Below are 55,603 nucleotides of genomic sequence, written 5' to 3'. Positions count from 1 at the left end.
TGAACGTCGCATAGGGATTGGGATTGTCGAGCGACTGGAGCAGCCCGGTGTTCGGCGTCTGCGCCCAGGCCGGACGGTTCCTCTGCTTTTCCTTGCTATATTCGACGCCGGTGATGAAGCTGTGTTCGATGCCGCCGGTGTTGAACTTGCCGCGCAGGTCCGTCTGGTTGAGGAAGCCTTCGGACAGGATGTTGGCGGAACGGAAATCGACCGCCACAAGGCCTGTCGCCGGGGTGGCGGTGGTCGTGTTGAAGCTCGGACGGCTGACGATATATTCGTTCGTCGTGCGGGCGAGGCGGGTGGAGTTGCGCAGCGTGATGCCGGAGGTCACGTCATATTCCAGCACGGCGGAGCCGAAATGCCCTTCCGTCTCGCGGAAATCGCGATTGGCGAAGCCGTAGAAATTCTTGCGGCGCAGCTTGAGCGGCGTGGCCGTGCCGGAATTCTGGAACGGATGACCGAAATCGGGGATATCGTCGGTCTTGAGATAGGAATAGGCGAAGGTCGCGCGCGCCGGGCCGCCCAGACCGAAGGCGATGGACGGGGAAAAGCCCCAGCGGCTGACCTTCACGGCGTCGCGTCCCGCGACGTCGCCGTCATGACCCATCACATTGAGGCGCACCGCGATGCCGTCGGTAAGCTGGTGGTTGATGTCGGCGGTGACGCGCTTGGTTTCGTCGGTGCCGACGGTGCCGCGAACGGCGACGAAATCCGTCGCCTGCGGGGTCTTGGTGACGAGGTTGATCGCGCCGCCGGTCGATCCGCGCCCGTTGAACGCGCCGCCCGGACCCTTCACGACCTCGACCGATTCGAGATTGTAGACCTCATGGCTGAAGCGCGCGACGGCGCGCAGGCCGTCGATCTGCATGTCGGTGACCGATTCATAGCCGCGCACCAGCGGACGGTCGCCCATCGGCGTGCCGCCTTCGCCCGAACCGAGCGTGATGCCCGGCGTCGTGCGCAATATGTCGACCAGCGAGGTGAAGCCGCGGTCCTCGATCACCTCGCGCGGGATGACGGTCACGCTCTTGGGCGTGTCGAGCAGCGGCGCGGTGAACTTGACGGACGAGGATTCCTTGCGATCATAGCTGTCGTTGATCGCCGTGTCCGTGACGGTCACGCCGCCGAGCCGGGTCTGGCCGGATTCTTCGCCGGAACCGCTTTCCTGTGCGAGCGCGGGCGCGGCGATCAGGCCGACACAACTCAAGGCGAGGAAGGCGCCCGACCGGTTCCGATTGCCGCCCTGCGCGGATTGGCCCTGTGAATCATGGCTGACTTCGTGCACTCTATAACCCCTTTTCTAATGATAACCAGTTGCAATAGCCCATGGCGATCAAGAGAACGGACTGTCAATGATGAAGTCGTTGAAAAAAGATGAGAAACCATTTGTGAAAAATGAGCAACAAAACAGCAATAGATGCGACGACGACAAGATGACGGCGCCTTCTATTCTGGTCGTCGACGACGATCCGGGCATGCGCGTTCTTCTCTCCAATCTCCTGCGGCGCAGCGGTTTTCATGTGGTGACCGCCGCCGATCGCGAGGAAATGGTCGAGATGCTGGAGGTCAGGAGCATTTCCCTGATCCTGCTGGACGTGATGCTTCCGGGCAGAAGCGGTTTCGACATATGCCGGGAAATCCGCGAGGGCGGCTGGGGCGACATTCCCGTCATCATCATCAGCGCGCGCGGCGAGGAAGCCGATCAGGTCGCCGGGCTGGAACTGGGCGCGGACGATTATATCGCCAAGCCCTTCGGCCACAGCGAGGTGCTGGCGCGCGTCCGGGCGGTGCTGCGCCGGCCGCCGCTGGCGGACAGCGGGCGCAAGGCGAAGGCGAGCGTCGTCCGCTTCGCCGGCTGGACGATGGACCTGCGCCGCCGCGAGCTGTTCGCGCCGTCGGGCGCGGCCGTCACCCTCTCGGCGGCGGAATATGACCTGCTCGCCAATCTGGTCGATCACCCCCAGCAGATCATCGCCCGCGACCGGTTGCTGGAACTGTCGCGTTTCCGCCTGCCGGGCTCTTCGGACCGCAGCATCGACGTGCTGGTCAGCCGCCTGCGCGGCAAGCTGGGGGACGGCAGCGCGCCCGATCTCATCAGGACGGTGCGCGGTCTCGGCTATATGTTCGCCGCCGAGGTGGAGCGGTCTTGAAGCGGCTGCGCTTCTGGCCCGACCGGCTGGCCGGACGGATCGCGCTGCTGCTGTTCGGCGCGCTGCTGCTGGAACTGGTCGGCAGCGAACTGCTGTTCCGCCGCATCGAAACCGGCGTGATCGCGCGGGAGCGCGCCAGCCAGTTGGCCCAGCAGATCGGCGTGGCCGACCGCCTGCTCGCCGAAACGCCGGTCTCCGCGCGGGCCGAGGCCGCCCGCCGCCTGTGGCGCGCGCCGCTGACCATGGGCTGGCATGCGGCCGCTCCCCCGGTGCGGGGAGCCGTCAAGCCCGACCTCGCGGCCATAGACAGCCGCCTGCGCGCCGCCCAGCCCCGGCTTGCGGGCAGGGAGATCCGGATGGCGGCGGAGCGCAAGGCGCTGGTCGGCGCGTGGCGGCTGGCCGACGGGTCGTGGGCGAGCTTCCGCGCCACCGGCTATCTCGATACCGCCATGCCGTTGCAGGGCCATATCGGCGCAGTGGTGATGCTGGGCGTCTGCGTGACCGTGCTGGCGCTGGCGCTCGCGCGGCTGCTGGGGCGGCCGTTGCGCAAGCTGTCGGATGCGGCGGACAGGGTCGGGCGGGAAGATGCGATGCCGGTGGCGGTGGAAGGGCCGCGCGAGGTGCGCCAGGTGGCGTCCGCGTTCAACGCGATGCAGGCGCGGCTGCTCGATCAGGTCAATGAGCGGATACAGTCGCTGGCCGCCGTCTCGCACGACCTGCGCACGCCGATCGCGCGCCTGCGGCTGCGCGCGGCGACCGTCCGCAACCGCGAGACCCGCGCCGCCATGGGGCACGATCTGGACGAGATGGAATCGTTCATCCGCTCGCTGCTCGATTATCTGCGCGGCTTCGACCCGGAGGAGGAGCGGCTGATCGACCTCGCCTCGATGGTGATAACCATCGTGCACGATGCGCAGGATGCCGGGGGCGATGTGCGCTATGAAGGCCCCGCCGCGCTGGAGATGGTGACGAAGCCGCTCAAGCTCCAGCGTGCCATCGCCAATCTGGTCCAGAACGCGATCCGCCACGCCGGGCAGGCGGAGGTTCGCCTGTCGCGGGAGGAAGGGGCGGTGCGCATCGTCGTGGAGGACCGCGGGCCGGGCATCCCGCCGGACCAGCTCGACGCCGTGTTCGAGCCGTTCCGGCGGCTGGAAGGCTCGCGCAATCGCGATACCGGCGGGGCGGGCCTCGGCCTTGCGATCGTTCGCCGCTCCATTTCCCGGCTGGGCGGCACGATCCGGCTGGAAAACCGGCCCGAAGGCGGCCTGCGCGCGACCGTCACGCTGTGAGGGTGCCCGTACCCACGGCTCCGTCCACATCTCCACCCGTGCGGACCGGTGCCGCTATGCGCCAATAAGGCGCATTTCCAAACAAGCGCTCAGAAGAACAGCTTGCGGAAGCTGATCCGCACCGTGCGGCCGAGCGGATCGAGATAGGCGGGCTGATAGCTGACCGGCGTGTTGCCGTCGGCGTCGCGCACCTGCTGGCGGCTGTTGAACAGGTTGTTGACCGACAGGCTGAGGCGCGCGCCGCGCAGGAAGGGCCATTTCTGCACCAGCGCCTGATCCTGCCCCAGATTGGCGAACAGGCGCAGGTTGACCGTCGCCAGGCTGGAAAAGCGCAGCGCCTCGCCGCCGTTGACGCCGCCCGCCACCGTGGTCGCGCCCTGCCAGTTGGCGCTGAGCCGCCCGCCGAAGCCATTGTGGGTCAGGCCGAACTGCGCCTGCACCTCATGCCTCGGCTGGCCGCCGGACGAGCCGATGGCGTCGCCGTTCAGCAGGTCGAGCACCGGCCCGCCGTCATAGACGAGGACGCTCTCGCGCAGATGGACGGTGTGGTAGAGCGCCAACTGCATCCGTGTGCCGCGTCCGCCCGGTCCCCGGCCGAATGCCCCTCCCGGAGGACCACTCCCCGGTCCTCCGGGAGGGCCGCCGGCGCCGGAGCGGTCGGCGCCCCCGCGCGGCTCGCCGCCGGGCGCGCCGTCGCCGGTCCGGGTATTATTCTGCGCGGGTGTCTGGCCGGGCGGGAGGATGTCCCGCAAATTGGGCTGCTCGCCCTGCGGCGGCCGGTCGCCGCCGCCCGCCGGACGGGGCGGCGAGCGAAGCTGTTTCGAGAAATTGACGCCCCATCGCAGCTCTTCCTGATCCTGCCGGGCGAAGTTGATCGGGCGGCCGTCGATCTGGAGCAGCCGCCCGTCCGCGCCGCGCGTGAAGCGATCGGGGAAGGCGGCCTCGATCGCCGCGGTCGCGGTGGGGAAGCTCGCGAGGGGATCGCGGACGCGGCTGCTGGTGTAGTTGGCGACCAGCGACAGGTCGGTGCCGGTCAGCGGCTTCCACGTCATGCCCAGCTTGAACAGGCGGCGATTGTCGGCCGACAGATCGGGGTTGCCGCCCGACAGCCGGGTGATGTCCACCGTTTCCCCACGCACATAATCGAACACCCGCACCCCCGTGGTGGCGACGGACGGATTGCCGATCTGCTGCATCGTGGGCGCGCCTTCATCCTCGCTGAACGAGACGATCAGGGTCAGCGGCTTGACCGGCATCCAGTTGATGCCCGCGCCGATCGTCCGCAACCCGCCGAAGTCGGAAAGCTCCTGATAGGCGAGGTTGAAATTGGCGGACAGCTCGCCGAGCGGGGAGAGGAAGCCCTTTTTCCGGCTGGCGAGCGGCAGGTCGAGGCTGATCTGGCCGCTCGCCTCGTCGCGCGAGAGGGCGGCGAGGGACGCGACCCCCGACCGCAGCGAGCGCGAGCGCAGGTCGCTGGTCGATCCGCCCAGCGTGAGGGAAGCCGAAACGGCCCCGGCAGGCAGGTCGAACAGCGTGCCGCTGGCGAGCAGTTGCGCATCGCCGGTGGTGGAGGTGGAGCGGGCGCGGTCGGTCAGCAGGGCGGAAATCCGGCTGCGGTCGATCGGCGCATAGGGATTGACCAGCGGATCGAGCGCGTCGATGCCGTCCTGAAAATCGCTGAGGTCGAAACCGCGATCGGTGATCGTCCGGCTGGACTTGCGGTCGAGATTGCCGGTGAAGGTCCAGAGCCATGTTCCGATCGAGCCGCTGAGCGTCGTGCCGAAATGGCCGCCGATGTCCCGGCTCTGCTGCCCCAGCGCGCCCAGCTCGCCGAGATAGCGATAGAGCAGCGTGTCCGCCGCGAAGGGGGACCAGGGGCTGCCCTGCGGCAGGGCGATGGCGGCGCCCGCCAGCCCTTGCGCGCTGTCGCTGTCGCTATAGGCGAAGGAGGCGTTGAAGCTGGCCGCGACAGTGCCGAAGATCGTCCGCGCCAGCACTGCGTTGAAAGTCAGGTCCTTTGTCGAGGGCAGCAGCGTTCGATAAGGCCGCGTGTCGCTCTCATTGATCGCGCCGCCGGCGAAATCGGCGAGGCTCGGCGTGCTGCTGGCGGCGGAAGCAGGCACGCCGACCACCGTCACCGTCCGCCCGGCGAGCGCGCTCAACGCCGGGTCGATCTCCGCGCCCGACGGGGAGGAGGCGATGTTCCCCGTCAGATCATAGGGCGCCCGCGACGCTTGCGGCGTCAGTGATCGCTCATCCTCGTAAAGCGCCGAACTGCTTTCATATTTGAGCGCCAGATTGAGGCGCCCGAAATCGCCGATGCGCAGATAGGATGTGTCGATCTCCGGGCTGAACTGGCCGCCTTCGGTCGGCGCGGCGCCTTCCAGCTCGCCGGTGAAGGCGCGGAAACGGCGGCGCAGGACGATGTTCACCACCTTCTGGTTGGGCCGGTAGCCATATTTGAGCGCCACTTCCTCGGGCAATATCTCCAGCCGCTGTATGGCTTCGGTCGGAATGTCCCTGATCTCCGCGAAGCTGGAAACCCGCTTGCCGCCGAGCAGGACGACCGGGCTTTCGCCGCCGCGCCCCTGTCCGCTGCCGGTCTGGGCCGTCAGCTCGCCGATCAGGTCCGACAGCGAGCTGACGCCGAACGAGCGGATGTCGGCGGGGCTGAGCGTGACTTCGGGCGTGATGTCGCCCAGCACGCTGCCCGGCGCCTGACGCTGGCCGTTGACGATGATCGTCTCCTGCTCCTCGTCCGCCTGCTGCTGCGCGGCGGCCGGGGGGAGCATGGTGAAGCCGCTGGCGCCCAGCAGCAAAATGGCCGTGAAATGCTTGGTCATGGAACAGGAACTCGGAGAGAGGATTTTCTGCCGAATCCCATAGCGAACCGGGGCCTATGCAGGCTGAATCCGGCCATTCAGTTTCGGTTTGGCCGAAGGGGCTATGAAGCTGGTCCGGGCAGGCGGGAAAAGGGCAAAGGGGCTGGAGTCGGCAGATGAGGTTTTTTCCGCAATCGATACGCGCGCGCCTGATGCTCGCCGGTCTGCTTTTCACCGGCATCGCGTTGCTGCTCGCCAGCCTTTCCATCGGCAAGGTGCTGGACGGCTTCGTGCGGCGCGGGCTGGACGAGCGGCTCGATACCCAGATAGCGCTGCTCGCGCGCAGCGTGCGCGCCGATGGCAGCATCGATCGCGCCGCGTTGCAGGAAATCGGCCCCTTCACCCAGCACCGGCGCGGCTGGGGCTGGCGGATAGACGCCCCCGGCGGCAGCTATACCTCGCGCGAGATCATTCCCCCCCGTCTGGGCCATGCGCATGCCGACAGAAAGCCGGAGCGCGGAGCCTCCGAAGGGCGCGGCAGGACGGAAGGCTTCGCCCGTCCCCGCACCAGCCAGGGCGAGGGGCTGTATGTGCGATCGCTGGAAAAGCGGACCGGCGGCGGGACGGTGCGTATCACGGTATCCGCGCCGCGCGCGCTGTTCGTCCGCTTGCGGTACGCCGCGATATGGCCGGTGCTGCTGCTGCTCGCCGCGCTGAGCCTCGCGCTGCTGGTCGCGACGCTGTTGCAGTTGCAGATCGGCCTGCGCCCGCTGGAGCGCCTGCGCCAGTCGCTGGCCGAGGTGCGGTCGGGCGAGCGTGACCGCATCCCGGCCGATCAGCCGGCGGAGCTTTCCTCCGTGGTGGGCGAGCTGAACGGACTGCTCGACGAAAATGAGGCGGCGCTGATGCGGGCGCGAGGGCATGTCGCCAACCTCGCCCACAGCCTCAAGACGCCGCTGGCGACCCTCGGCGTCCGGCTGGCCGAGCCGGGCCGCGATCCCGATGGCCAGCTCGGCGCGCTGGTGGCGCAGATCGACGGCGCCATCCGGCACCATCTGGGCCGTGCCCGCGCCGCCTCCCCCGGCGCGCCGGGCCAGCCCGCGGTGCCGCTCGCAGGGGCGGTGCAGGATCTGTTGCAGGCGCTGGGGCGGATCTATGCGGAAAAGAACATCGCCGCCGATATGCGGATCGAGCCGGACCTCGCCGTCAAATGCGATCCGCAGGACCTTGCCGAAATGCTGGGCAACCTGCTCGACAATGCATGGAAATGGGGAAGTTCGCGCATCCTCGTCAGCGCGCGGGCCGAAGGCAAGATGCGGCGCATCGCGATCGAGGACGACGGGCCGGGCCTTTCCGAGGAGGCGCGGGCGCAGGCGCTGGTGCCCGGACGGCGGCTCGACGAGCGGGAGGACGGCCACGGCTTCGGCTTGCCCATCGCCCGCGAACTGGCGGAACTGCATGGCGGCGCGCTGGAGCTGGGGGTGTCGGCGCTGGGCGGGCTGAGGATCGACCTGCTGCTGCCGGGCTAGGGCGGATCGACATTCCGCTCATACGGGCCTGCGAACCGCGCTATCCTGCGCTTCGGTGCTCACGACCTTCAGGTCGCTGCGCTTCGATGCTCGAAGAGCACGCTTCTCGGCTCCACCTGAACGCAATCTCGACCCCCCCCCAGTGTCAATGGCGGGCTGGAATCAACCGGCCGGGCAGCTCAGGCTGTAGCCCCGGCCCCGGATGGTCTGGATCATCTCCGTGCCGATCTTGCGGCGCAGCCGCCCGACGATCACCTCCAGCGAATTGGAATCGACGTCGGCATCATATTCGTAAACCCGGTCGATCAGCTCGCGCCGTTCGACCACCATGTCTTTCCGCAGCATGAGGGTGGAGAGCACCCGCCATTCGAAGGCGGTGAGGCGCAGCGGCAGACCGTCCAGCTCGAAATGGCCCAGCTGCGCATCGAAGACCAGCGGGCCGCAGCTGATGCGGGTCGACGCATGGCCGGTGGCGCGGCGCACCAGCGCACGCAGGCGCATCACCAGTTCCTGCACGCGGAAGGGCTTGATCAGATAATCGTCGGCGCCCGCCTTGAACCCCGCCACCTTTTCCGACCAGCCGTCGCGCGCGGTGAGGATCAGAACCGGCAGGTCATGCCCGCCCGACCGCCAGCCATGGAGCACGCTGAGGCCGTCGAGCTTGGGCAGGCCGAGGTCGAGAACGGCGGCGTCATAACGCTCCGTCGCGCCGAGATGCGCGCCGTCCTCGCCGTTATTGGCCACATCCACCGCGAAATTCTCCGCGCGCAGGGTGCGGGCGATATCGTCCGCGAGGCCCTGATCGTCCTCAACCAGCAATATGCGCATCTGTCACCTCCCGGCCGTTCCTCATGGCCATCGCCTTATAGGCGCGGTCGTTCAACCGAAACTGAACAGCCGTAGCGGTTGCAGGCATCGGGCGATTGATGATGGGCAGCCGGTCCGATGCGGCCGCGATCGATCCCCCGTCGAGCAAGAGGAAGAACGGGCCCTTCGCCCCTGCCTGCCCGGCGCCGCCGGAACCAGAGATGCCTTTCCGTGTTCATGTTTCAGACATGAATATCGGAATTCCAGTTCCGGCCTTTCATCCTGTCTATACAGGAACCGATGCAACGGCCGACGCGGGCGCGGAGTTCCCGGTTGAAAGGGAAAGGGCGGACGGCCTGTCCGGCGGCGGAGAGAAGAAGGGATGGTGGTGGAAGGGCAGGTTTTTCCGATACCAAGGTGCGGATCGGCCGGTTCCGGTCGGGGCGGGGTGGCGGTATCCCCGGTTGAATGACGGAAAGCCGCTGATACGGGCCGGTGGGACCGTGCGGGCAGAAGAAAAAGGGGTGTGGGATTGGCGTATTATTCTGTCATTCGGCATCGGCAGGTGATGGGCCAACGGGCGGGCATATCGTCGGGCGTTTCCCTAATGGTGATGGCGGTGGCCATGGGGCTGCCTTCGCCGCTCCTTGCGCAGACCGGAGCCGATGTCTCCACCGGTGCCTCCGGACCTGCGCATGTCGGTCAGGACGGAGCCGGGGCGCAGGATCCGGCGGCGCAGGAGCCGATCATCTCCGACGAGGAATTCGACAGCAGCATTCCCCCGATCGACGCCGATCCCGATGCGCCGATGGGCAGCGTGGCCGACTGGGAGGCGCAGGCACGGGCCGCCGAGCCGCTGGGCGAGCCGCCCGCGATCGATCCCGAAATCGACCGGCCGCTGACCCCGCTTCAGGCCTTCGACGTCGAGGCCTTCGACGAAAGCCGCTATACCGAGGCCGACGACGGCGGATCGGCGGAGGTGCGCTATGGCTATCGCTTGGAGGGGCTGGACAACCTTTCCGGCGAGGACGAGGTGGCGCCCGTCGGCGCCAGCGACGTGAAAGCCCTGTTTCGCAGCCTTTCCGCGCTTGAGGAAGGCAAGGGCAAGGCCGCCAACGGCGCGATGATCAATGCGCGCCTGCAATCGGACCAGACGCTGCTGGCGGATATATTGTCGGGGCAGGGCTTTTTCGACGCGACGGTGCAGGGCAGCCTGGAACTGCCGGAGCAGGCTGCAGACGGAGCGCAGCAGGGGGAAATCGCCGTGCTGCTCCAGGCGACGCCGGGGCCGCGCTACCGGCTGGGCGCGATCCGCTTCGACGCGCCGCCGGTGACGCCGCCCGACCTCATCGAAAAAGCCTTCGCGCCCAAGAGCGGCGAGCCGATCGTCGCCGACCGGATATTGGGCGCGGAGGCCAATATCGCGGTGAAGCTGCCGGAAAACGGCTATCCCTTCGTCGAGGTGGGGGAGCGCGACATCCTGCTCGACGCCGCGACGCGAACCGGCGATTACACGCTGCCGGTAACGCCCGGCCCGCGCAGCCGCTTCGGCGATATCGTCATCAGCGGCGACAAGGCGGTGTTCGAGCCCGACCATATCGCGACCATCGCGCGCTTCGAAAAGGGCGAGCCCTATGACAGCCGCAAGGTCGACGATCTGCGGCGGGCGCTGGTGGCGACGGGGCTGTTCTCCACCGTGGCGATCGCGCCGCAGCAGACCGGGATAGCGAGCGGCGACGACACCCAATATGCGAACCTCGTCGTCAATCAGGAGGCGGGGCCGCCGCGCACGCTCGCCGGGCAGGCGGGCTATGCGACCGGACAGGGCATCAAGCTGGAGGGAAGCTGGACGCATCGCAACCTCTTCCCGCCCGAAGGCGCGCTGATCGGCTCCGCCACGCTGGGCACGCAGGAACAGGGGCTGGGGGGCACCTTCCGGCGGTCCAATGCGGGCAGGCGCGACCGCACGGTCGAATTGTCGCTGAGCGCCAACCACAGCGATTTCGACGCTTATGAGGCCTATACCGGCAGGCTCGCGGGCCGCATTTCCTATGACAGCACCCCGATCTGGCAGAAGCGGTTCACCTACAGCTACGGTTTCGAGCTGATCGGCACGAACGAGCAGGATTATGACTTCGCGTCGGGGGAAAGGCGGCGGCGGACCTTCTCGCTCATCGCGCTGCCGGGACAGGTGACGTTCGACACCTCCAATTCGCTGCTCGATCCCACCAAGGGCTTCCGCCTCACCGCGAAGCTCTCGCCGGAGGCCTCGCTGGGCAGCGGCGCGCAGGCCTATGCCCGCACGCTGCTGGAAGGCACCGGCTATTATTCGGTTTCGGACGGCATCGTCCTTGCAGGCCGCGCGCGGGTGGGCATGATCGGCGGGGCGGATCGCGCGCAGATCGCGCCCTCGCGGCGCTTCTATGCGGGCGGCGGCGGATCGGTGCGCGGCTTCGGCTTTCAGGAACTCGGTCCCAAGGATCCGGACAACAACCCCATAGGCGGGCGCAGCCTCGTCGAGGCGGCGGCGGAGGTGCGCTATCGCTTCGGCAATTACGGCGTCGTGGGCTTCGTCGACGGCGGGCAGGTCTATACCGAATCCCTGCCGCGCTTCACCGACTGGCGCTTCGGCGTCGGCATCGGCGGACGCTTCTACACCAATTTCGGGCCGATGCGGCTGGACGTCGCCACGCCGATCGACCGGCGGCCGGGTGAATCGCGCATTTCCGTCTATATCTCGATCGGGCAGGCCTTCTGATGGCGCAGCAGAGCGACATAACCGACACCGCGCCCGGCGCCCCGGCTTCCTCCGGCACGGAGGGGCGGCGCCCTTCATGGGGACGGCGCATCGGCATCGCGCTGCTGTCGCTGCTGGCCCTGCTCGTCGTGCTGGCCGTGGGCGGCTATGCCTGGCTCGGCACCGACAGCGGCCGCCGCTTCGTCGCGCGACAGGTGGAGGCGCTGAGCTTCGAAAACGGGATGAAGATCGGCATCGGCCGGATCGACGGGTCGATCTTCGGCAAGATGCGGGTCAGCGACCTCGCCCTCCGCGACCCGAAGGGCGTGTTCCTGACCGTGCCGCAACTCGACCTCGACTGGCGGCCGCTGGCCTATCTCGGCAATCATCTCGACGTGCGCTCGCTGCTCGTGCCCGCCGCGCGTCTTCACCGCGCGCCGCAGTTCAGGGAGACGCCGCCCAGCGAGGGTCCGCTGCTGCCCGATCTCGACATCGACGTGAACCGGCTGGAAATCGGCAGGCTCCAGATCGACCCGCCCTTCACCGGCCGGCGCCATCTGCTCGCCTTCGCGGGCAGGGTGCATATCGCCGACCGGCGCGCGCAGATCACCGCCGACGGCAAGGCGCTCGCCGCGCCGGGCGTGGCGGGCGGCGATACGCTGAAGCTGGTGCTGGATGCGGTGCCGGAGAGCAACCGGCTCGATATCGACATGCGCGTCCATGCGCCCGCCAAGGGCCTCGTCGCCGGGTTCACGGGCGTGGAGCAGGCGCTGGACCTCGGCATCGCGGGCAAGGGCGACTGGAAGAAATGGGACGGCCGCCTGTCCGGCACCATGGGCGCGGAAAGGCTCGCCGATGTGGCGCTGGCCGCGCGGGACGGCAGCTTCGCGGCAAAGGGCCCGATCCGCCCCGGCCTGTTCCTGACCGGCCCCGGCCGGGGGATGCTGGAGCCCGTCACCCTGCTCGACGTGACGGCAAGGGCGGAGGAGCGGCGCATCCAGCTGAAAGGCGGCGCGTCAAGCGACAATTTCACCTTCGGCGCGGACGGCCTCGTGGATCTGGGCGAAAGCAGCATGAAGGACCTCGCGCTGGATTTCCGCCTGCTCAAGCCGAGCGTGATCGCGGAAAATCTGCGCGGCGCGGATATCGCCGCGCGGGCGACCCTCAACGGCGCCTTCGCCGCGCCGCGCATCGCCTATGGGCTGACCGCGCGGCAGATCGGTTTCGGCGCGACCAATGTGGAGGGCCTCGCCGTTTCGGGCAGCGCCGCGCTCGACAAGGAGCAATGGCGCATCCCGGTCGAGGGCCGCGCCCGGCGCATCACCGGCGTCAATGCGAGCATGGAGCCGCTGCTGACCAATGTGCGGCTGGACGGCGACTTCGCCTATGCCAACGGGCGGCTGATGTCCGACAATATGAAGCTGCGCACCGACCGGATCGACGCGACGGCGGTGATCGTCGCCGACCTCAATCGCGCACTCTACACCGGCGCGTTCAACGGCCGGGTGAACGGCTATAGGGTCGAGAGCGTCGGCATCTTCAACGTGCGGACCGACATGGACCTCAAGACCGGCGCGAACGGCGCGTTCCGGCTGGGCGGGCGGGTGACCGCGCGCTCGACGCGGCTGCTCAACGACGGCCTCCAGACATTCCTCGGCGGCAATGCGCTGATTGTCGCCGATGTCGGCTATGACAGCAACGGCGTCGCCACGCTGGACCGCCTGCAGGTGGCCGCGCCGTCCTTCCGCGTGACGCGGGGGCAGGGGCGCTACGGTGCGGACGGATCGGTTCGCTTCACCGCGCGCGCCAGCTCCGACCAATATGGTCCGCTCGGCGTCGATGTGACGGGCAGCGCCGACCGCCCGCTCGTCCGGCTGGCCGCGCCCCGGCCGGGCGTCGGCATCGGCCTTGCCGATGTGACGGCGACGATCCGGGGCGAGAACGGAACCTATTTCGTCACCGGGCAGGGCAACAGCGATTACGGCCCGGTGCGCGCCAATATCGCCGCCATCACCGGGCGCGGGCCGCTGACCATCGACGTGCGCCCCGGCACCAGCTTTTCCGGCGTCGCCCTGACGGGCCGGATGACCCAGAGCGCGGCCGGTCCCTTCGCCGGAACGCTGCTGGCGAGCGGATCCGGCATCGATGGGCAGGTGCGGCTTTCCGATGCGGGCGGCAACCAGCGCGCGCTCGTCGACGCGACGGCGACGCAGGCGCGGCTCGAAGGGCCGGTGGGCCTCACCATCGACCGCGCGATCGTCAAGGCGGACGCGACGCTGGCGCAGCAGCCGCAGATCGTCGGCAATGTCCAGGTGGCGGGGCTGCGCATGGGCGAATTCTACCTTGCGGGCGCCCGCAGCGATATCGTCTACCGCGGCGGGCGCGGGCAGGCGAAGTTGCTGGCGGAGGGGCGCACGCGCTATCCCTTCCGCCTCGCCGCCAATGCGCTGTTCGATCCGCAGCTCTGGCGCGTCGCGCTGAACGGTCGGCTGAACGGCGTGGATATCGCCACGCGCGAGCCGATGCGGATCGTGGTCGGCAAGGGCGGCTATACCTTGCAGCCCTCCACCCTGTCGGTGGGTGGCGGGGCGCTGCAACTGGCGGGCCGCTACGGCAGCGGGACGGACCTCAAGGCCCGGCTCAGCGACGTCAATCTGGCCCTGCTCAATCCGTTCATGCCGGGGCTGGGCCTTGGCGGCAAGGCGACCGGCAGCCTCGATTTCGCGCAGGCCTCCCCCGCCGCCTTCCCGACCGCCGACGCGCGGCTGAAGATCGACAATTTCACCCGCACCAGCCTTGCCGCCGTTTCGGAGCCGGTCGATATCGATCTGGTCGGGCGGCTGTCGGCCGAGGGCGGCAGCGCCAGTTCCATCATCCGGCGGCGCGGCGCGGCGATCGGCCGGATGCAGGTGCATCTGCGCCCGCTGCCCGCCGGTGCGGGAAGCTGGTCCACGCGCCTGATGGCGGCACCGCTTTCCGGCGGGGTGCGCTATAACGGCCCGGCCGACGTGCTCTTCTCGCTGGCGGCGCTGGCGGACCAGAGCCTGAAGGGGCCGATCGGCCTCGCCGCCGATTTCGGCGGGCATGTGAGTGCGCCGCAACTGACCGGCGTGGTGCGCGCGAACCGGCTGACCTATGAAAACGCGGTCTACGGCACGAAGCTGACGAACATGCAGCTGAGCGGCCGGTTTACCAACGACCGGCTTCAGGTCGAAAGCCTGACCGCCCGCGCGGGCGCGGGAACGGTGAGCGCGAGCGGCTTCGTCTCCCTCAACGCGGAGCAGGGCTATCCGATGCAGCTCGGCATCAATCTCGACAAGGCGCAGGTCGCGCAGGGGCAGGATATGTCCGCGCAGGCGTCCGGCACCATCGAGATCGTCAACGGCGCGGGCCAGCCGCCGACGATCAGGGGGCGGATCAGCCTGCCCGAAACCCATTACCGGATCGCCTATCAGGGCAGCACGCAGGTCGCCACGCTGACCGGCGTGCGGCGCAAGCCCGCGCTGGGGCGAGAACGGATCAGCGGCGCGCCGGAACCGATGCAGACGGTGCCGTCCAACTGGAACCTCGACGTGCGGGTGGTGGCGGACAACAAGATCTACGTCACCGGCATGGGGCTCAATTCCGAGTGGGCCGCCGATATCCGCATGACCGGCACGAGCCGCGCGCCGAAGATCGCCGGCGGCGTGCGGCTGGTGCGCGGCACGCTGGGCTTTGCCGGGCACAGCTTCGACCTGCAACAGGGGCGGCTCACCTTCAGCGGCGGCGACATGACCGACCCCACCCTCAACATCGTGGCGGAGGGAGAGGTCGAGGATGTCACCATTACCATTGCGATCACGGGCACCGGCTCCAACCCGGAAATCACGCTCAGCTCCACGCCCGAACTGCCGCAGGACGAACTGATGGCGCGCATATTGTTCGGCAATTCGGTCGGCGAGCTGAGCCCGATGCAGGCGGTGCAGCTGGCCGCGTCGCTCAACAGCCTGCGCGGCGGCAAGGGCGGCCTCAACCCGCTGTCCGTGCTGCAATCGGCGAGCGGGATCGACCGGCTGCGCCTGCTCGGCGCGGATGAGGAAACGGGGCGCGGCACCTCCGTCGCCGTCGGACAGTATATCAGCAACGACATCTATGTGGAGATCGTCACCGATGCGCGCGGCTATACCGCGACCCAGCTCGAAATCGCGCTGTCGAAGGCGCTGTCGGTGCTGAGCGAGGTCGGCAGCTTCGGCGGGTCCAGCGTCAACCTCCGCTACCGGAAGGATTATTGATGCGCCGGGCGTCCTTCCTGCTGCCGCTGTCCTTCGCGCTTCCCGCGCTGCTGCTGGCGTCCTGCAAGGGGGAGGCCGATTTCGACGAACGCTATCAGCGCAAGGCGGAGGATCTGGAGGCGGCGGCGAATTCCATGCAGCAGGAACTGGAAAACCGCATGGCGGCCCGCAACCGGATCGAGGCGGCGACCGGCCGCGCCATGCCGGAGGATAACGGGATGCAGCCATGAACGATACAGGCCATGACGAGGCCCAAGGTGGGGCGCAGGGCCAGGCGATCGCCTATGATGGCGAGAGGACGCCCCTGACGGGTGCGGAAATCGCCCGTCTTGAGGAAACCGTGCCCGGCGCGACGGGGGCTTCCCCCGCCGCCTTCCCGCTCCGCGCCTGGTGGGCGATCGTCAAGCGCGTCTATGTGATGGTGGATTTCCACAATCTCAGCCTGCTGGCGGCCGGGGTCGCCTTCTTCGCCTTCCTCGCCTTCGTGCCGCTGATCGCCTCGGTCGTGCTGCTCTACGGCCTTGTCGGCGATCCGCAGACGGTGGCGCAGAGCGTCGACCTGCTCGACGGCTTCGTCCCGCCGGAGGTGCTCGGCATCCTGTCCGAGCAATTGCTCGCCATCGTGAACAGCAACAAGACCGCGCAGGGCTTCGGCCTGCTTATCGCGCTGCTGGTGTCCATCTACGGCGCGATGCGCGCCGCCACCGCGATGATCGGGGCGCTCAACGTCATTTATGAAGAGCATGAGACGCGCAACATCTTCCGTAAGACGGCGGTGGCGGCGGCCATCACCTTCGGCATGGTGCTGGTGGCGGTGATCGGGATCATCGCGATGTCGCTCTTCACCTATGTCACCCGGTTCCTCTCGCCCTATATCGGCGGCGCGGCGACCTTGCTGGTGCAGATCGCGACATGGGCGATGGCGGGCGCGCTGGTCAGCCTGACCTTCGCCATTTTCTTCCGCTTCGCGCCGGACAGGCGGGCGGCCAAATGGCGGTGGCTGTCGGTCGGGTCGCTGCTGTCGACGGTCCTCTGGACGAGCATAACCGTCGGCTTCGGCTTTTATGTCGCCAATTTCACCAATTACAACGCGACCTATGGATCGCTCGCGGCGGTGGTGATCTTCCTGATGTGGCTGTTCCTGTCCTCGTTCGCGGTACTGATCGGGGCGGAGGTGAACAGCGAGATGGAGCGGCAGACGATGGTGGATTCCACCGTCGGCCCCGACCGCCCGATCGGCCAGCGCGGCGCGGTGATGGCGGACAGCATCGCGGTGGACGGCGCGAGCCGCGCACTGCTGGAAAAGAAGCGCAACCGGGAAGCGGCCCGGCTGCGCGACCGGATATCCTGAGGAGACGATGATTCCGGGGAGGAGCCCTCTCAGGCCAGCCGGGCGAGGCTGGTGAGGAGAAGCCGCACGAGGTCCACCTGTCTCGAAACGCCCAGCTTGGCATAGATGGGCTTGGAATAGCTGCGGATCGTATTTTCGCTGAGGCCAAGGTCGCCCGCGAGCTGCATCATCGTCCGCCCGCGCGAAAGGCCCAGCGCGATGTCCGCCTCGACCGGGCTCAGGTCGTACATCTCGTTAAGCGCGCTGCGCATTTCCTCCTCGCGGCCCATCAGCGGCCGGTCGCGGTGCAGATACAGGACGGCGGCCGGGCGGATCGCCGCATGCGGCGAGGCGGCGAGGAAGGGCTGCACCAGCATCTCGACCCGCTCGTCGCCGACATGGAATATGATGGCCTTCGAACGCTGGCCGCAGGCGGCCGTCCGCAACGCGTCGGCCATGCGCTGTTGCAGGTGGATTTCGCTGAAAAGGAGGCGGCCGCCGACAATCGCGACCGCGCCCCCGGCATTTTCCAGCAGCGCCTGGGCAACCGGCTCCATGCCCAATATGCGGCCGTCCTGGGAGACGGTGACCGCAGCCAGCTCGAAACGGGAGGAGATGAAGCTGCCCAGCGCCGCCCTCACCCGGTAGCGATCGGTCTGCGCGAAATTGCGCAGCGCCACCCCGAGATGGGGCAAAAGGGCATCGAACAGCGACTGGTCCGCCGTGGAATAGTCGGGAACGCTCTTTCGGCGCGCCACGGTGAACCATGCCTGATAGCCGCCTTCCTCCGCCAGCCGCGCGATGAGGATCGCGCGCAGCCCGGCAGGCTCCAGAAAATGGCGGTAATAGCTGCGCTTGAGGGGATGATCGGCATCGACCAGTTCGGGCAGCCTGTAGGAGCGGCCGATGGCCATCCCGCGATCGCTCGACAGGAAGGAGGAGGGGGTGTCGGAATAGCGTTGCCGCGCCGCCAATATGTCGGGGTCGCCCTGCGCGAGGTCGGCGAGGACGGACTTCCCGTCGGGCTGGCGGAACACGATATTGGCATAGCTGGACTGCAACGCGGTGCTGATCTGGCTAAGGAATGTCGCCCAGGGCGGCTGCTCCGTCGCCCCCTGGTGCAGGCTCAGGATCAGGTCCTCATGCGAGACGGCGCGCGGGGCCGGCTCCTCTATGGTGGAAGCGGGAACCATGATGAGCAGAAGAGCCGCGCCGCATCCGAAAGACAAGCCTCGTCAAACATCCCGCGCAGATCGTCACATCCCTGATCCGATGGGCCATGCCGGTTCGTGAACCGTCATCGATCGGCATCAAACCCCCAAATGTGGGCTGTAGAGGCGATCGGCGCGCGGCAGAAGGGTGATGACAGCAGCCAGAGTCTGCGGAGAGGAGAGCTTCCATGGTTTATGCAATTGCACCGCTTCAGGACGGATTGGGTTTCGGCAAGCAGGTCACGGGCCTTGCTCCGTCCGATATCGAGGATGAGGCAGTCCGCCGGGAACTGCGCCACCATTGGCTTCAGGACGGCCTGCTCGTCTTCCGCGACAGCGAGGTGACGCCGGAATTCCAGATCGACCTCAGCCGCGTCTTCGGCGAGCTGGAGGTCCACCCGATCCCGGAACTGGTGACGGACGGCACGCCGGAGCTTATCACGCTGGTGTCGGACCAGAACAGGGAAGGGCTGTTCGAAATCGACGGCAAGCCCTCGATCGCGTTCCTGCCCTGGCATTCGGACCTCGTCTTTACCGACCGCATCAACCATGGCGGCGTCCTGACCGCGAAGCAGATATCGTCCTGGGGCGGGGAAACCGGCTTCATCGATCAGGTGCAGGCATACGACCTGCTGCCCGACGATCTGAAGACCGAGATCGAAGGGCTCGATATCGTGTACCAGCTCTGCGTCAATCCCGGCTATTCCCGCTATGGCACCAGGAGCAAGGTCCGCACCCTTCGCACGAGCGACTTCGAGAAATCGGTGGGGCCGCGTCTGGACACGGACTATCCTCCCGTCGTCCATCCGGTTGTCTTCACCCAGCCCGACACGGGGCGCAAGGTGCTCAACATCTCTCCCTTCGGCGCGCTCCATATTCTGGGCCGCGATGATGAGGCGGGCCATGCGCTGCTGCAGCGGCTCGTCGATCATCTGGTGTCCTGCCCGGCCTATCATCACAGCTGGAAGCCGAATGAAATGCTGGCGTGGGACAATTGGCGCATGGCCCATTCCGTGAGCGGCGCCGCCCCCGACGAGGTGCGCATCATGCAGCGCACGACGATCATGGGCGATTATGGTCTTGGCCGGAAGCTCTCCGCGCTTCAGGCGGTGGCGTAGGGGTTATGCGGCGCGGCTGAATCCGTTGAGGGTTTTGGGCATGTCTGCCCTATCGCTGCTACTCCGGCCGTTGCTTTCCTTCCCGCGTGTCGGGCGCCAGCGCTTCGATGATCCGGCAATCGGCGATGGTCGGGCCCTCGCAGCATTCCAGCCTGCGGACGAGTTCGGCGCGGAGCGCGCCAAGATCGGCAAGCTTGCGGTCGATCTCCGCGATGTTGGCGGCTGTGATCGCATTGACCTCCGCACAGGGCGCATCGCGGTCGTCGGCGAGCTTCATTAGCTTGCGCACCTGATCGAGCGTGAAGCCAAGGTCGCGCGACCGGCGGATGAAGGACAGCCGGTTGAGATGCGCCTGCTCGTAGATGCGATAATTGCCGCCGCTTCGGCCGGGCGCGGGAAGCAGCCCTTCCTTCTCGTAGAAACGGATGGTTTCGACGCGCGTGTGCGTGCGCTTTGCCAGATCGCCGATTTTCATGCTTGACCCTATAGTGGCTTCAGGGTGCATAGGTCCATGCCTATCGAGGAGAAGGGCCGGAATATGGCGGACGACTGCTGCTCCAGGAAGAGCGGGATGCTCACGGAACTGGCGCGCAGGAAGGAGCAGCGCCGCGTCCTCGTCACCGTCATGCTGATCAATATGGCGATGTTCGCCACGGAGTTCGGCGGCGGCGTGATCGCCCGGTCGTCGGCGCTGATGGCCGATTCCGTCGACATGCTGGGCGACGCGTTCGTCTATGCGCTCAGCCTCTATGCGCTGCATCGCGGCGCGCGCTGGGAAGCCGCCGCCGCGATCGTCAAGGGCGGCATCATTCTCCTCTTCGGCATCGCGATCATTGCCGAGATCGCCGACAAGATCGCGAACGGCGTGCCGCCTTCTTCCGGCCTGATGCTGGCCTTCGGCGGGATCGCGCTGGCCGCCAATCTCGCCTGCCTCGCTTTGCTGTGGCGGTTCCGCACGGCCAATGTGAACATGTCGAGCACCTTCGAATGCTCACGCAACGACGTCGCCTCCAATATCGGCGTGCTGATCGCCGCCGGCCTTGTCGGCATGACGGGATCCGCCTGGCCGGACATCGCCGTGGGCGCCCTTATCGCGATCCTCTTCCTGCGATCGGCATTCCGGGTCCTTTCGGAAGCCGTCCCCGCCTGGCGGCAGGCGCGCGGCCATTCGCCCAAGCTGTCGGAATAGATTGCCATGCATCGCTTGATCGCGGCCGAAGCCGCTTCGCAACAGTGGAGATCGGCGGCTTTCCTTGAAGGTCAGTCAGGAAAGCCTTGGCCGGTATGGGATCAAACTTTTCGAAATATGGTGCCCGGGGGCGGGATCGAACCACCGACACTGCGATTTTCAGTCGCATGCTCTACCAACTGAGCTACCCGGGCATCCTCGCCTCAGGCAGAAGCGCCCGCGCGGATGAGAGAGGGGCCTATAAGCATCAACCGTCCTCTCTGTCCAGCCCATAATCGCTGCTTTTTTGCAGTTCGTCCTCTTCGGTCGAGCGACCCGCGATCTTGTAATCTTCCCCGAACCAGCCGAGCAGGTCGCGGTCGCGGCAGCCCCGGCTGCAAAAAGGGGAGAATTCCGTGCTGCGGGGCGCCTTGCAGACCGGGCAGCGCTTTTCCTTCTTCCTATCCGGCATGGCCTTGCTCCAGAGAGAGGGTGGGATCGGCGGCCAGCGTCACCGCGCCGCCGCGCCGCTTTTCGAGGCGCGCCACCCAGTCGGGGCCGCGGCGGATCCGCTCGATCACCGCCGGATTCGCGGTCAGCGTCACCGCGCCGCCGCCGGTGCCATGGCCGCCGGTCCAGCGCTCCGCCTGCCGCAGCAGCGCCATCGCCGCCGTCAGCGCCGGGTCGTCGCGCAGCAGCTCGATCAGCGAGGCGCGCTCGCGCCGCCGGATGATCTGGATGAAGCCGAAACCGTTGACGGCGGTGCGCTCGAACGGCTGGGGCAGATATTTGTCGATCTGCGCGGCGGCGATGTTGCGCTCTTCCTTGTTGTTCATCGTCGGCAGGTCGATGCCGATCGATCCGGTGAGGCCCATCGCGCGGATCGCCTGCGCGGCGAGCTTCGCGCCCTTGGGGCCGAGCTGCGCGGGCGGCAGGCTGCCGTCCACGTCGATCAGCACCATCGCGGGCGTCGGGAAGATGCGCAGGGCGGCGGCCTCCGTCCCCACCTCGCCGCGCATCGCCGCGTCGAGCAGTTCGCCCCAGCCATGCGCCTCCAGATGATCCTCCTCATGCGCCGGGCAGGGGATGACGGGAATGTCGGTCGCGCGGATGCGTTGCAGCAGGCTCGGCCCCGGATGCGCCTTCTGCCCCGGCAGTGCCGCGCGGGCGGTGGCCAGCTTGTCGCGGCGCTCGCCGTCCAGCCCCGCCTCGCCCAGCGCCTCGCGGCGGATCTCGACCAGCACCGTGCCGCCCTCGGCCAGACGCGGCGGCAGCGGCTCCAGCAGCGCTTCCTCGCCCGAATGGAGGCGCACTATGCCCCGCTTCTTCGGCACCAGCGTGCGGACGAGGCGGCCCTGCGCCACCGCGCCCGCGAGCACGCGCTCGCTCTCGCGCTCGATCTGCGCCTCCAGGATGCGGCCATGGGCGACCAGCGCGGCGCGGCATTCGCCGATGCCTTCCTCGTACAGCCATTGCATCTGGGTCGTCATAGCGGATATCCGGCGGCCATCAGCAGCGCCCTCGTTTCGTAAAGCGGCAGGCCGACCACACCCGAATGGCTGCCCTGAAGCGCCCGGATGAGGCCCGCCGCGCGGCCTTGTATCGCATAGCCGCCCGCCTTGCCATGCCATTCGCCGCTGGCGGCATAGGCGTCGATCTCGGACGGGTGCAGCCGCTTGAAGGTGACGATGCTGTCCGACAGGCGATGGCGCGGCTGCCCCTGCGCATCGACCAGCGTGAGCGCGGAAAGGACATGATGGCGGCGGCCCGAAAGCAGTTCCAGACAGCGCCGCGCGGTCGCCTCATCCTCCGCCTTGGGCAGGATGCGCCGCCCGCAGGCGACCACCGTGTCGCCGGCCAGCACCAGCGCGCCGGGGTGGCGGGCGGCGACGGCGGCGGCCTTCTCGCGAGCCATGCGCGCGGCATAATCGCGCGGCAATTCGGCCTTGAGCGGGCTTTCGTCGATGTCGGCGGGGTCGATGAGGTCGGCGCTCACGCCGATCTGGGCGAGCAGGTCCGCCCGGCGCGGCGAAGCCGAGGCCAGGATCAGCGGAGGACGGGAAGCGGGGCGCATGGGCGCGCCTGTCCTTATTTGAAGCGGTAGGTGATGCGACCCTTGGTCAGGTCATAGGGGGTCAGCTCGACGAGCACCTCGTCGCCCACCAGTACGCGAATGCGGTTCTTGCGCATCTTGCCGGCGGTGTGGCCCAATATTTCATGGTCGTTTTCAAGGCGGACGCGGAACATCGCATTGGGGAGCAGCTCCACCACCGTGCCGCGCATTTCGAGCAGTTCTTCTTTTGCCATATAGTCCTGAAATCCTGAGAATTGGCGCCGCCATAACGCCAAAACGCGAAAAAGGGAAGCGATGAGCGCCGTCTGCTATTGCGTCCTTGTGGAGCTATGCGCCGAAGCGCTCCCCGGCCTCGCCGATGGCGGCGAAAATCCGGTCGAACTGGGCGGCGTCGGTGCAATAGGGCGCCAGCACGTAGATGGTGTTGCCGAGCGGCCGCAGCAACAGGCCGCGCTCCAGAAAAAAGGCGCGCAAGCCGGGCGCGGCCTCGGAAAGATAGCCCGCGCCCCCGCCCACCTTCAGGTCGAGCGCGGCGATGGTGCCGAGGCGGCGGACGTTTTCGAATGCGGGATGGGCGGCAAGGGCGGCGACGTGCGCCTCCAGCCCCGCGCCGATGGCGGCGAGGCGGGCGGCCATGTCCTCGCTTTCCCAGATCGCGATATTGGCGGCGGCGGCGGCGCAGGCGATCGGGTTGGCGGTGAAGCTGGACGAATGGAAGAACATGTCCGCCCGGTCGCGCGAAAGGTGCGCGTCGAATATCTTCGCCCGGCACAAGGTCGCGGCGAGCGGCACGCTGCCCCCGGTCAGCCCCTTGGCGGTGCAGAGGATATCGGGCACGACGCCCGCCTGCTGGCAGGCGAACAGCGTGCCGGTGCGGCCCCAGCCGGTCATCACCTCGTCGGCGATGAACAGCACCTCATGCGCGGCGCAGATCTGCGCCATGGCGCGCAGCGTTGCGGGGCCGTAGAAGAGCATGCCGCCCGACCCCAGCACCAGCGGCTCGACGAGGAGGGCGGCGGGCTTTTCCGGCGCGCGGCAGGCGGCCTCCAGCGCGTCGAGCGTCGCCTGCTCCCGCCCGGCGGAGGGGTAAGGAATGCTCGTCACGTCGAACAGCAGCGGCGCATAGGCGTGGTTGAACACGCCGCGCGCGCCCACCGACATGGTGCCGATGGTGTCGCCATGATAGCTGTGCTCCATCACGACGATGCGATGGCGCGCCTCGCTCTCCCCGGAACGCCGGGCGCGGTGGTGCCAATAGCCCAGCGCCATCTTCAGCGCGACCTCGACGCAGGTGGAGCCGCTGTCGGAGAAGAACATATGCGCCAGCGGATCGGGCGAGGGCAGATGCGCGTCGGTCAGGCGGAGGAGGCCGCGCGCGACCCGCTCGGCCGGTTCATGGGTGAAGCCGGCGAAGATCAGCTGGTCCAGCCGCTCCGCCTGATCGCGGATGGCGGTGACGATCGGCGGGTGGCAATGACCATGGGTTACCACCCACCAGCTCGAAATGCCGTCGATCAGTGCCCGGCCGTCGCGGCAGTGGAGCAGCGATCCTTGTGCGCTCTCGACCAGCGGACATTCCTCGCCGAGCCCGTGCTGGGTGAACGGGTGCCAGATGGGAGAAGGTGCGCCAGAGGACGGGGGGCTCATGCGAGCAGCGCCTCTATCGCGGCGAGGTCGATATGGGCCTCGATGGCGGCATGCAGGCAGGCGGCGTCGAGCGAGGCGAGGCGCGGCAGGCGGCCGAGCGAGCGGATACCGGAAAGCTGCGGGATGATGCGCTCATTCTCGGCATGCGGATCGCCGGAAAAGAGGATGCCGCCGATGGGAATGCCGCGCGCCCGCAGCGCCTCGATGCTGAGCAGGCTGTGGTTGATCGTGCCGAGACCGGTGCGGGCGACGAGGATCACCGGCCTGCCCCAGCGCGCGAACAGGTCGATGGCGAGCGCCCGTTCATTGAGCGGCACCATCAGCCCGCCCGCGCCCTCGACGATCAGCGGCGCGTCGGTTTCGGGCAGGGAGAGGCGGTCGAGGTCGATCTCCACCCCCTCCAGCCGCGCCGACAGATGCGGCGAGGCCGGCTCGCGCAGCAGATAGGCTTCGGGCAGGAAGCGGTCGGCGGGCAGGCCGGTCAGCGCGCGGACGGTCGCCGTGTCGGTGGCGGGCGTGGTGCCGGACTGGACGGGCTTCCAATAATGCGCGCCGGGCAGGCAGAGCGTCAGCCCGGCCGCGACCACCGTCTTGCCCGCGTCGGTATCGGTGCCGGTGACGACCAGCGCGCGGGTCATGCGGCCTGTCCCTGCATCAGCGGCACCAGCGTCGCGGCGAGCGCCGCTATGTCGCGCGCGGTGAGGTTGCGGGTGATCGACAGGCGCAGGCGGCTGGTGCCCGGCGGCACGGTCGGCGGGCGGATGCCGCGTACGTCGAAGCCCGCCTGCTGGCACGCCGCCGCTATCTCCATCGTGCGGGCGTCCTCGCCGACGATGACGGGAAGGATCTGCGATTCGGGCAGCGGCAGGCCCAGCGGCGCGCAGATCGCCTCCGCCGCCGCCGCGATCAGCGCGCGCAGCTCCTCCCGCAACGCCTCGCCGCCCGCGCCTGCGATCCGGTCGAGCGCCGCGCCCACCGCCACCGCCATCAGCGGCGAGGGCGCGGTCGAGAAGATGAAGGGCCGCGCCTTGTTCACCAGCATGTCGATCAGCAGCCGCGGCGCGCAGACCAGCGCGCCCTCGACGCCCAGTCCCTTGCCGCAGGTGTGCAGCGTGACGAGGTTTTCCGCGCCTTCCAGATGCCCCGCTAGGCCGCGCCCGTCCACGCCGAACACGCCGGTCGCATGCGCTTCGTCCAGCAGCATCAGCGCGTCGTGCCGCGCGGCGATGGCGGCGAGGTCGTCCACCGGCGCGCGGTCGCCGTCCATCGAATAAAGCGCCTCCGCGACGATCCACGGCGTGCCGGTGCCGCCCTTGGCGCGCCAGTCGGCGATCGCATCCCCGAACGCCTGCGCGTCGTTATGGCGGACGAACACCGCCCGCGCCTTCGACTGGCGGATGCCGTCATGCATGCTGGCATGGGCGAGTTCGTCCGCGACGATCAGGTCGCCGTTGCGGGGCAGGGCGGAGAGGATCGCGAGGTTGGCGGCGAAGCCGTTCGCCATGTAGAGCGCGGCCTCCGCGCCGAAAAAACCGGCGGCCTTGGCTTCCAATGCCTCATGCTCCGCCGCGTTGCCGCGCAGCAGGCGCGATCCGCCCGATCCCGCCGGCACGCCCCGGCCCAGCGCCTCGCTGATCGCCAGCGCGATCGCCGGATCGGCGGCGAGCGCCAGATAATCGTTGGACGAGAAATCCACGCCCGCGCGCGGCAGAAGCCGCCGCCGCCGCGCTCGCGCATCCAGCGCGGCGATCTGGCGGGCATAGGGGGCGAGGGGAGACATGGCGGGGCTTATAGCAAGGTCGGGACAAAACGAAACCCGGCGACTCGATGGAGCCGCCGGGCCGAAAGAAAGAGGAAGGGGCGCGAGGGAAAGCCCGCCGCGCCGCTTCCGCCGATATCAGACCGCGCCGTGCGCCAGCGCCGTCAGCAGCAGCAGCGCGACGATGTTGGTGATCTTGATCATCGGGTTCACCGCCGGGCCGGCCGTGTCCTTATAGGGATCGCCCACCGTGTCGCCGGTGACGGCCGCCTTGTGCGCCTCCGATCCCTTGCCGCCATGATGGCCGTCCTCGATATATTTCTTCGCATTGTCCCATGCGCCGCCCCCCGAAGTCATCGACAGCGCGACGAACAGGCCGGAGACGATGACGCCCAGCAGCAGCGCGCCGAGCGCCGCGAAGCCGTTGGCGGTGCCGCCGATCGCGCCGATGACGAAATAGACGACGATCGGCGCCAGCACCGGCAGCAGGCTGGGCAGGATCATCTCGCGGATCGCCGCCTTGGTGACGAGATCGACGGTGCGCGCATAATCCGGCTTCGACGTGCCCGCCATGATGCCGGGATTGTCGCGGAACTGGCCGCGAACCTCCTCGACCACCGCGCCGCCCGCGCGGCCCACCGCCGTCATGCCCATCGCGCCGAACAGATAGGGCAGCAGCGCGCCCAGCAGCAGGCCGACGATGACATAGGGGTTGGACAGGTTGAAATCCGGCGGTTCGACAAGGCCGAGGGCGCTGTTGAAATATTTGAGGTCCTCGGTGTAGCTGCCGAACAGCACCAGCGCGGCAAGGCCCGCCGAGCCGATGGCATAGCCCTTCGTCACCGCCTTGGTGGTGTTGCCCACCGCGTCGAGCGCGTCGGTGCGGGTGCGCACGTCATCTTCCAGCCCCGCCATTTCGGCGATGCCGCCCGCATTGTCCGTCACCGGGCCGTAGGCGTCCAAGGCCACCACCATGCCGGCCAGCGCCAGCATCGCGGTCGCGGCGAAGGCGATGCCGATCAGGCCAGCCAGTTGATAGGCGACGATGATGCCGACGCAGATCACCAGCGTCGGCAGCGCGGTCGCCTCCAGGCTCACCGCGAGGCCCTGGATGACGTTGGTGCCGTGGCCGGTTTCCGAGGCCTTGGCGATGCTGCGCACCGGGCGGTAGTTGGTGCCGGTATAATATTCGGTGATCCAGACGATCAGGCCGGTGACGGCGAGGCCCACCATCATCGACCAGAACAGCGCCCAGCCGGTATAGCCGCCCTGCCCGTCGAGGTCGGCGCCGAACACGGCGTTGAGGTCGCCGCCCAGCGTCACGTGAGTCACCGCGAGGATTGCGGGCACGGACAGGATCGCCGTGGTCCAGAAGCCCTTGTAGAGCGCGCCCATGATCGACTGGCTCGACCCCAGCCGCACCATATAGGTGCCGATGATCGAGGTGATGATGCACACCCCGCCGACCGCCAGCGGCAGCGACATCAGCTGCGACAGCTCGGCCGCGCCGACGCCCTTCACCAGCAGCGCGATCAGCACCATGGTCGCGCCGACCGTCACCACATAGGTTTCGAACAGGTCGGCGGCCATCCCTGCGCAGTCGCCGACATTGTCGCCGACATTGTCCGCGATCACCGCCGGGTTGCGCGGGTCGTCCTCCGGTATCCCGGCCTCGACCTTGCCGACGAGGTCCGCGCCCACGTCGGCCGCCTTGGTGAAGATGCCGCCGCCCAGACGGGCGAAGATGGAGATGAGGCTGGCGCCGAAGGCCAGCGCGACCAGACTGTCGATCACCGTCCGGTCGGACGGCGCGAGATCGGCCGGGCCGGTCAGATACCAGAAGAAGGTCGCGATCGCGAGCAGCGCGAGGCCCGCCACCAGCATGCCGGTGATCGCGCCCGCGCGGAACGCGACCGTCAGGCCCGATTGCAGCGATTGCCGCGCGGCCTCGGCGGTGCGGACGTTGGACCGCACCGAAATGTTCATGCCGATATAGCCCGCCGCGCCCGACAGGATCGCCCCCAGCACGAAGCCGATGGCGGAGGTGACGCCCAGGAAATAGAGCACCAGCACCGCCACGACCACGCCGACAATGCCGATCGTGCGATATTGGCGGCCCAGATAGGCCTGCGCGCCTTCCTGGATGGCGGCGGCGATGCCGCGCATGGTTTCGTTACCGGCGGGACTGGCAAGCACCTGCCTGCTGGTCAGCAATCCATAGAGTACGGCCAATATGCCGCACGCCATGGCGAATGTCGCGATTGTCATGAAAAAATCCTCTCCCCCGTTATGATCGTGATGGGTTCGGTCAGGAGGGGCCGCCCGGCACATGGCGGGCAGGACAGGGTCGCGCAAGCACGAAAGCAGGCGATGCCGCCTGCGGTGCCGGCGGGGTCGTCCCTCCTATAAGCGTTCAGCGTCTTTTCGGTCACAGGCTGGTCCTGACCTTGCTGATCTTTTGGGGCTGATCCTTTGGAGGAGGAACCTATCGGCAGCGCGCCGGGCGTCAAGCCGGTTTTGATTTCGCTTCGCTTTTGCGGTCAGTCCGGATCAACTGGCGCCATGTTCATAGCCGAGCCGTCCGGGCAGCGGCACGGGCGCGCCCGCATGGGTCAGCGTCAGGCCCGCAGGCCCTGCCTCGCATCGGCCGACCGCCGTGACGGCGATCCCCCGCGCGGCGGCGAGGGCGCGGATCGCGGCCTCTTCCTGCGGGCGGGCGGTGAACAGCAGCTGATAATCGTCGCCCGCCGTCGCGGCGGCGAGGCGGCCTTGCGCGTCCTCCCCACGGGCCGCGACAAGGGCGGGGGAGAGCGGCGTGCGCGCAAGGTCGATGGCGATGGCAAGGCCGCTCGCCTGCGCGATCCGGTTCGCGTCGATCAGCAGGCCGTCCGACACGTCCGCCATCGCCGAGACATGGGGCGCGAGCGCGGGCCCCAGCGCGACCGGGGGGCGGGGGCGGCGATAGGCTTCGATCAGGCGCGCGCGCGCCTCCTCCGGCGCGTCCGCCTGTCCCAGCAGCAGCGCGAGGCCCGCGCCCGCATCGCCCAGCGTGCCGGTGACGAACAGCAGGTCGCCCGCTCGCGCGCCGCTGCGCGCGGGCGCGCCGCAGGCGGGCGCCGCGCCGATCGCGGTCAGCCCCAGCGTGCGCGGGCCGCCATCGGGCATCCGCACCGTATCGCCGCCCAGCAGCGCCGCGCCGAAATGGCCGAGCGCCTCGCCCAGCCCGCGTGCAAATCCTTCGTTCCAGCCGGGATCGCCCGCCATGCCATAGCCGATCAGCGCGCCGAGCGGCGTCGCGCCCTTGGCGGCGAGGTCCGACATATTGACCGCGCACAGCTTCCACGCGACGCTTTCGGGCGGGTCGCCGGGCAGGAAATGCACGCCCTCGACCATCATGTCATGGGTGAGGACGAGGCCGCCCGCCGGGCGATCCAGCACCGCCGCGTCGTCCATCAGGCCGCGCGCGCCGGGGGCGGTGGCGAGGGTGCGCATCAGGGCGATGAAGGCGCCCTCCTCGCTCATGCTCAGGCGCGCACGTCCTTCGCCACCGCGTCGAGCAGGCCGTTGACGAAGCCCGCCTCGCGCTTGTCGTAGAACGCCTTGGCGACATCGACATATTCGCTGATGACGGTGCCGGTCGGCACGTCGATCCGCGCGATCAGCTCATAGGTGCCGGCGCGCAATATCTGCCGCATCGGGCGGTCGAGCCGGTCGAGCGACCAGCCTTTCGACAGGCGCGCGGAGATGCGCCCGTCAATCTCTTCCCGCCGCGCATCGACGCCGGAAACGACATCGTCGAAGAAGCTGACCTCCGCCTCGGCATAGGTCACGTCCTCGATCGTCGCGCCGAGCCGGTGGTTGTGGAACTCCGTCAGCAGCACCGGCAGCGGCGTTCCCTCCATCTCTTTCTGATAGAGGGCCTGCACGGCGGCCAGCCGCGCGGCGGAGCGGGATCGGGAACGGTCGTTCATATGGGTCAATCGGCCTTGATGCGGACGGCGCCGAGGAAGTCGCGCTTGCCCAGTTCCACGCCCCTGGCGCGCAGAATGTCATAGGCGGTCGTCGCGTGGAAATAGAAATTGGGCTGGGCGAAGGACAGCAGGTAATTTTCCGCCGTGAACGGCATTTCGATGCCATGGGCGGGCACGGAAAAGCGCATGTCGCGGCCGATGAAGCCCTCCATCTCCTCCGCCGTCACCTGCTTGAGCCCGGCGATCGCCTCGTCGAGGATCGCCTTCAGGTCCGCGATGCTCGCGGGCGGGGTCGCGGGGGGCACGGGCGAGAAGACGCCCGCGCGCGCGCCCTTGATCGCGCCGAAGCTGTGATTGGCGACCGAGGCGATCTGGAAGGTGAGCGGGAACATGTCGTCGGCGAGGCGGGCGTTCAATATCTCGCTTTCCGCAACGCCCTTTTCCGTGCACCAGCCTTCGGCCTTGTCCAGCAGGCCGCGCACCGCCTGCGCGATCTGAAGCCAGGACGGAACCAGCGCGTCATAAAGGGAAATGGGCATGAAGGGCAGTCCTTTGCTGTGTCAGGAGGGAAGGCCGAGGCGTCGCGCGACCGAGGCGGCGTGGGCGGGCAGCCCCTCCGCCCGCGCCAGCGCGACGGCGGCGGGGCCGATGGCCTCGATCGCGGCCTTGTCGAGCGCGAGGAAGCTGGTGCGCTTCATGAAGTCCAGCACCGACAGGCCGGAGGAGAAGCGCGCGCGCCGCCCGGTGGGCAGCACATGGTTCGGCCCGGCGACATAATCGCCCACCGCTTCGGGCGTCATGCGGCCCAGAAAGACCGAACCGGCATGGCGCACCATCGCGAACAGCGCGTCGGGATCGTCCACCGCCAGCTCCAGATGTTCGGGCGCGAGCCGGTCGACCAGCGGCATCGCGGCCTCCAGCGTGGGGACGAGGATGATCGCGCCATTGGCGTCCCAGCTCGTCCGCGCGGTCTGCGCGGTGGAAAGCTGCGGGATCTGCGCGTCCACCGCGCTGGCCACCGCATCGGCGAAGGCGGCATCGTCGGTGAACAGGATGGACTGGCTGGTCGGGTCATGCTCCGACTGGCTGAGCAGGTCGGCGGCGGTCCATTCGGGATCGTTCTGCGCATCGGCAACGACGACGATCTCGGACGGTCCGGCCACCATGTCGATGCCGACCACGCCGTAAAGCTGGCGCTTGGCCTCGGCCACCCAGGCATTGCCGGGGCCGGTGATCACATCGACGGGCGCGATCCGCTCCGTACCGTAGGCGAGTGCGGCGATCGCCTGCGCGCCGCCCACGCGCCACACCTCGGTCACGCCCGCGATGCGCGCGGCGGCGAGGACCAGCGGGTTCATCTCCCCGCCCGGCGTCGGCGTGACGATGACGATGCGGCGCACGCCCGCGACCTTGGCGGGGATCGCGTTCATCAGCACCGAGGACGGATAGGCGGCACGCCCGCCCGGCACATAGAGCCCCGCGGCATCGACCGCGCCCCAGCGCGCGCCGAGCCGCACCCCCGCCGCATCGATCTCGTCCCGGTCCTCCGGCCGCTGCTTTTCATGATAGGCGGCGATCCGCTCCGCCGCCAGTTCCAGCGCGGTGCGCAGCTCGGTCGGCAGGCCGTCGAGCGCCGCCTGCATCTCCTCCTCGCTCACGCGCCAGCCGGTTGCGTCGAGATCGTGCCGGTCGAAGGTTTTCGTCAGTTCGGCCAGCGCCGCGTCGCCGCCGTTCCGCACCTTCGCGATGATGTCGCGCACCGTGTCGGAGACATCGGCGTCGGCCTCGCGCCGGGCATTGACCAGTGCGTCGAACTGCGCGGCGAAATCCGCGCGGCTCGCATCAAGCCGCAGCATCGCGCACCTCCACCGCCGCGCGGAACGCCTCGATCATCGGCACCAGCTCGGACGCCCGCATCTTGAGCGCCGCGCGGTTGACGATCAGCCGGGCGCTGATCTGCATGATGATGCTGGTTTCGACGAGGCCGTTGGCCTTGAGCGTCGCGCCCGACGAGACGAGATCGACGATCCGCCGCGACAGGCCGAGCGAGGGCGCCAGCTCCATCGCGCCGTTCAGCTTCACGCATTCGGCCTGAATGCCGCGGGCCTCATAATGGCGGCGGGTCAGGTGCGGATATTTGGTCGCGACGCGCACATGGCTCATCGCCGCCTCGTCCTCATCGAGCGCGTCGGCGGGCTGGGCGACCGACAGGCGGCAATGGCCGATGTCGAGATCGACCGGCGCATAGATTTGCGAATAGTCGAATTCCTCGATCACGTCCGAGCCGACAATGCCGACCTGCGCCGCGCCATGGGCGACGAAGGTGGCGACATCGAACGCGCGCACGCGGATGATCGACATCCCTTCGCGGTTGGTCGCGAATCTCAGCGCGCGGCTCTTCTTGTCGTGAAACTCCGCCTCCGGCTCGATACCGGCGCGCGCCAGCAGCGGCAGCGCCTCGTCCAATATGCGCCCCTTGGGCACGGCGATGATGAGTGGAGCGGTCATGATGGCCGCGCTTTACCGGGGGCAGCGAAAAAGGGCAAGGCGAGTCGCTTTTGGTCCCTCCTCTGATATAAGATGGGGCATCGCTGCCGAAGGGAGAGTGGAAGATGCGACGCTGGAAGAAAGGATTGGCCGCCGCCGGTGTGTTGGGCGCGATCGCGCTGCTGGTGGTGCCCAAGGCGGCGACGAGCGCGCTGCCGGTCGGGGCGAAGGCGCCCGATTTCACGACGCGCGGTGCGCTCGCGGGCAAGGTCTTCACGCTCAAGCTGTCGGATCAGCTGAAGAAGGGGCCGGTGGTGCTCTATTTCTTCCCGGCCGCCTTCACCCCCGGCTGCACCGCGGAAGCGCGCGAATTCGCGGAGATGAGCGATGAGTTCAAAAAGGCGGGCGCGACCGTCATCGGCATGTCGGCGGACCCGGTGGACAAGCTCGCCAAATTCTCGGTCGAGGAATGCCGCAACAAGTTCGCCGTCGCCTCGGCCGGTCCCGCGATCATCAAGGGCTTCGACGTCGCGCTGCCGCTGAAGGCGGGGATGACCAACCGCACCTCCTATGTGATCGCGCCGACGGGCCGCATCGCCTATGTGCACAGCGCGCTGAGCTATAAGGACCATGTGAAGAACACGCTGGCGGCGGTGCAGTCGATGCGGGCGCAGTAGGTCAGACGGGGCGGGACGCTTCGTTCCCGCCCGGCCGGATCAGGCGGCGACGGCGCGCTTCGCCTTCTTGCGCTCATGCGGGTCGAGGTGGCGCTTGCGCAGGCGGATCGACTTGGGGGTCACCTCCACCATCTCGTCCTCGTCGATATAGGCGATCGCCTGTTCCAGCGTCATGCGGCGCGGCGGCGTCAGGCGGATGCCTTCGTCCTTGCCGCTGGCGCGGAAGTTGGTGAGCTGCTTCGACTTGAGCGGGTTGACCTCCAGGTCCTCCGGCTTCGCATTCTCGCCGACGATCATGCCTTCGTAGAGCGGCTCGCCCGGCGAGACGAACAGCACGCCGCGATCCTCCAGCGCGTTGAGCGCATAGGCGACCGCGTCGCCGGTGCTGTTGGAGATGAGGACGCCGTTGGGGCGGCCCTCGATCACGCCCTTATAGGGGCCGTATTTCTCGAACAGGCGGTTCATGATGCCGGTGCCGCGCGTGTCGGACAGGAATTCGCCATGATAGCCGATCAGGCCGCGCGACGGAGCGGAGAAGGTGATGCGGGTCTTGCCGCCGCCGGACTGGCGCATGTCGGTCATTTCCGCCTTGCGCAGCGCCATCTTGTCGATGACCGTGCCGGAAAATTCGTCGTCCACGTCGATGACGACCGTCTCATAGGGCTCCTCGCGACCGTTCTCGCCATCGCGGAACAGCACGCGCGGGCGGGAAATGCCGAGCTCGAAGCCCTCGCGGCGCATCGTCTCGATCAGCACGCCCAGCTGCAATTCGCCGCGCCCGGCGACCTCGAAGCTGTCCTTGTCCGCGCTCTCGGTCACGCGGATGGCGACGTTCGATTCGGCCTCGCGCATCAGGCGATCGCGGATCATGCGGCTGGTCACCTTGTCGCCTTCGCGGCCCGCCATCGGCGAATCGTTCACCGCGAACCGCATCGACAGCGTCGGCGGATCGATCGGCTGCGCCTCGATCGGCGTGGTGACGCTGAGATCGGCGATGGTGTTCGCCACCGTCGCGGTGGTGAGGCCAGCCAGCGAAATGATGTCGCCCGCATGGGCTTCCTCCACCGGCACGCGCTCCAGCCCGCGGAACGCCATGATCTTGGAGGCGCGGCCCTGCTCGATCACCTTGCCGCTCGCGTCGAGCGCGTGGATCGGCTGGTTCAGCTTCACCACGCCGGTCTGGACGCGCCCGGTCAGGATACGGCCGAGGAAATTGTCGCGGTCGAGCAGCGTCGCGAGGAAGGTGAAGGGCGCGTCCTCCTGCACCGCATGCGGCGGTGGAACGTGATCGACGATCTTCTGGAACAGCGGCGTCAGGTCGCCCTCGCGCGCGTCGATGTCGTCGCTGGCATAGCCGTTGCGGCCCGACGCGTAGAGCACCGGGAAATCGAGCTGCTCGTCATTGGCGTCGAGGCTGACGAACAGGTCGAACACCTCGTCCAGCACCTCGACCGGGCGGCCGTCGGGGCGGTCGATCTTGTTGACGACGACGATGGGCTTGAGGCCCAGCGCCAGCGCCTTGCCGGTGACGAACTTGGTCTGCGGCATCGCGCCTTCGGACGAATCGACCAGCAGGATCACCCCGTCGACCATCGAGAGGATGCGTTCCACCTCGCCGCCGAAATCGGCGTGGCCGGGCGTATCGACGATGTTGATGCGGTTGCCGCGCCATTCGACCGAGGTGCACTTGGCCAGAATCGTGATCCCGCGTTCCTTTTCGAGATCGTTGGAATCCATCGCGCGCTCTTCGACGCGCTGGTTGTCGCGAAAGGTGCCGGACTGGCGGAAAAGCTGGTCGACCAGCGTTGTCTTGCCATGATCGACGTGCGCGATGATGGCCACATTGCGGAGACTCATAGAGGTCCTGACTTGAATTTTGAGGAGAAGATTATCGCGGCGGCCCCTATAGTATTTTGCGCCGCAGCGCAACCGCCCGATTCCATGCAGTCGCGCGGTTTTTCAGGCGGGCCGGGGCGGAGCGCCCTTCGCGCGGGCGGCGGCGGAAAACAGGCTGTCATGCGCCTCGTAGCGCTCCATCGCGTCGACCAGCGCGGGCAGGGTGTCGCGGGCGATCAATATGCCCGCATGGCCGGGGCGGATGAAGCCGGTCTCGATCATGTGGCGATGAAAGCCGAGCAACTGGTCGTAAAAGCCCGCGACATTCAGCAGCCCCACCGGCTTGGCGTGATAGCCGAGCTGAGCCCAGCTGATTGCCTCCCACAGCTCGTCCATCGTGCCGACGCCGCCGGGCAGCGTCAGAAAGCCGTCGCACAGGCTGGTGAACAGCGCCTTGCGCGTGTGCATGTCCGGCACGACATGCAATTGGGTAAGGCCGCGATGGGCGGCTTCGGCCTCGACCAGCGCCTCCGGGATGACGCCGACCACCTCGCCCCCTTCCGCCAGCGCCGCGTCGGCGAGCGCGCCCATCAGGCCGAGATGCCCGCCGCCATAGATGATCGTCACGCCCCAGCGCGCCAGCTCCGCGCCGACGTCGCGCGCGGTCTGGAGGAAGATCGGGTCGGCGGGCGAGGCCGCGCCGCAATAGACGGCGATGCGCTCCATCTTCCCGCCCATCGCTGTCACGCCAGATCGTCCAGCATCAGCCGGGCGGTGATCCGCGCGCTGCCGACCACGGCGGGGATGCCCGCGCCCGGATGCGTGCCCGCGCCGACCAGATAGAGGTTGGAGATCACATCGTCGCGGTTATGCGGGCGCAGCCAGCCATTTTGCGTCAACAAGGGTTCCAGCGAGAAGGCGCTGCCCCGGAAGGCGTGGAGATCCGCCGCGAAATCGGGCGGAGCATGGTGGAAGCGGGTGACGATGCGCGCCCGGATATCGGGGATCAGGCGGCGCTCTATCTCGTCGAGGATGCGCTCGGCATAGAGCGGCCCCATCTCCGCCCAGTCGATCGGCAGCTTGCCCATATGCGGCACCGGCGCCACCGCCGTGAACACCGAGCAGCCGTCCGGCGCGAGGCCGGGGTCGGTGATTGTCGGATGGTGGAGGTAGAGCGAGAAATCCGCGCTCAGCACGCCATGCTGGAAGATGTCGGTCAGCAATTCCCGATAGCGCGGCCCGAACAGCACCATATGGTGCGGAATGCCCGGCCAGGTGCCCTTGATGCCGAAATGCACCATGAACAGGCTGGGCGACCAGCGCTTGCGGGAAAGCTTTTCCGCCTGCGCCCGGCCGCGCGGATGGTCGGCGAGCAGCGTGCCGTAGCTGTGGATCAGGTCGGCATTGCTGGCGATCGCATCCGCCTCGCCGCGCCAGCCGTCGCGCGTCACCACCGCGCTCGCCCGGTCGCCGACGGTTTCGATATGCGCAACCGGATCGCCCAGCCGCAGCGTGCCGCCGATGCGCTCGAACTGCGTCACCATCGCCGCGACCAGCCGGTTGATGCCGCCGCGCGGCCACCACAGGCCGGTGTCCTTCTCCAGCTTGTGGATGAGCGCGTAGATCGCGCTGGCGGTCATCGGATTGCCGCCGATCAGCAGCGTCTGGAACGACAGCGCCTGCCGCAGCTTCTCGTTTCCGACGAAGCCGGAGACGATCGAGTGGACGGAGCGCCACGCCTGCGACTGGATCAGCGCGGGCAGCGCGCGCGCCATCGCCCGCATGTCGAGGAAAGGCGCGCGGGCCAGATGCTGGTAGCATTCCTGCATCATCGCGCCGCTATAATCGAGGAAGCGCTCATAGCCCGGCAGGTCGCCGCTATCGAGCTTCGCGATCTCCTGCCGCAGCGTGGCGTCGTCGGCGCTGCAATCGAACTGGGTGCCGTCGGGCCAGCTCAGCCGGTAGAAGGGCGACACCGGATCGAGCGTGACGTCCTGCGCCATGTCGTGCCCGGACAGGCGCCACAGCTCGGCCAGGCAATCGGGATCGGTGACGACCGTTGGCCCGGCGTCGAAGGTGAAGCCGTCCTGCTGCCGGTATCCCGCGCAGCCGCCCGGCCGCTCCCGCGCTTCCACCACGGTAGTGGCGATGCCCGCCGATTGCAGGCGAATGGCGAGCGCCAGACCGCCGAAGCCGGAGCCGATGACGATCGCCGATTTTGTCCTGTCGGCGGCGTGGGGTGCCGGGGTCATGCGCCTTTCCGCTGCTTTGCTGTCTGCATCCGAGCCCTTATGCGCATTGGCGCCGCCGGGCACAAGACCGGGATTGGGCCGGAAACAGGCGCGGCCCCGCCAGCCGCGCATGATTGACGGGAGGATGCGGGGCTGCATAGTGCTTTGCCATGACCCGCCAGCCGCCCGAACACACCCATTATTTCGATCATGTCTATCTGCCCGAAGGGCATGACCGCAATGCGCGCCGCACCCGCTGGGTGATCGTGCTGACGGTGCTGACCATGGCGGTGGAGATCGTCGCGGGCTGGATGACCGGATCGATGGCGCTGCTGGCCGACGGCTTCCACATGGCCACCCATGCCGGGGCGCTGGGAATCGCGGCGGTCGCCTACAGCTTCGCGCGCAGGCACGCGCATGATGCGCGCTTCACCTTCGGCACCGGCAAGGTCGGGGATCTGGCGGGCTTCGCCTCCGCGCTGATGCTGGGAATCGCCTCGCTCGGCATCGCGTTCGAATCGGGCGAGCGGCTGCTGCACCCCGGCACTGTCCGGTTCGGCGAGGCGGCGCTGGTGGCGGCCATCGGCCTTGTCGTCAATCTGGTCAGCGCGTGGATGCTGATGGAGGATCATGGGCATGCGGGGCATGGCCATGGCCACGACCATGCGCACGGCCATTCCCATAACCACTACCACGCCCATGACGGCGCGTCGGACGACAGGACACGCGGCCCGCGCGACAATAATCTGCGCGCGGCCTATCTGCATGTGCTGGCCGATGCGCTGACCTCGGTCGCGGCGATCGTCGCGCTGCTGGCCGGGCGCTATCTCGGCTGGGTGTGGCTCGATCCGCTGATCGGGCTGGTCGGCGCGGTCGTCATCGCCCGCTGGGCCTGGGGGCTGATGAAGGATACCGCCGCGATCCTGCTCGACACCGCCGAGCCGGAGCTGGCGCTCGCGGTCCGGGCCATCGCCGAGGAGAAGGGCGGCACGGTCGCGGACCTGCATGTCTGGCGCGTCGGCCCGCATGCCCATGCGGCGATCGTCACCATCGCCGGGCAGGGCGGCGACACGGGGGAAATCCGCGCGGCCGTCGGCGCGCTGCGCAATATGGTGCATGTCACCGTCGAACGCTGGCCCGACTGACGGCGCCACCGCTATCTCCTCATTGCCAAGCGGGCGGGCGGCTGTATGCAGGGCGGCATGGCTAGGGACGTGACGAGGGGCATGACAGGCGAACAGGGCGGAGCGCGGCCACGGCCGGACCTCCGGCGGCGGCATTGAGCGCCGAAGCGCACCGGCGCGCGATGGCGGGCATGGCGCTGGCGATCGGCGCCTACAGCCTCTATTCGGTGGGCGATGCGGTGGTGAAGGGCGTCGCGCCCTTCTACCCCGGCACCGGCATCGCCCTGTGGCGCTATATCGTCAGCACGCTGGTTCTCGGCGTCGCCTCCTGGCGGCATGATCCGCGGACCTTCCGCAGCTTTCCCCGGCCCTGGCTCCAGATCGGGCGCGGCGGCGCGGTGGCGGTGGCGACCGCGGCCTTCTTCGTCGCGCTGGGCTTCCTGCCGCTCGCCGAGGCGACGGTCATCATGTATCTCAGCCCCATCCTCATCGTCTTCCTGTCCCGCCTGCTGCTGGGCGAGCAGGTGCCGCGCATCGCCTGGGTGGCGACGATCCTCGCCTTCGCGGGCGTCGTGGTCGTGGTCCGCCCCGATGTCGGGCATATGCAATGGGTGGCGCTGCTGCCGCTGGTCACCGCCTTCGCCATGGCCTCGTTCGTCATCATGAACCGCGTGGCGGCCGGGTCCGGCGACATTCTGCACACCCAGTTCCTGATCTCGCTGTCGGCGCTGGTTGTCTCCTCGGCGATCGCGCTGGGCGGCCACCTGACCGGGGTGGAAAGGCTGCATCTCTCGCTGCCCTCGCCGCTGGTGCTGCTGGGCTGCGCGGCGGTCGCCTTCACCGCGACGAGCGCCCATGCGCTCATCATCATGGCGACGGACCGGATTTCCGCCGGGCAGATCGCGCCGTTCACCTATGTGCAGCTGCTGGGCGCGGTGGTGCTGGGCACGCTGTTCTTCGGCGACTGGCCGGACGGGATGACCCTGCTCGGCGCGCTGCTGATCGTCGCGGCGGGCCTGATGACCTGGCAGGCGCAGCGCCGGGCGCTGTCCCGTGCGCACTGCGGCGATGACGACGGGGCGTCGACAATAGGGCTTCCCTGACGGCGCGCGCCGCGCTATCCTTGCCGCCTACCACCGGGGAGCCATGTGGCTGAGAGGTGCGGGTAACGCCGCACGACCCGCTGAACCTGAAACCGCTAATACGGTCGGAGGGAGTGGACGGGCGCGCGGGCCGATGGGGCCATGGCGCATCAGGTCTCCCTCCATCGTGGGAAGGAGAGGCTGCGATGGTTGAAGCACCCGCATGGTCCGCCCTGTTTCTCGGACTGTTCCTGTTCGTCTGCTCTTTCGGCGAACTGCGCCGCCCCGGCCTGTGGCGCGGGATGATCGAGGAGATCGGCGCATCTCCCGCGCTCCAGATGCTGACCGGCCTCATCGAATTGACGATGGGCATCGCCGTCTATCTCTGCAACCGCGCGGCGCCCGCGCCTGCATCCGGACCGCCGGACTGGCTGGCGGTGCTGATGATGGTGCTGGGCGGCTTCATGATCATCGAGGCGCTGGTCATCACCGCCTTTACCGACCGGCTGCTGCCGCTGTGGCGCTGCGCGCTGGGCACTGGCGCGCGCGGCTGGGCGCTCGTCGGCCTGATCGCGGGCGCGGCGCTGATCGCGGCCGGCCTCGTCCGTTTCCTGTAATCCCCCTGAGAATGAAGGAATTTCCATGGCAGACAGCCCCGCAGCGCCCTTGATCGGCGTGACCACCGGCCCCATTCGCGGCAGCCGCAAGATCCATGTCGCCGCCAAATCGGGCAGCGGCATCCGCGTCGCGATGCGCGAGATCGACCTCGAACCGTCGAGCGGCGAGCCGCCGGTGCGGGTCTATGACACCTCCGGCCCCTATACCGATCCGGCGGCGGCGATCGACATCGATGCGGGCCTGCCGCCGCTGCGTCGCGACTGGATCCTCGCGCGCGGCGATGTGGAGGCCTATGACGGGCGGGCGGTGCGGCCGGAGGATAACGGGCAGCTCGGCCCGGATCGCAGCGGCGGCGTCCAGCCCTTCCCCCACGTCGTGAAGCGCCCGCTGCGCGCGAAGGCGGGGGGCAACGTCACCCAGATGCATTATGCGCGCCGGGGCATCATCACGCCGGAGATGGAATATGTCGCCGAGCGCGAGAATCTGGGGCGCGAGCGGCTGGCCGACTATGTCCGCGACGGCAATGACTGGGGCGCGGCCATTCCCGATTATGTGACGCCCGAATTCGTGCGCGACGAGGTGGCGCGCGGGCGGGCGATCATCCCCAGCAACATCAACCACCCCGAATCCGAGCCGATGGCGATCGGCCGCAATTTCCTCGTCAAGATCAACGCCAATATCGGCAATTCGGCGGTCGCCAGCGACGTCGCGAGCGAGGTCGACAAGATGGTCTGGTCGATCCGCTGGGGCGCGGACACGGTGATGGACCTCTCGACCGGGCGCAATATCCATGACACGCGCGAATGGATCATCCGCAACTCGCCCGTCCCCATCGGTACGGTGCCGATCTATCAGGCGCTGGAGAAGGTCGGCGGCATCGCCGAGGAGCTGACGTGGGAGATTTTCCGCGACACGCTGATCGAGCAGGCCGAGCAGGGCGTCGATTATTTCACCATCCATGCGGGCGTGCGCCTGCCCTTCGTGCCGCTGGCGGCGAAGCGGGTGACGGGCATCGTCTCGCGCGGCGGGTCGATCATGGCGAAATGGTGCCTCGCCCATCATCGCGAAAGCTTCCTCTACGAGCATTTCGACGAGATCAGCGAGATCATGCGCGCCTATGACATCGCCTATTCGCTGGGCGACGGTCTGCGTCCCGGCTCGATCGCCGACGCCAATGACGAGGCGCAGTTCGCCGAGCTCTATACGCTGGGCGAGCTGACGAAACGGGCCTGGGCGCAGGACGTGCAGGTGATGATCGAGGGGCCGGGGCATGTGCCCATGCACAAGATCAAGGAGAATATGGACCGCCAGCTCGAAGCCTGCGGCGAGGCGCCCTTCTACACGCTGGGGCCGCTCACCACCGATATCGCGCCGGGGTACGACCATATCACCTCGGCGATCGGCGCGGCGCAGATCGGCTGGTTCGGCACGGCGATGCTCTGCTATGTGACGCCCAAGGAGCATCTGGGCCTGCCCGACCGCAACGACGTGAAGGTCGGCGTCGTCACCTACAAGCTGGCGGCGCATGCGGCGGACCTCGCCAAGGGGCACCCGGCGGCGCGGGTGCGCGACGACGCGCTGTCCCGCGCGCGGTTCGAGTTCCGCTGGCGCGACCAGTTCAACCTGTCGCTCGACCCGGACACGGCCGAGGAATATCACGACCAGACGCTGCCCGCCGAGGGCGCCAAGACCGCCCATTTCTGCTCCATGTGCGGCCCCAAATTCTGCTCGATGAAGATTACCCAGGAGGTGCGCGAGTTCGCCGCGCGGCAGAACCAGCCCGCCGGGGCTTTCATCGCGGCGGAGGAAGCCGAGAAGGGCATGGCGGCGATGAGCGAGAAATTCCGCGAGCAGGGCGGGGAGGTTTACATTCCCGCGGCGGAATAGGATGATGCCGCACCGGACAAGGGAAGGAGGATCATGACAATCAGGATGTTCACCCCGGCGGCGCTGGCCGCCATGCTGGCGCTGGCGGCTTGCGGCGGAGACAGGGGCGCGGAAAATGCCGCGTCGAATATGACCAATGCGGCGGACAATGCGCAGGCGGCCGCCGACAATGCCATGGCCGCCGCCAACGCGGCCAATGCCGCCGCTGCCGCATCCGGCCTGTCGCGCTATGTCGGGAAATATCCGTTCGACAAGGTGGGCGGCCACAGCTGGAACGACGATCCGGCGGTCGTCTCGGCGGTGACGGCGGCGGTCGGCGACGCGAAGGTGCGTCAGCTGGTGCTCGAAGCCGAGGGGCCGTCCTCCCCCATAGTCGAGAAGGACGGCAGGGTCTTGTCCTGGGCGTGCGAGGCGCATAATTGCGGGCCGCATAACTGGACGACGATGATCGATGCCGTCAGCGGCGCGGCCGAGATCTGCTACGTCAATGAGGAAGCCGCCCCCGGCAAGACCCGCTGGTTCAAGGGCGGCAAGGAAGAGGTGCGGACCGCGCCCTGCCCCAAGGCGGAGTAGGAGCCTCAGGCCAGCGCCGGGCCGTGGTGCAGGGCGGACGTCCTGTCCCGCTGGGCTTGCGCCCGGATGGGCCTGGCCTGATGGTGCTGCCATGCCTTTTCGTGGAAGAAGAAGGCGACCGCGTTGATGCAGGGTTCGACCAGCGCAATGCCGCTCGCGATCCCGACCGACCCGGTGAGCGCATAGGCGACCGAGAATCCGACCGTCAGGTGGACGGAAAGATAGGTCAGCGTCTTGAGCAGGTCGGTAGACATGGCCGGAAATTCCTGTTGATCGGCGATGATCGGTACAGGACGTGTTTAGGAATCGTTCGCAAATTCATCCAGCCGATTATTTCTGTCACATTGATCGGCATGGCCGATTTGTTCGGGCGGATGGCGTAGCGGTGCCCTCCGCCCGGAAAAGAATCAGTCCTTCAGCTCATAGTCGAGCGAGATTTCGCAGTTGAGCAGCTTGCTGATCGGGCAGCCGGCCTTGGCGCCGGAGGCGAGCGAGGCGAACGTCTCCTCGTCGATGCCCGGCACGCGGGCGGTCAGCTTCAGGTCGGACCGGGTGACGGTGAAGCTGTCCCCATCCTTTTCCAGCGTCACCCGCGCCTCGGTATCGAGCTGGCCGTCGCTGTGCCCGGCCCCGGCCAGCGCGAAGGACAGCGCCATGGTGAAGCAGGCGGCGTGGGCGGCGGCGATCAGCTCTTCCGGGTTGGTGCCGGGCTCGCCCTCGAAGCGCGTGCCGAAGCCATAGGGCTGGGCGTCGAGTACGCCGGATTTGGTCCAGATATGGCCCTTCCCGTCCTTGCCGAGGCCCTCGTAACGGGCGGATGCGCTATTGGTGGTCATGATCCAGTCTCCTGTGATGAAGCCGAGGGGCGCCGGGCGCGTTTCGGCGCCGGCGTGCCCAACACAATGCAGAAGGCCGGACGCGCTGCCGTAAAGGGGATGCAAGCCGCGCGATCAGTCGACGACCGGCCATTGCCGTCATTCCATCGCGGAGGCCGCGACTCAGCCCAGCCGACTCAGCGTGGCCGGATCGCGCTCCCCCGCGTGGAAGCCCTCCAGCATCGCCACAAAGGGGGCGGGGTCAAGGCCTTCTTCCCGCGCGGCCCGTTCGAACAGGGTCATCGACGAGCGCAGCTTCATCGCGTCGACGCCGCCGAATATCGCCTCCGCCGTGCGACTGTCTTGCCAGGGCAGCACGGCCTCCACCGCCTCGCGGAGCCGCGCGCCGAGCAGCGGATGGCGCAGCCAGGCGCGCGCCTCGGCCAGATCGGCGATCGCATAATGGCGCGCGGTCGCGCTGTGGCCCAGCCCGGCGATCTGCGGAAAGACGAACCACATCCAATGGCTCCGCTTGTGCCCCTCACGCAATTCCGCCAGCACGCGATCCCAACATTGCTGCTGGGCGACGACGAAGCGGGACAGGTCGGGGGCGAAGGCCATGACGGCATCATCGCCGAATGGTGTTGGAGGTCAATGGCTTGCAGCGGGCGGCTTGCAGGTAGAGGCATACCTTAGCCTTTACCGTCACCCTGAACTCGTTTCAGGGTCCATTTCACCGGATTGAGCGGAGGAGCGTGGGGCTTGATGGATGCTGAAACAAGTTCAGCATGACGATTGGACTATATCGCAAAGCCACCCAAACCGCCCTCTACCACGGCCCCCGGATCGCGAGGGTCTTGCCGGGGCGGTAGAGGTTGACGAACAGCGTCGACCCGTCGGGCGAGAAGCAGGCCCCGGCCAGCTCCGTCTGGGTGCGCAGCCGGGCCAGCGTGTAGAGCAGGCCGTCGGGCGTCACGCCGCGCAGATGATTGTCGACCACGGAGGTATATTGATCCTCGCAGACGATCAGATGGCCATTGGGGGCGACGGTCAGATTGTCGCCATAGTTGAACATCGTCCTGTCCTGCGATTCGATGAAGATCTGGAGCGTGCCGGGCGCATCCGCCTCGCCCGCCTGTCCTTCCGCCGGGGAGGGGCGATAGCGCATGATCTGGCCGAGGCCCGCCTTGCCGCCGCTGGTGCAGCAGAAATAGAATTCCCCCTGCCCGAACCAGATGCCCTCGCCGCGCGCGAAGATCGCCGCGCCCGCCTTCGCTCCGCGCAGGCGCAGGTCGTCGTCCGGGCTGTCCACCCCGTCCAGATCAATCCAGCGCGCGGTGGCCCAGGTGCCGGGGGTGAAATCGAGCGTGCCCCAGTTGCGCGTGTCGGCGGGCGCGCCGGTCAGCGCCAGCGCCTGCAACCGGCCACCCTTTGCCAGCGCCCCGCGCTCGGCGGGCAGGAAGCGGTAGAGCAGGCTGTCGTCGCGATCCTCGGTCAGGTAGACGATGCCGGTCGCGGGGTCGACGCAGGCGGCCTCATGATTGAAGCGGCCCATCGCGCGCAGCGGCTCCGGCCGGGCGAGGCCGCGATGGGCGACGGGCACCTCGAACACCCAGCCATGATCCTGCGACAGGCCGTCCTGTCCGGCGCGGCTCACATCCTCCTCGCAGCTGAGCCAGCTGCCCCATGGGGTGACGCCGCCCGCGCAATTGCGGATGGTGCCCGCGAGGCTGAGATACTGATCCTCGACCGCGAGGCTCTTCGCATCGAGCACGATGGTCGAGGTGCCGCCCGGCAGCGCGGCGCCGCTGCCAAGCCGGTCATAGGCCTCGCCCGTCCGCAAGCCCGCCTTGCCCGCCGCGCCGTCCTTCAGCGATTCGGGGCGCAATTCATGGTTGCGGACCAATGCGATGCGGCGGTCGTCCAGCCGGAAGCAGCCCATGCCGTCGCAATTGTCCGGCACGACGAGGCCGTCGTTCATCCGGTCGCCATGGGCGGAAATCACCCGGTAGGAAAAGCCGCGCGGCAGGTCGAGCAGGCCATCGGGGTCGGCCTGCAACGGGCCGTAGCCGCTCGCCGTCGCCTTGGCGGCGGACGCGCCCTTATGGCCCAGCGCGTGGATGGTGCCGGCGTAGAGCGCCATGCCGCCAAAGGCGATGCCGGTCAGCCCGAAGGCGACCTGTCTGCGGTTGTAATTGCTCGTCATCGCCGCGCGCCTAGCCCGGTTGCGTTACAGAAATGCGTCACGCCGGGCCGCGCCCCGCTTCCGCCGCGGCCTGCGCGAACCACGGGATCATCCGGGCGATCGCCTCCTCCACCTCGGCGGTCGAGACGGCGAAGCTGAAGCGCATGTGGCGATGGCCCTCCACCGGATCGAAATCGATGCCGGGCGCGGTGACGACGCCGGTGTCCTCCAGCAGCGCGCGGCAGAAGGACAGGCTGTCGCGCGTCAGATGGCCGATGTCGGCATAGATGTAGAAGGCCCCGTCCGGCGGCGCGATGCGGGTGAGGCCGAGCCGGGGCAGCGCGTCGAGCATCAGCTCCCGGTTGCGGCGATAGCTGGCGACATGCCCCTCCAGCTCCTCCGCGCAGTCGAACGCGGCGAGTGCGGCATGCTGGGCGAGCGAGGGCGGCGTCAGGAACAGATTGCCCATCAGCGCGCGGGCATTGGGGATCAGCGCGTCGGGCACGATCACCCAGCCCAGCCGCCACCCGGCCATGCTGTAATATTTGGAAAAGCTGTTGATGACGATCGCCTCCTCATCCAGCAACAGCGCGGTCGGCAGCGGCCCGACATAGCTGAGGCCGTGATAGATCTCGTCCGAGATGACGCGGATGGCCTGGTCCCGGCACAGGCGCAGCATCGCGGCAAGCTCTTCGGGCGGGATCACCGATCCGGTCGGGTTGGCCGGGCTGGCGAGGATGAGGCCATCGGGCGCCGGGTCGATCGCGGCGATCATCGCGGCGGACGGCTGGTAATGGGTGTCCGGCCCGCAGGGCAGCTCGACCGGCTCCATATGCAGCGCGCGGGTGACGTTGCGATAGGCGACATAGCCCGGCCGCGCCATCGCGACGCGCGCGCCGGGATCGAACAGGCAATGCAGCGCGACGACCAGCGCGGGCGAGGCGCCGCAGGTCAGGAAGATGCGTTCCGGGTCCACGCTTACGCCATGGCTTTCCGCATAGTGGCGGGCGATGCGCTCCTTCAGCGGCTGGCTTTCCCAATAGCCCATGCCGTCGCTGTCGAGCACCTGATGGGCGCGGGCGATGGCGGCGGCGGGCGCGCCGGTCGAGGGCTGGCCGAACTCCATATGGATGATGGAGCGGCCCTGCTGCTTCAGCTCATGGGCGCGGCGGCTGATCGAAATGGCGTAAAAGGGCGCGACGGGAACAGGCATGGATGCGCCCTTAGCCTATAGCGCCGGGCCGCGCCATGGGGAGACGATCGGGCGGGCGCGTGCGGGGTGTCGATGGTCGCTTTGCCGCAGGGGCGCGGAGGGCGGCGTGGGCGACTTGCGGATCGATGCGGACATGGCGGCTATAGGGTGGGGGGCGGGCCTTCGCCTATACCGTCACCCCAGCGAAGGCTGGGGTCGCAGGCCTTGTCGCGCGCCGCCTCATGAGATGCCAGCCTTCGCTGGGGTGACGATGAAGGCGGAGGTCAGCTATTGCCCGTTACCGGCCGCAACGAACCCCGAAAGGAAGAGGGACGCCGGACCACCCGGCATCCCTTCCTCCATCCGTTCAGGCGTCCTTGCCGCCCGGCGTGTGCACGCCCGGCAGCGGCGGCACCGGTTGGGGCGGGGTGTCGGCGTCGTCCTCGTGCACGTCGATGATGCCGCGGCCCACATGGCTGCGGTTGCGGCTGTAGAGGAAATAGACGGCGAGGCCGATGATCGCCCAGCCGAGGAACAGCATCTTGCTCTTCTGGTCGAGGCTGAAGAACAGATAGAGGCAGCCCGCGATCGACAGCGGCGCGACCAGCAGGATGGCGGGGGTGCGGAACGGGCGCAGCCGGGTCGGGTCGGTCCGGCGCAGCGCCAGCACGGCGACCGACACCGCCATGAACGCGAACAGCGTGCCGGAGTTGGAGATGTTCGCCAGCTGCCCGACCGGGAAGAAGGCGGAGAACAGCGCGACGAACAGGCCGGTCAGCAGCGTGATGACATGCGGCGTGTTGTAGCGCGGATGCACCTTCGAGAAGAGTTGCGGCAGCAGGCCGTCGCGGCTCATCACGAAGAAGATGCGGGTCTGGCCGAACATCATCATCAGGATGACCGAGGGCAGCGCGAGAATGGCGGCAAGCCCGACGAGGTTGCCGATCTGCGGCCAGCCGATCTGGCGCAGCGTCCAGGCCAGCGCCTCCTTGGAGCAGACAACCGCCTGGTCGGCGATCGCGCTGCACTGGGCGGCGAGTTCGCGGCTGCCCGGCTCCAGCGCCTCGCCATGGGTCCCGAATTGTGGTTGCGCGCCGACCGTGCCGATCACGCCCGCCGAGACGAGCAGATAGAAGACGGTGCAGATGCCGAGGCTGCCGATCAGGCCGATCGGCATGTTGCGCTGCGGGTTCTTGGTCTCCTCCGCCGCCGTCGACACCGCGTCGAAGCCGACATAGGCGAAGAAGATGGAGGCCGCCGCCGCCGAAATGCCGCCGAAGCCCAGCGGCGCGAACGGATCGAACTGCTTCATGTTCAGCACCGGCACGGACAGCGCGATGAAGGCGAGCAGCGCGACGATCTTGATCGCCACCAGCACCGCGTTCACGGTCGCGCTTTCCTTGGTGCCGCGCACCAGCAGCAGCGTGACCAGCCCGGCGATCACCATCGCCGGCAGGTTGATGAGGCCGCCGTCGAACGGCCCGCGCGTCCAGGCGTCCGATATGTCGGTGCCCAGCGCATGTTCGAGATAGCCGATCATATAGCCCGACCAGCCGACCGAGACGGCGCCTGCCGCCACCGCATATTCGAGGATCAGCGCCCAGCCGACCATCCACGCGATCAACTCGCCCATCACCGCATAGCTGTAGGTATAGGCGGAGCCGGACACCGGCACCATCGACGCCATTTCGGCATAGCAGAGCGCGGCCACAGCGCAGACGAAACCGGCGATGACAAAGCTGATCATCATGCCGGGTCCGGCCTTTTGCGCGGCCTCGGCGGTGAGCACGAAAATGCCGGTGCCGATCACCGCGCCGATGCCCAGCATGGTGAGCTGGAACGCGCCGAGCGATCGGTGCAGGGATTTCTTTTCCGCCGTCGCCAATATGGCGTCCAGCGGTTTGATACGACCGAAGATCATGCGGATGGCCCCTTTATTCCCATGAAGCGCGTCTGAACAGAGCGCCGTTATGGAGAGGGGAGACTATAGGCTAATACGCGATGCGCAAGGGGCCGTCGAACGGATCAGCGCGTCAGCATCGGGCCGAGCGGGTGCCCGGCGAAGAGATGGACGTGCAGATGCGGCACTTCCTGCCCGCCATGCCCGCCGATATTGGCGAGCAGGCGATAGCCCGGCTCGACAAGGCCATGGTCGCGCGCGATCCGCCCGACGGCGCGCACGAACCCGGCGATTTCCGCGTCGGAGGCGCGGGCGGAAAAATCGTCCCAGCTGACATAGCGGCCCTTGGGCACGACGAGGATATGGGTGGGCGCCTGCGGGTTGATGTCGTGGAAGGCGAAGGCCCACTCATCCTCATGGACCTTGCTGCACGGAATCTCGCCGCGCAGGATCTTCGCGAAGATATTGTCGTCGTCATAGGGAAGGGTGGCGTCTATCGGCATCGGTCTTTCTCCGCGTCTATTCCTTGGGGCGGCTGGCCTTTTCGGCGAGGCCCGAAACGCCCTCGCGCCGGTCCAGCTCCGCGCGGATATCGTCGAGCGACAGGCCCATGTCAGCCAGCAGCACGGTGAGGTGGAAGAGCAGGTCCGCCCCTTCCTTGACCGCTTCCGCCTTGTCGTCGGCAATCGCCGCGATAACCAGCTCGACCGCTTCCTCGCCCACCTTCTGCGCGATTTTGGCGCGGCCGCGCGCCGTCAGCTTCGCGACATAGGAAGAGCCGGGGTCGGCCGTGCGGCGGTCCTTTATGGTCTGTTCGAGGCGGTCGAGGCTGTCGCGCATAGTGGGTCTTTCTTCGCGCCCCAGGGAACGCAGGTCAAGTCAGAGGATCGGCGTGCGCACCGGGATGCCGGCGGCGGCCAGCGCGGCATGCGCCTCGCCGATGCTGTGCTGGCCGAAATGGAAGATCGAGGCGGCGAGCACGGCGCTGGCATGGCCTTGGCGAACGCCTTCGACCAGATGGTCGAGCGTGCCGACGCCGCCGCTGGCGATCACCGGCACGGTCACGGCATCGGCGATCGCGCGGGTCAGCGCGAGGTCATAGCCGCGCTTGGTGCCGTCGCCGTCCATCGAGGTGACGAGCAGCTCGCCCGCGCCCAACTGCGCGAGTCGCGCCGCATGCTCCAGCGCGTCGATGCCGGTCGCGCGCCTGCCGCCATGGGTGAAGATTTCCCAGCGCGGATTGCCCTGCGCATCCGGCTCCACCCGGCGCGCATCGACGCTGGCGACGATGCACTGGCTGCCGAAGCGGTCGGCGATGTCGGCGACCACTTCGGGGCGGGAGACGGCGGCGCTGTTCACCGCCACCTTGTCCGCGCCCGCGAGCAGCAGCGCGCGCGCATCCTCGGCGCTGCGCACGCCGCCGCCGACGGTAACGGGCATGAAGCACACCTCCGCCGTGCGCCGCACCACGTCGATGATGGTGCCGCGCGCCTCATGGCTCGCCGTAATGTCGAGGAAGCAGAGTTCGTCCGCGCCCGCCGCGTCATAGAGCTTCGCCTGCTCGACCGGATCGCCCGCGTCGCGCAACTCGACGAAGTTGACGCCCTTCACCACGCGGCCATTGGCGACGTCGAGGCAGGGAATGACGCGGGTGCGGACGGTCATTCCTGACCTCGCTCGCGCTCGGGGGCCGCACCGGCCCACACCCCCACCCGGCCGCCCGCCAGCTTATCGGAATGAACGGCCGGCTGGGGGTGCGGACCGGTGCTGTATGCGCTGGGATACCTCATTTCGAACTCTTCACTCCGCCGCCGCGACGGCGAGCGCGGCCGCGAGGTCGAGGCGCCCGTCATAAAGCGCGCGCCCCGTAATGACGCCCTCGATCCCGTCCTGCGCATGCAACGCCAGCACGCGAATGTCGGAAATGCCCGCGACGCCGCCGCTGGCGATCACCGGGATCGACACGGAGCGGGCGAGGTCCACCGTCGCCGCGACGTTGCAGCCCTTGAGCAGGCCGTCGCGGCCTACGTCCGTGAACAGCAGCGCGGCGACGCCCGCATCCTCGAAGCGGCGGGCGAGGTCGATGACTTCCATGTCGCTCTTTTCCGCCCAGCCGTCGGTCGCGACCATGCCGTCGCGCGCATCGACCGCGACGACGATGCCGCCGGGGAAGTCGCGCGCCGCGCCCTTGACGAACTCCGGGTCTTTCAGCGCCGCCGTGCCGATGACGAGGCGCGAGACGCCGAGGTCGAACCAGCGCTCGACCGCATCCCGGTTGCGAATGCCGCCGCCCAGCTGGACGTGGCCGGGGAAGGTGCGCACGATGCTTTCCACCGCCGCGCCGTTCACCGCCTTGCCCGCGAAGCTGCCGTCGAGGTCGACCACATGCAGATGCTGCGCGCCCGCATTCGCGAACAGGGTCGCCTGCGCCGCCGGATCGTCGCCATAGACGGTGGCGCGCTCCATGTCGCCCTCGGCGAGGCGCACGACCTGTCCGCCCTTGAGGTCGATGGCCGGGAAAACGATGATGCTCATGGGGCGATGCTCATGGGTCAGGGCTTCCAGTCGAGAAAGCGGGAGAGGAAGGAAAGGCCGTAGCGCTGGCTCTTTTCCGGGTGGAACTGCACGCCGATGATCGAATCGCGCGCGACGGCGGCGACCAGCGGCCCGCCATGGTCGGTGGTCGCGACGACATGCGCCGGGTCGGCGGCATCGAAATGATAGCTGTGGAGGAAATAGGCCTCGCCTTCCTCGATCAGCGGATGCGGCGTCGCCGGGGTCACGCTGTTCCAGCCCATGTGCGGGATCTTGATCGCCGGGTCGGCGCGCTCGATCTTGCGCACGGTGCCGGGCACCCAGCCCAGCCCCTGATGCCGCCCGAACTCCTCGCCCGCATCGGCCAGCAGCTGCATGCCGACGCAGATGCCGAGAAAGGGCACGCCGCGCGCCTGCACCGCCTCGGCCATCGCGTCGATCACGCCGGGCAGCGCGGCAAGGCCGTCGCGGCAGGCCCCGAAGGAGCCGACGCCGGGCAGGACGATGCGGTCGGCCCTCGCCACCACATCGGGATCGGCGGTCAGCTCGACCGTTTGCGCCCCGGCCTTGACCAGCGCATTATGCACCGAATGGAGATTGCCCGCGCCATAATCGATCAGGGCGATGCTCATTCCGCGTCTTTGCTCCCCAACACGCCCTTGGTCGAGGGGATGCTGTCCGCCTTGCGCGGGTCGATCTCCACCGCCTGCCGCAGCGCGCGGGCGAGGCCCTTGAACAGGCTCTCGACGATGTGGTGGTTGTTCTGGCCGTAGAGGCATTCGGCGTGCAGCGTGATGCCCGCCGCCACCGCGAAGCTGTGGAACCAGTGCTCGAACAGCTCGGTGTCCATCGCGCCGAGGCGGGGCTGGGTGAACTCCGCCTTCCACACGAGGAAGGGCCGCCCGGAAATGTCGAGCGCGACGCGGGACAGCGTCTCATCCATCGGCGAATAGGCGGTGCCGTAGCGGGTGATGCCGCGCTTGTCGCCCAGCGCCTTCTTCAGCGCCTCGCCGATCGCGATGCCGGTGTCCTCGGTGGTGTGGTGCTGGTCGATATGCAGGTCGCCTTCCGCCTTCACCACAAGGTCGATCAGCGAATGGCGCGACAGCTGCTCCAGCATATGGTCGAGGAACCCGATGCCGGTCGAGACGTCATAGGTGCCCGTCCCGTCGAGATTGAGGGAAACAAGGACCGAGGTCTCCCCGGTCGTCCGCTGGATTTCGGCTGTGCGCATGGCCCCCCTATAGCGCGCTTTCGCGACCGTGCAATCATTTGCCTCATGCCCCGCACGGGATGGGCGGGCGCATTTTCCCGACCGCCAAAAGGGTTGACCACGATCATGCCTGCGTTAGGAAAGGGGCATGAGCGACGACCTGCCCGAAAGCCTGATTCCCTATGACGAGATCGTGCAGGAAGCGCTGCGCGCCGTCGTCGGCCGCGTGCTGGGGCAGGTGGAGCGGACCGGCGGCCTGCCGGGCGACCATCATTTCTACATCACCTTCAAGACGCAGGGACCGGGCGTGGACATTCCCCGCCAGCTGGTGGAGCGCTTCCCGGACGAGATGACCATCGTCCTCCAGAACAAATTCTGGGACCTGAAGGTCTATGACAGCTATTTCCAGGTCAGCCTGACCTTCAACCAGATCCCGGCGCAGCTGACCATTCCGTTCGGCGCGATCACCGCCTTCGTCGATCCGGCGGTCAATTTCGCGCTGCAATTCCAGGCGCAGGAAAGCGACCTCGCCCCCGGTGGGCATGAGGCGCCGGAAAACGACCCGGCATCCGCCGCGACGGTGGAAGCGGTGGCGGAGGACGGCTCCAACGTCGTCACCGTGGATTTCGGAAAGCGCAAATAAGGGGGCGTCCCCGATGTGGAACAAGAAGGCCCGGCCGACTGTTGGCACCATGGCAGATGAAAAACGGAGCCATGCCGCCATGTTGGGAAAAGTCTTTGCGGGGTTTGTCGGCGCGCGGGTCGCCGAGACGTCCGGGAAATCGGGCCTGCTGGGCGCCGCGACCGGACTGGTGATCAGCCGCGTGGCGCGGCGCTCGCCGGTCGGCGCGCTGGTGATCGGCGGGGCATGGCTGGGCCACAAGCTCTACAAGCGCGGCCAGGAACGCGCGTTCGACAAGGCCGCCCGCGATGCGAAGCGGGTCGGGCCCGCGCCCGCGCAGCCGGCCGAGCCCGCGCCGCCGCCCGCCTCGGCCCAGTCCGTTCCGGTGACGCCGCCGACCACGGGAAGCGGCCAGGGCAACAGCGGACGGAGCTGACCGCAGGCTACAGCGCCGATTGCCAGTGGCGCACCGCCTCCACCGGCCAGCTCAGCATCAGCACGTTGAGCGTCAGATTGTCGCGGATCATCAGCAGCGTGAACAGCTCCATCGCGATCGCGAGCGCCACCGTCAGCCTCACCGGCATCCGCGCGGCGAAGGCGAAGCCCAGCATCATCATGCCGATGTCGCTCAGCGAGTTGAGCACCGAATCGCCGGTATAGCCCAGCGCGATCGTCGCGGTGCGGTAGCGGTCGATGATGATCGGCGAATTTTCGAGGATCTCCCACGCCGCCTCGATCAACACCGCGACCGCGAGGCGGCTTTCGACGCGCAGCCATTGCCGCAGCAACAGCCATGTCAGCGCGTAGAAGAGGAAGCCGTGGATGATGTGGCTGAAGCTGTACCAGTCGGCCAGATGCTGGCTGTTGCCCGCCGAATTGACCGCGCCTTCCCACAGCTTCACCGTGTCGCAGGTGCAGATCGGCGGGCGGCCCATCGCGAGCAACAGCGTCGCCGTGCCGAGCAGCAGGAAGACGATCAGGAGGGCGGCGCGCCGGCGGCTCTTTGTGAATCGGGCCATGGTTTCGGCTCACTGGGATATTGACGTTCGTTTTCGTCCGCGTCACTAGCAGGCATGGCTGCATCCAACCAGAATGATCCGCACGGCTTCCGGCGCCGGGGCCTGCTTTTCGTGCTGTCCTCGCCTTCGGGCGCGGGCAAGTCCACCATTTCGCGCATGCTGCTGGCCGAGGATCCGGGCCTGCGCATGTCGGTTTCCGCGACGACCCGGCCGATCCGGCCCGGCGAGGTGGACGGGCGCGACTATCATTTCGTCGACCTCGCCAAATTCCGCGAGATGACCGCGAACAACGAATTTCTCGAATGGGCGCATGTGTTCGACAACCGCTACGGCACGCCGCGCGCGCCGGTGGAGGAGATGCTGAAGGCCGGGTGCGACGTGCTGTTCGACATCGACTGGCAGGGCGCGCAGCAGCTGTACCAGATCGCCGGGGGCGACGTGGTGCGGGTATTCATCCTGCCGCCGTCCATCGCCGAGCTGGAACGCCGCCTGCGCGCGCGGGGCACCGACAGCGAGGAAGTGATCGCCGGGCGCATGAGCCGCGCCGCGAACGAGATTTCGCACTGGGACGGCTATGATTATGTGCTGGTCAACGACGATGCGCAGGCCTGCTTCGAGCAGGTGCATTCGATCCTGCGCGCCGAACGGCTGAAGCGCAGCCGCCAGACCGGCCTGATCGGCTTCATCCGCGGCCTCCAGAAACGCGCCGAGGGGCTGGAATAGGACTCAGAGCATGATCCTCTTCAACTGAAGCGGATCATGCTCTGATTGTCTTTTGTTTTCCGCATTTTAGCTACGCTGAACTTCGTTTCCGAACCGTCAGGTGGTTCACCGGACTTGAAAATGCTCTAGCCGCCGATTCGGGTCCATATCTGCGACTTGCAGCCGACCCGGCCGACGAGGCAGCCCTTGCCCTCCAGATGATTGGCGTCCTTCACGCTGATCGTGCCAGAAAAGGTCTTGCCGATATCGGGCACATAGACCTTGCCGCGCCATACCTCCGGCCGTTCCTGCCGGAAATCGCGGAACAGGGTGGAGCCGACCAGCGGCGCGTCGCTGCCCCTGGCGGCATCGGCCTTCGCCTTGTCGCTGGCCCAGACGACGACCCCGCACATGGTCTTGCCGCACGGTTGCGCGCGCACATGGACGCTGTTCTTCGGGTTGCGCCATGTGCCGAAGGAGCGGTGATCCGCCGCTCCGGCCGGGATGGCCGCCGCGCATGCCGTCGACAGCGCCAGCGCGGAAAGAATGGGCCTTTTCATCGATCGCCTCCTGCCGGGGAATCTTCGCGGGCCGACCATAGCCGCCCGTCCGCGCCCTGTCAGGCTTCCTCGCGAACCAGCGCGGCGAAACGGGCGGCGTTGGTGAAATCCCGGTGACGGCGCGCGCGGCGGACCAGCGCCTCGTCATCGTCGCCCCACTGCTCGGCCTGCCACAGCTCGTCCAGCTCCGCCGCCTGCCACAATAGGGACAGGTCGAACGCGGCTTCGGCGGCGGCGAGGCCGATCACCAGCGATCCGGGGATGCCGACCAGCGGCGACAGCGGCGCGAGCAGGAAGGGCGGGTGGGCGGCGGTGACCGCGCGCAGCCGCGCTAGCGTCGCCTCCGGCTGGGCGACGTGCAGCACGCCCTGCGTCACCGCGAAGGTCACCTCATAGCGCACGGCCGCCCAGTCGAGCAGCGGCTGCCATTGCGCCGCCTGCCGCTCGACCAGCTCGGCCGGG

The 55,603-nt window shown here is 68.0% G+C and carries 55 protein-coding genes, 1 tRNA gene and 1 riboswitch (2 of these 57 only partly in view); of the genes, 19 read left to right on the top strand and 37 right to left on the bottom strand.

All coding sequences use genetic code 11. From position 1 onward, the window contains the following. On the bottom strand, positions 1–1,285 hold the 5' portion of the coding sequence (locus GGR43_RS02145) for a TonB-dependent receptor (protein ID WP_223177239.1). It extends 917 nt beyond the left edge of the window; 1,285 of the gene's 2,202 nt are visible here — the first part of the coding sequence; it begins with the start codon at positions 1,283–1,285; the stop codon falls past the left edge of the window. Between the two features lie 148 nt (positions 1,286–1,433). Here GGR43_RS02145 and GGR43_RS02140 point away from each other — a divergent pair, with 148 nt between their 5' ends. After that, complete coding sequence (locus GGR43_RS02140; protein WP_188070275.1) at positions 1,434–2,150, top strand: response regulator; 717 nt, start codon at positions 1,434–1,436, stop codon at positions 2,148–2,150. After that, a complete protein-coding gene (locus tag GGR43_RS02135; RefSeq protein WP_188070274.1) occupies positions 2,147–3,439 on the top strand; it encodes an ATP-binding protein in 1,293 nt (430 codons plus the stop codon). The genes GGR43_RS02140 and GGR43_RS02135 overlap by 4 nt, the downstream gene beginning before the upstream one ends. An 89-nt stretch (positions 3,440–3,528) precedes the next feature. Here the strand turns inward: GGR43_RS02135 and GGR43_RS02130 are convergent, their stop codons facing one another. Then, complete coding sequence (locus GGR43_RS02130; protein WP_188070273.1) at positions 3,529–6,282, bottom strand: TonB-dependent receptor; 2,754 nt, start codon at positions 6,280–6,282, stop codon at positions 3,529–3,531. A gap of 155 nt (positions 6,283–6,437) precedes the next feature. Here GGR43_RS02130 and GGR43_RS02125 point away from each other — a divergent pair, with 155 nt between their 5' ends. Then, complete coding sequence (locus GGR43_RS02125) at positions 6,438–7,790, top strand: sensor histidine kinase (RefSeq protein ID WP_188070272.1); 1,353 nt, start codon at positions 6,438–6,440, stop codon at positions 7,788–7,790. 162 nt (positions 7,791–7,952) lie between these two features. Here GGR43_RS02125 and GGR43_RS02120 read toward each other — a convergent pair whose 3' ends face one another. Further along, entirely contained in the window at positions 7,953–8,618 is a 666-nt protein-coding gene (locus GGR43_RS02120) for a response regulator transcription factor (RefSeq protein WP_188070271.1), read from the bottom strand. Positions 8,619–8,716: 98 nt separating this feature from the next. Here GGR43_RS02120 and GGR43_RS02115 point away from each other — a divergent pair, with 98 nt between their 5' ends. Genes GGR43_RS02115 through GGR43_RS02095 form a run of 5 tightly spaced genes read left to right on the top strand, consistent with a single transcriptional unit; the run spans position 8,717 to position 16,956 of the window. Beyond that, positions 8,717–9,166: a hypothetical protein gene (locus tag GGR43_RS02115; protein WP_188070270.1), complete on the top strand. Its 450-nt coding sequence runs from the start codon at positions 8,717–8,719 to the stop codon at positions 9,164–9,166. Positions 9,167–9,222: 56 nt separating this feature from the next. Further along, positions 9,223–11,355 (top strand): autotransporter assembly complex protein TamA, encoded by a 2,133-nt coding sequence (locus tag GGR43_RS02110; RefSeq protein ID WP_246343269.1) that lies wholly within the window; start codon positions 9,223–9,225, stop codon positions 11,353–11,355. Then, the gene (locus GGR43_RS02105) at positions 11,355–15,605 is read left to right on the top strand and encodes a translocation/assembly module TamB domain-containing protein (RefSeq protein WP_188070268.1); all 4,251 of its coding nucleotides are present in this window, start codon (positions 11,355–11,357) and stop codon (positions 15,603–15,605) included. The genes GGR43_RS02110 and GGR43_RS02105 overlap by 1 nt, the downstream gene beginning before the upstream one ends. Continuing rightward, complete coding sequence (locus GGR43_RS02100) at positions 15,605–15,835, top strand: hypothetical protein (protein WP_188070267.1); 231 nt, start codon at positions 15,605–15,607, stop codon at positions 15,833–15,835. The genes GGR43_RS02105 and GGR43_RS02100 overlap by 1 nt, the downstream gene beginning before the upstream one ends. Further along, positions 15,832–16,956, top strand: a complete 1,125-nt coding sequence (locus tag GGR43_RS02095) for a YihY/virulence factor BrkB family protein (RefSeq protein ID WP_188070266.1) — start codon at positions 15,832–15,834, stop codon at positions 16,954–16,956. Before GGR43_RS02100 ends, GGR43_RS02095 begins: the two co-directional genes overlap by 4 nt. 29 nt (positions 16,957–16,985) lie before the next feature. Here GGR43_RS02095 and GGR43_RS02090 read toward each other — a convergent pair whose 3' ends face one another. After that, on the bottom strand, positions 16,986–18,128 hold the full coding sequence (locus GGR43_RS02090) for a helix-turn-helix transcriptional regulator (protein ID WP_188070265.1): 1,143 nt from the start codon (positions 18,126–18,128) through the stop codon (positions 16,986–16,988). 206 nt (positions 18,129–18,334) lie between these two features. On the opposite strand from GGR43_RS02090, the gene GGR43_RS02085 reads away from it, so the two are divergent. After that, a complete protein-coding gene (locus GGR43_RS02085) occupies positions 18,335–19,264 on the top strand; it encodes a TauD/TfdA dioxygenase family protein (protein WP_188070264.1) in 930 nt (309 codons plus the stop codon). A gap of 58 nt (positions 19,265–19,322) precedes the next feature. Here the strand turns inward: GGR43_RS02085 and GGR43_RS02080 are convergent, their stop codons facing one another. After that, complete coding sequence (locus GGR43_RS02080; protein WP_188070263.1) at positions 19,323–19,739, bottom strand: MerR family transcriptional regulator; 417 nt, start codon at positions 19,737–19,739, stop codon at positions 19,323–19,325. Between the two features lie 63 nt (positions 19,740–19,802). Here GGR43_RS02080 and GGR43_RS02075 point away from each other — a divergent pair, with 63 nt between their 5' ends. Beyond that, positions 19,803–20,453, top strand: a complete 651-nt coding sequence (locus tag GGR43_RS02075; RefSeq protein WP_188070262.1) for a cation efflux transmembrane domain-containing protein — start codon at positions 19,803–19,805, stop codon at positions 20,451–20,453. Positions 20,454–20,571: 118 nt separating this feature from the next. Here GGR43_RS02075 and GGR43_RS02070 read toward each other — a convergent pair. The 14 genes from GGR43_RS02070 to hisG form a co-directional block, all read right to left on the bottom strand. Further along, positions 20,572–20,647: transfer RNA gene (locus GGR43_RS02070), tRNA-Phe, on the bottom strand. A 53-nt stretch (positions 20,648–20,700) separates the two neighbouring features. Continuing rightward, entirely contained in the window at positions 20,701–20,904 is a 204-nt protein-coding gene (locus GGR43_RS02065; RefSeq protein ID WP_188070261.1) for a DNA gyrase inhibitor YacG, read from the bottom strand. Then, entirely contained in the window at positions 20,894–21,922 is a 1,029-nt protein-coding gene (locus GGR43_RS02060) for a ribonuclease (protein ID WP_246343268.1), read from the bottom strand. Before GGR43_RS02060 ends, GGR43_RS02065 begins: the two co-directional genes overlap by 11 nt. Next, entirely contained in the window at positions 21,919–22,506 is a 588-nt protein-coding gene (locus GGR43_RS02055; RefSeq protein ID WP_188070260.1) for a Maf family protein, read from the bottom strand. The genes GGR43_RS02060 and GGR43_RS02055 overlap by 4 nt, the downstream gene beginning before the upstream one ends. A gap of 14 nt (positions 22,507–22,520) precedes the next feature. Next, on the bottom strand, positions 22,521–22,739 hold the full coding sequence (gene infA, locus GGR43_RS02050) for a translation initiation factor IF-1 (protein ID WP_109808521.1): 219 nt from the start codon (positions 22,737–22,739) through the stop codon (positions 22,521–22,523). A gap of 94 nt (positions 22,740–22,833) precedes the next feature. Further along, the gene (locus GGR43_RS02045) at positions 22,834–24,153 is read right to left on the bottom strand and encodes an adenosylmethionine--8-amino-7-oxononanoate transaminase (RefSeq protein WP_188070259.1); all 1,320 of its coding nucleotides are present in this window, start codon (positions 24,151–24,153) and stop codon (positions 22,834–22,836) included. Next, positions 24,150–24,791, bottom strand: coding sequence for a dethiobiotin synthase (gene bioD / locus GGR43_RS02040; protein WP_188070258.1), 642 nt, complete (start codon positions 24,789–24,791; stop codon positions 24,150–24,152). The genes GGR43_RS02045 and bioD overlap by 4 nt, the downstream gene beginning before the upstream one ends. After that, a complete protein-coding gene (locus GGR43_RS02035) occupies positions 24,788–25,933 on the bottom strand; it encodes an 8-amino-7-oxononanoate synthase (protein ID WP_188070257.1) in 1,146 nt (381 codons plus the stop codon). Before GGR43_RS02035 ends, bioD begins: the two co-directional genes overlap by 4 nt. Positions 25,934–26,050: 117 nt before the next feature. Continuing rightward, positions 26,051–28,180, bottom strand: a complete 2,130-nt coding sequence (locus tag GGR43_RS02030; protein WP_188070256.1) for a sodium-translocating pyrophosphatase — start codon at positions 28,178–28,180, stop codon at positions 26,051–26,053. A 282-nt stretch (positions 28,181–28,462) separates the two neighbouring features. Then, on the bottom strand, positions 28,463–29,434 hold the full coding sequence (gene thiL / locus GGR43_RS02025) for a thiamine-phosphate kinase (RefSeq protein ID WP_188070255.1): 972 nt from the start codon (positions 29,432–29,434) through the stop codon (positions 28,463–28,465). Positions 29,435–29,436: 2 nt separating this feature from the next. Beyond that, entirely contained in the window at positions 29,437–29,883 is a 447-nt protein-coding gene (nusB, locus tag GGR43_RS02020; RefSeq protein WP_188070254.1) for a transcription antitermination factor NusB, read from the bottom strand. Positions 29,884–29,888: 5 nt separating this feature from the next. Further along, the gene (locus GGR43_RS02015; protein ID WP_188070253.1) at positions 29,889–30,422 is read right to left on the bottom strand and encodes a DUF1993 domain-containing protein; all 534 of its coding nucleotides are present in this window, start codon (positions 30,420–30,422) and stop codon (positions 29,889–29,891) included. A 21-nt stretch (positions 30,423–30,443) separates the two neighbouring features. Continuing rightward, a complete protein-coding gene (gene hisD / locus GGR43_RS02010; RefSeq protein ID WP_188070252.1) occupies positions 30,444–31,739 on the bottom strand; it encodes a histidinol dehydrogenase in 1,296 nt (431 codons plus the stop codon). Beyond that, positions 31,726–32,391: an ATP phosphoribosyltransferase gene (gene hisG, locus GGR43_RS02005; protein ID WP_188070251.1), complete on the bottom strand. Its 666-nt coding sequence runs from the start codon at positions 32,389–32,391 to the stop codon at positions 31,726–31,728. The genes hisD and hisG overlap by 14 nt, the downstream gene beginning before the upstream one ends. Positions 32,392–32,495: 104 nt before the next feature. Here hisG and GGR43_RS02000 point away from each other — a divergent pair, with 104 nt between their 5' ends. Then, the gene (locus GGR43_RS02000; protein ID WP_188070250.1) at positions 32,496–33,047 is read left to right on the top strand and encodes a peroxiredoxin; all 552 of its coding nucleotides are present in this window, start codon (positions 32,496–32,498) and stop codon (positions 33,045–33,047) included. A 39-nt stretch (positions 33,048–33,086) separates the two neighbouring features. Here the strand turns inward: GGR43_RS02000 and typA are convergent, their stop codons facing one another. From typA to GGR43_RS01985, 3 genes are all read right to left on the bottom strand, one after another. Further along, positions 33,087–34,904, bottom strand: coding sequence for a translational GTPase TypA (typA, locus tag GGR43_RS01995; protein ID WP_188070249.1), 1,818 nt, complete (start codon positions 34,902–34,904; stop codon positions 33,087–33,089). Positions 34,905–35,006: 102 nt separating this feature from the next. Next, positions 35,007–35,609, bottom strand: a complete 603-nt coding sequence (locus GGR43_RS01990) for an LOG family protein (RefSeq protein WP_188070359.1) — start codon at positions 35,607–35,609, stop codon at positions 35,007–35,009. A 17-nt stretch (positions 35,610–35,626) separates the two neighbouring features. Further along, positions 35,627–37,135, bottom strand: coding sequence for a phytoene desaturase (locus GGR43_RS01985; protein ID WP_188070248.1), 1,509 nt, complete (start codon positions 37,133–37,135; stop codon positions 35,627–35,629). Between the two features lie 149 nt (positions 37,136–37,284). Between GGR43_RS01985 and dmeF the strand changes: the two genes are divergently transcribed. The 5 genes from dmeF to GGR43_RS01960 all read left to right on the top strand — a co-directional run bounded on the left by dmeF (position 37,285) and on the right by GGR43_RS01960 (position 42,398). Further along, a complete protein-coding gene (gene dmeF, locus GGR43_RS01980; RefSeq protein WP_188070247.1) occupies positions 37,285–38,259 on the top strand; it encodes a CDF family Co(II)/Ni(II) efflux transporter DmeF in 975 nt (324 codons plus the stop codon). Between the two features lie 134 nt (positions 38,260–38,393). Continuing rightward, complete coding sequence (locus GGR43_RS01975; protein ID WP_188070246.1) at positions 38,394–39,341, top strand: DMT family transporter; 948 nt, start codon at positions 38,394–38,396, stop codon at positions 39,339–39,341. Positions 39,342–39,365: 24 nt separating this feature from the next. Next, positions 39,366–39,471: riboswitch (TPP riboswitch) on the top strand. A gap of 55 nt (positions 39,472–39,526) precedes the next feature. After that, positions 39,527–39,937, top strand: a complete 411-nt coding sequence (locus tag GGR43_RS01970) for a hypothetical protein (RefSeq protein WP_188070245.1) — start codon at positions 39,527–39,529, stop codon at positions 39,935–39,937. Positions 39,938–39,962: 25 nt separating this feature from the next. Further along, positions 39,963–41,825, top strand: a complete 1,863-nt coding sequence (gene thiC, locus GGR43_RS01965) for a phosphomethylpyrimidine synthase ThiC (protein ID WP_188070244.1) — start codon at positions 39,963–39,965, stop codon at positions 41,823–41,825. 33 nt (positions 41,826–41,858) lie between these two features. Beyond that, complete coding sequence (locus GGR43_RS01960) at positions 41,859–42,398, top strand: hypothetical protein (protein ID WP_223177238.1); 540 nt, start codon at positions 41,859–41,861, stop codon at positions 42,396–42,398. Positions 42,399–42,403: 5 nt separating this feature from the next. Here GGR43_RS01960 and GGR43_RS01955 read toward each other — a convergent pair whose 3' ends face one another. The 12 genes from GGR43_RS01955 to hisB form a co-directional block, all read right to left on the bottom strand. Continuing rightward, entirely contained in the window at positions 42,404–42,652 is a 249-nt protein-coding gene (locus GGR43_RS01955; RefSeq protein ID WP_188070243.1) for a DUF2061 domain-containing protein, read from the bottom strand. 153 nt (positions 42,653–42,805) lie between these two features. Further along, positions 42,806–43,234, bottom strand: coding sequence for an OsmC family protein (locus tag GGR43_RS01950; RefSeq protein ID WP_188070242.1), 429 nt, complete (start codon positions 43,232–43,234; stop codon positions 42,806–42,808). A 162-nt stretch (positions 43,235–43,396) separates the two neighbouring features. Next, a complete protein-coding gene (locus GGR43_RS01945; RefSeq protein WP_188070241.1) occupies positions 43,397–43,834 on the bottom strand; it encodes a DUF1810 domain-containing protein in 438 nt (145 codons plus the stop codon). 208 nt (positions 43,835–44,042) lie between these two features. Then, a complete protein-coding gene (locus GGR43_RS01940; protein ID WP_188070240.1) occupies positions 44,043–45,419 on the bottom strand; it encodes an alkaline phosphatase PhoX in 1,377 nt (458 codons plus the stop codon). Positions 45,420–45,456: 37 nt separating this feature from the next. Then, complete coding sequence (locus GGR43_RS01935; RefSeq protein WP_188070239.1) at positions 45,457–46,611, bottom strand: pyridoxal phosphate-dependent aminotransferase; 1,155 nt, start codon at positions 46,609–46,611, stop codon at positions 45,457–45,459. Positions 46,612–46,957: 346 nt separating this feature from the next. Then, positions 46,958–48,511, bottom strand: a complete 1,554-nt coding sequence (locus GGR43_RS01930; protein ID WP_188070238.1) for an amino acid permease — start codon at positions 48,509–48,511, stop codon at positions 46,958–46,960. A gap of 104 nt (positions 48,512–48,615) precedes the next feature. After that, complete coding sequence (locus GGR43_RS01925; protein WP_188070237.1) at positions 48,616–48,993, bottom strand: histidine triad nucleotide-binding protein; 378 nt, start codon at positions 48,991–48,993, stop codon at positions 48,616–48,618. 16 nt (positions 48,994–49,009) lie between these two features. Then, the gene (locus tag GGR43_RS01920) at positions 49,010–49,330 is read right to left on the bottom strand and encodes a phosphoribosyl-ATP diphosphatase (RefSeq protein WP_188070236.1); all 321 of its coding nucleotides are present in this window, start codon (positions 49,328–49,330) and stop codon (positions 49,010–49,012) included. A gap of 39 nt (positions 49,331–49,369) precedes the next feature. Next, positions 49,370–50,155 (bottom strand): imidazole glycerol phosphate synthase subunit HisF, encoded by a 786-nt coding sequence (gene hisF, locus GGR43_RS01915; protein ID WP_188070235.1) that lies wholly within the window; start codon positions 50,153–50,155, stop codon positions 49,370–49,372. A 135-nt stretch (positions 50,156–50,290) separates the two neighbouring features. Next, a complete protein-coding gene (gene hisA, locus GGR43_RS01910) occupies positions 50,291–51,025 on the bottom strand; it encodes a 1-(5-phosphoribosyl)-5-[(5-phosphoribosylamino)methylideneamino]imidazole-4-carboxamide isomerase (RefSeq protein WP_188070234.1) in 735 nt (244 codons plus the stop codon). A 17-nt stretch (positions 51,026–51,042) separates the two neighbouring features. After that, the gene (hisH, locus tag GGR43_RS01905) at positions 51,043–51,657 is read right to left on the bottom strand and encodes an imidazole glycerol phosphate synthase subunit HisH (RefSeq protein WP_188070233.1); all 615 of its coding nucleotides are present in this window, start codon (positions 51,655–51,657) and stop codon (positions 51,043–51,045) included. After that, positions 51,654–52,259: an imidazoleglycerol-phosphate dehydratase HisB gene (gene hisB, locus GGR43_RS01900; protein ID WP_188070232.1), complete on the bottom strand. Its 606-nt coding sequence runs from the start codon at positions 52,257–52,259 to the stop codon at positions 51,654–51,656. Before hisB ends, hisH begins: the two co-directional genes overlap by 4 nt. Before the next feature lie 127 nt (positions 52,260–52,386). Between hisB and GGR43_RS01895 the strand changes: the two genes are divergently transcribed. Next, on the top strand, positions 52,387–52,881 hold the full coding sequence (locus GGR43_RS01895; protein WP_188070231.1) for an SspB family protein: 495 nt from the start codon (positions 52,387–52,389) through the stop codon (positions 52,879–52,881). A gap of 79 nt (positions 52,882–52,960) precedes the next feature. Continuing rightward, positions 52,961–53,296: a hypothetical protein gene (locus GGR43_RS01890; RefSeq protein WP_188070230.1), complete on the top strand. Its 336-nt coding sequence runs from the start codon at positions 52,961–52,963 to the stop codon at positions 53,294–53,296. Positions 53,297–53,303: 7 nt separating this feature from the next. Here GGR43_RS01890 and GGR43_RS01885 read toward each other — a convergent pair whose 3' ends face one another. Beyond that, on the bottom strand, positions 53,304–53,879 hold the full coding sequence (locus tag GGR43_RS01885) for a DUF2585 domain-containing protein (RefSeq protein ID WP_188070229.1): 576 nt from the start codon (positions 53,877–53,879) through the stop codon (positions 53,304–53,306). A 54-nt stretch (positions 53,880–53,933) separates the two neighbouring features. Between GGR43_RS01885 and gmk the strand changes: the two genes are divergently transcribed. Continuing rightward, complete coding sequence (gene gmk, locus GGR43_RS01880; RefSeq protein ID WP_188070228.1) at positions 53,934–54,602, top strand: guanylate kinase; 669 nt, start codon at positions 53,934–53,936, stop codon at positions 54,600–54,602. Between the two features lie 125 nt (positions 54,603–54,727). Here the strand turns inward: gmk and GGR43_RS01875 are convergent, their stop codons facing one another. Both GGR43_RS01875 and GGR43_RS01870 read right to left on the bottom strand, forming a co-directional pair. Then, positions 54,728–55,141 (bottom strand): DUF2147 domain-containing protein, encoded by a 414-nt coding sequence (locus GGR43_RS01875; RefSeq protein WP_188070227.1) that lies wholly within the window; start codon positions 55,139–55,141, stop codon positions 54,728–54,730. A 59-nt stretch (positions 55,142–55,200) separates the two neighbouring features. Continuing rightward, a protein-coding gene (locus tag GGR43_RS01870) for an ATP12 family chaperone protein (RefSeq protein WP_188070226.1) crosses the window boundary here: on the bottom strand, positions 55,201–55,603 show its 3' portion. The gene runs 302 nt beyond the window's last position; the window shows 403 of its 705 coding nt (coding positions 303–705); the start codon falls outside the window, past its right edge; it ends in the stop codon at positions 55,201–55,203.

The organism is Sphingobium jiangsuense, from assembly GCF_014196495.1.
Classification (GTDB): domain Bacteria; phylum Pseudomonadota; class Alphaproteobacteria; order Sphingomonadales; family Sphingomonadaceae; genus Sphingobium; species Sphingobium jiangsuense.
The sequence above is the reverse complement of the archived record's forward strand: the minus strand, read 5'-3'. Positions and strand labels throughout refer to the sequence as shown.

Coding starts and splice junctions, on each gene's coding strand:
- GGR43_RS01895 (WP_188070231.1), top strand. CDS start 52,387: ATGAGCGACGACCTGCCCGAAAGCCTGATTCCCTATGACGAGATCGTG.
- GGR43_RS02085 (WP_188070264.1), top strand. CDS start 18,335: ATGGTTTATGCAATTGCACCGCTTCAGGACGGATTGGGTTTCGGCAAG.
- GGR43_RS02015 (WP_188070253.1), bottom strand. CDS start 30,422: ATGCCCATTTCCCTTTATGACGCGCTGGTTCCGTCCTGGCTTCAGATC.
- GGR43_RS02080 (WP_188070263.1), bottom strand. CDS start 19,739: ATGAAAATCGGCGATCTGGCAAAGCGCACGCACACGCGCGTCGAAACC.
- GGR43_RS01990 (WP_188070359.1), bottom strand. CDS start 35,609: ATGGAGCGCATCGCCGTCTATTGCGGCGCGGCCTCGCCCGCCGACCCG.
- GGR43_RS02065 (WP_188070261.1), bottom strand. CDS start 20,904: ATGCCGGATAGGAAGAAGGAAAAGCGCTGCCCGGTCTGCAAGGCGCCC.
- hisF (WP_188070235.1), bottom strand. CDS start 50,155: ATGACCGTCCGCACCCGCGTCATTCCCTGCCTCGACGTCGCCAATGGC.
- GGR43_RS02110 (WP_246343269.1), top strand. CDS start 9,223: ATGGGGCTGCCTTCGCCGCTCCTTGCGCAGACCGGAGCCGATGTCTCC.
- hisG (WP_188070251.1), bottom strand. CDS start 32,391: ATGACCGCTCCACTCATCATCGCCGTGCCCAAGGGGCGCATATTGGAC.
- hisB (WP_188070232.1), bottom strand. CDS start 52,259: ATGCGCACAGCCGAAATCCAGCGGACGACCGGGGAGACCTCGGTCCTT.
- thiL (WP_188070255.1), bottom strand. CDS start 29,434: ATGAGCGAGGAGGGCGCCTTCATCGCCCTGATGCGCACCCTCGCCACC.
- GGR43_RS01930 (WP_188070238.1), bottom strand. CDS start 48,511: ATGATCTTCGGTCGTATCAAACCGCTGGACGCCATATTGGCGACGGCG.
- GGR43_RS01875 (WP_188070227.1), bottom strand. CDS start 55,141: ATGAAAAGGCCCATTCTTTCCGCGCTGGCGCTGTCGACGGCATGCGCG.
- GGR43_RS02105 (WP_188070268.1), top strand. CDS start 11,355: ATGGCGCAGCAGAGCGACATAACCGACACCGCGCCCGGCGCCCCGGCT.
- GGR43_RS01940 (WP_188070240.1), bottom strand. CDS start 45,419: ATGACGAGCAATTACAACCGCAGACAGGTCGCCTTCGGGCTGACCGGC.
- gmk (WP_188070228.1), top strand. CDS start 53,934: ATGGCTGCATCCAACCAGAATGATCCGCACGGCTTCCGGCGCCGGGGC.
- GGR43_RS02115 (WP_188070270.1), top strand. CDS start 8,717: ATGATGGGCAGCCGGTCCGATGCGGCCGCGATCGATCCCCCGTCGAGC.
- GGR43_RS02035 (WP_188070257.1), bottom strand. CDS start 25,933: ATGTCTCCCCTCGCCCCCTATGCCCGCCAGATCGCCGCGCTGGATGCG.
- GGR43_RS01960 (WP_223177238.1), top strand. CDS start 41,859: ATGACAATCAGGATGTTCACCCCGGCGGCGCTGGCCGCCATGCTGGCG.
- nusB (WP_188070254.1), bottom strand. CDS start 29,883: ATGAACGACCGTTCCCGATCCCGCTCCGCCGCGCGGCTGGCCGCCGTG.
- GGR43_RS01955 (WP_188070243.1), bottom strand. CDS start 42,652: ATGTCTACCGACCTGCTCAAGACGCTGACCTATCTTTCCGTCCACCTG.
- thiC (WP_188070244.1), top strand. CDS start 39,963: ATGGCAGACAGCCCCGCAGCGCCCTTGATCGGCGTGACCACCGGCCCC.
- GGR43_RS01935 (WP_188070239.1), bottom strand. CDS start 46,611: ATGCCTGTTCCCGTCGCGCCCTTTTACGCCATTTCGATCAGCCGCCGC.
- GGR43_RS02130 (WP_188070273.1), bottom strand. CDS start 6,282: ATGACCAAGCATTTCACGGCCATTTTGCTGCTGGGCGCCAGCGGCTTC.
- bioD (WP_188070258.1), bottom strand. CDS start 24,791: ATGACCCGCGCGCTGGTCGTCACCGGCACCGATACCGACGCGGGCAAG.
- GGR43_RS02140 (WP_188070275.1), top strand. CDS start 1,434: ATGACGGCGCCTTCTATTCTGGTCGTCGACGACGATCCGGGCATGCGC.
- GGR43_RS02100 (WP_188070267.1), top strand. CDS start 15,605: ATGCGCCGGGCGTCCTTCCTGCTGCCGCTGTCCTTCGCGCTTCCCGCG.
- GGR43_RS01950 (WP_188070242.1), bottom strand. CDS start 43,234: ATGACCACCAATAGCGCATCCGCCCGTTACGAGGGCCTCGGCAAGGAC.
- GGR43_RS01890 (WP_188070230.1), top strand. CDS start 52,961: ATGTTGGGAAAAGTCTTTGCGGGGTTTGTCGGCGCGCGGGTCGCCGAG.
- dmeF (WP_188070247.1), top strand. CDS start 37,285: ATGACCCGCCAGCCGCCCGAACACACCCATTATTTCGATCATGTCTAT.
- typA (WP_188070249.1), bottom strand. CDS start 34,904: ATGAGTCTCCGCAATGTGGCCATCATCGCGCACGTCGATCATGGCAAG.
- GGR43_RS02055 (WP_188070260.1), bottom strand. CDS start 22,506: ATGCGCCCCGCTTCCCGTCCTCCGCTGATCCTGGCCTCGGCTTCGCCG.
- GGR43_RS01925 (WP_188070237.1), bottom strand. CDS start 48,993: ATGCCGATAGACGCCACCCTTCCCTATGACGACGACAATATCTTCGCG.
- GGR43_RS02075 (WP_188070262.1), top strand. CDS start 19,803: ATGGCGGACGACTGCTGCTCCAGGAAGAGCGGGATGCTCACGGAACTG.
- GGR43_RS02000 (WP_188070250.1), top strand. CDS start 32,496: ATGCGACGCTGGAAGAAAGGATTGGCCGCCGCCGGTGTGTTGGGCGCG.
- GGR43_RS02060 (WP_246343268.1), bottom strand. CDS start 21,922: ATGACGACCCAGATGCAATGGCTGTACGAGGAAGGCATCGGCGAATGC.
- GGR43_RS01945 (WP_188070241.1), bottom strand. CDS start 43,834: ATGGCCTTCGCCCCCGACCTGTCCCGCTTCGTCGTCGCCCAGCAGCAA.
- GGR43_RS02120 (WP_188070271.1), bottom strand. CDS start 8,618: ATGCGCATATTGCTGGTTGAGGACGATCAGGGCCTCGCGGACGATATC.
- GGR43_RS02045 (WP_188070259.1), bottom strand. CDS start 24,153: ATGAGCCCCCCGTCCTCTGGCGCACCTTCTCCCATCTGGCACCCGTTC.
- GGR43_RS01970 (WP_188070245.1), top strand. CDS start 39,527: ATGGTTGAAGCACCCGCATGGTCCGCCCTGTTTCTCGGACTGTTCCTG.
- hisA (WP_188070234.1), bottom strand. CDS start 51,025: ATGAGCATCATCGTTTTCCCGGCCATCGACCTCAAGGGCGGACAGGTC.
- infA (WP_109808521.1), bottom strand. CDS start 22,739: ATGGCAAAAGAAGAACTGCTCGAAATGCGCGGCACGGTGGTGGAGCTG.
- GGR43_RS02095 (WP_188070266.1), top strand. CDS start 15,832: ATGAACGATACAGGCCATGACGAGGCCCAAGGTGGGGCGCAGGGCCAG.
- GGR43_RS02090 (WP_188070265.1), bottom strand. CDS start 18,128: ATGGTTCCCGCTTCCACCATAGAGGAGCCGGCCCCGCGCGCCGTCTCG.
- hisH (WP_188070233.1), bottom strand. CDS start 51,657: ATGAGCATCGCCCTGATCGATTATGGCGCGGGCAATCTCCATTCGGTG.
- GGR43_RS01920 (WP_188070236.1), bottom strand. CDS start 49,330: ATGCGCGACAGCCTCGACCGCCTCGAACAGACCATAAAGGACCGCCGC.
- GGR43_RS01885 (WP_188070229.1), bottom strand. CDS start 53,879: ATGGCCCGATTCACAAAGAGCCGCCGGCGCGCCGCCCTCCTGATCGTC.
- hisD (WP_188070252.1), bottom strand. CDS start 31,739: ATGCTGCGGCTTGATGCGAGCCGCGCGGATTTCGCCGCGCAGTTCGAC.
- GGR43_RS02125 (WP_188070272.1), top strand. CDS start 6,438: ATGAGGTTTTTTCCGCAATCGATACGCGCGCGCCTGATGCTCGCCGGT.
- GGR43_RS01985 (WP_188070248.1), bottom strand. CDS start 37,135: ATGACCCCGGCACCCCACGCCGCCGACAGGACAAAATCGGCGATCGTC.
- GGR43_RS02030 (WP_188070256.1), bottom strand. CDS start 28,180: ATGACAATCGCGACATTCGCCATGGCGTGCGGCATATTGGCCGTACTC.